This is a genomic window from Microcoleus sp. LAD1_D3, assembly GCF_036702135.1.
Taxonomy (GTDB): domain Bacteria; phylum Cyanobacteriota; class Cyanobacteriia; order Cyanobacteriales; family Microcoleaceae; genus Microcoleus.
The window spans coordinates 57,672-115,342 of sequence record NZ_JAUBSB010000017.1; the positions used below are offsets into that span (position 1 = coordinate 57,672).

The window sequence follows — 57,671 nt, forward strand, 5'->3', positions numbered from 1 at the left end:
GGCGCATTTATCTGGGCTATTCTCAATCTTGCCTAATACTTTAAGTGGTAAAATTCCATTTACTACAGTCAGTTTTTTGTGTAATTTAAAATGCAGTTTGCCAGGGGGATGCCGGTCAAAGCACTCAGCCACTCACCTGCTGACCTTTGGTAGCTGAATGTCTGCCGGCAAATAGAACCCAAAAAAGCGTGCTGATAAATTTATGTTGAATACCTCCTGCGTAGAAAGACCCGTCCAACCCATCTCCGAGGCTGACCTAGGAGAACTTTGTTTAGACTCTACTCTCCAACAATTGTCGCTTTACGATTTTCAGGTAGAAGCTACGGATTGGGGAATGCGAATTTCTCAGATGTTAGAAGCTAATCCGCTATTACCGGGAGTCATTGTGACCCATCAAGGTGAATTTGCAGGCATGATTTCCCGGCGGAGATTTTTAGAATTTATCAGCCGTCCTTTTGGGCGAGAATTATTTTTAAAACGACCTGTGAGGGCTTTGTACCGCTTTGCCGAAACTGAGAGTTTAATTTTTCCCAGCAATACTTTAATCGTGGATGCAGCCAGGAAGTCGTTGTTGCGATCGAAAGAACTGCTTTACGAACCGATTGTAGTTCAAGTGTCGTCTCAAACTTATAGTTTGCTAGACGTGCACGAACTGTTAGTAGCCCAATCCAACATTCATGAACTAGCGACAAAATTGCTGAGGCAGCAAACTCAATCTCAACTAATTCAAACTGAAAAACTAGCCAGTTTGGGGCAGATGGTAGCTGGAGTCGCCCACGAAATTAGAAATCCCCTCACCTGCATCAGCGGAAATCTCGGCTTTTTGTCCAACTACTCGAAAGATATCATGGAGTTGCTGTCTGCTTACGAACACATTGTGGGTGACAGCGAAAAAATTGGCGAACTCAAAAAACACATAGAATTTGATTTTTTGCAAGAAGATTGGGTGGAAATTCTCAAAAGTATGAAAGTTTCATCACAGAGGCTGACCGAACTCGTCACCAGTCTGCACACCTTTTCTCACATGGACGAAACCCATTTGAAAGAAGCTAACATCCACGAATGTATTGACAGTACGCTGCTAATTATGAAAAACCGTCTGAAGTACGGGATTAAAGTAGTTAAAAGCTATGGTGATTTGCCTTTATTCAAGTGTTACTCTGGTCAGTTGAGCCAGGTATTTATGAATATCATCAGCAATGCGATCGACGCTTTGGAAGAGGAACAAGCAGAAAAAGGTTTTGTGCCTGTGATTACTATTGAAACCGAGGTAATAGACAGTTCGGACGGAGACTGCGTGAATTCGGAATTAATTCAAAATTATGCTATGGGCGATCGACAAAATGCAAAACAGCTATCATCCGCCAGCCAAAACGGCGACTTCTCCCTAGAAGCGGCGGAAAAAAATCAAAATAACGCTTGGATAGCCATCCGAATTGCCGATAACGGGCCGGGAATTCCTCCAGAAATTCAGCGGCGGATTTTTGAGACATTTTTCACCACCAAACCGGCGGGGAAAGGTACAGGTTTGGGCTTGGCAATTACCCATCAAATTGTTACGGAAAAGCATAAAGGCAAGCTGAATTTGCATTCTACGCCCGGTACAGGTACTGAATTTGAAATTTTGTTGCCATTGATTTGAAGCAATAAGTCATATCAAATCTGTTAGCATCGGAATTATTCCTATCTCTCTTCTCTTGATCTGCGTGAATCAGCGTCAGTCCATTGTCATCTGCGGTTAATAAATTCTCTTTTTTTAACCGCAGATACAGGCAGATTAACACCGATTAACGCAGATGAATTATATCAATTCCGGTTGCACCATCGGTGATTGTTGATTGATGACTAATGACTAATGACTACTGACTAATGACTAATGACTACTGACTAATGACTAATGACTACTGACTCTTTTTAAGCTCTTAGCTGAACAGGCATTACCAAGAATGTAGCATTAACTCCGCCCAAAGGCTGGAAAATTACGGGGGCTAAAGCACCGTTTAATTGCAGTTGAATTTCTGGGGATTGAGCAGTTTTCAAAATGTCAATTAAGTATTTCACGTTGAAAGCAATATCTATGCTATCTCCAGAAATCTGTGCCGGCATTGACTCTTTGCCGCAGCCGACATCTTTAGCATCTACAGACAAAGTAATTTCCTGATTCTCCTCGTCGATGCTGCATTTGAGAATATTATTTTTTTGGTCGGCAAAAACTGCTATTCTTTCAACTGCTGCTAAGAACGATCGCCTTTCTAAGGTAATTTGTCGCTCAAAAGACGGCGGAATTAACTGCCGATATGCGGGATACTGCCCTTCCAAGGTGCGGGTTGTCAGCCGCTGGTCTGCCCATTCAAACACTACTTGACCGTGTTCAAAATGCAGGGTGACAGGTTCAGTCCACTGGCGCATCACCAGCATTCTTTCTACTTCCCGCAATGCTTTAGCGGGGACTGTCACCTCAAATTCTTCTTGGGTTTCTTCGCCTTCAGCTTTTTCATTGGCAGTTTGAACTACTGCCAATCTGTGGCCGTCTGTAGCTGCAAATTCCAAGCAATCTTGCAATACCTTTAAATGCACGCCTGCAAGTACCTGTTTTGCCTCGTCGGGGCTAGTAGCAAATAAAGTTCCTTTGAGTCCTTCTATCAAGGCTTCCGGCGGCAATTTGAGGATTGTTCCGGCTTCGATTGCGGGCAATTCTGGGAATTCTTCTGGGCCCATGCCTCTAACTTGGTAGCTGCCAGAACTGCAAGTGAGATATGCTACGGTGTCCCCCGCTTCGTCTTCTAAAGTAATCTCTCCATCTGGGAGTCTCGAAACAATATCGTTGAGTAATTTAGCGGGTATGGTAAAACTGCCGCCGCCTGTTACTTCTGCTGCGAAGCTGGTGCGAATGCCCAAACTGAGATCGAAAGCTGTCAAGCTAACCCGCTGATTTTCCTCATCCGCTACTAAGAGCACGTTGGCGAGTACCGGATGTGTCGGGCGGGAGGGAACGGCCCGACTTACCAACGAGAGGTTGGCGTTGAGGTCACTTTGGGTGCAAACCAATTTCATGGTAGGAAGGTTAATTAACCGGATTTGAAACAGAAACAAATCGTATCACAGAAAGCCAGCGGGTCGGTTTTTCTGTGTGTAGGGCTTAAGCATGGGGCTAGAAACCGGGTTTCTAGGCAAAATTTTGTCTGTAAAAACCAGAAATCTTCGTAGAAACCGGGTTTCTGAAGTCAGCGCGCATCGCGAATTATCTGTGTTGGGTGTGCAGGGATCATCAGTTTTTTTTAATTTATTGAATTATTTTTGTACCGATCGCCCTGTGGAAACTGTGGAAAAAAAAGCTAACTGCTTGCTGGGCGTCACTCTTAGGTAATAAATACTTGTGGAAAACTTGTGGAAAAGCTGTTGAGGTCGATCGCCCATTTTTGTGCAAAAACTGTTTCGGGCGAGCGAGTAAAGTTTTCCACAAACTGAGGGCAACTTTTCCACAGGTTTTTCCACAGGCTAGCTGCTACGCATAGAGATTGTCTGTTATGCGAGAGTTACCCCTTCGATCATAGGTGTCAACTTAAGCTTTTTGTCCGCCAGTCCTGCCGCCCACCCGGCACTCTTCGCCAGGGAATGAATTCCACGGGGCTTATAGCTAAAGTCCTCTCAAAGAGGACTGAAGAGCTCATTAGTCCTATGCAAGAGGATTTTAGCTTTGAGGCTCTTGTTTCAACCCCTGCCGGACTATGGGTTTTACGTTAAGTTGACACTAATGCCCTTCGATGATTCCCATCTTGAAATCGCTGCATAGAGTCATTGGTGTAACAACTGACAACTGACAACTAACAACTGACTTCTTCTCAAGTTTTGCGGCTGACAACATTAATTCGATCGCTCAACTGACGCAAAGTTTGAGCCAAATTCGGGTCAGTGTTCCGCAACTGAGCAATTTTGTCACAACTGTAAAGCACAGTCGTGTGATCTTTGCCACCGAACACTTCGCCCACTTTCGGCAAACTCAAACCAGTATGCTGCCGAATTAAATACATCCCTATTTGACGTGCCAGACTAATTTCTCGCCTGCGGGAAATGCCTTTCAAATCTTCAACAGAAACATCAAACTCCTCTGCCACAACTGCAATTACTGCATCGGGAGTCGCCTCTACGCTTTCAGTTTGCGGGTTCAAAACCGGGGTGATATTCTCCACGGTCATCGGCAAACCGGTAATTGAAAGATATGCTACCGCCCGAATCAAAGCACCTTCCAATTCCCGAACGTTGGAAGTGTAACTAGAAGCAATGTATTCAATGACATCTCGCGGCAGACGCATATTTTCATACTCGGCTTTTTTCTGCAAAATTGCCATCCTAGTTTCCAAGTCTGGCAATTGAATGTCGGCAATTAATCCCATGGAAAATCTGGAACACAAACGCTCTTGCAGGCGTGGGATTTGCTGCGGCGGGCGATCGGAAGCTAAAACTACTTGATTCCCGGCTTCGTGCAAAGTATTAAAAGTGTGAAAAAATTCTTCTTGAGTATATTCTTTGCCTTCTATAAATTGGATGTCGTCTATTAATAAAACATCGGCTGCTCGATAATGATCGCGGAAAGTTTGCATACTATCTTTCCTAATTGCGGCGATTAAATCGTTAGTAAATTTCTCAGTAGAAACGTAAAAAATCTTGGCGTTGGGGTCAATTTCCAAGCGATAATGACCGATCGCCTGCATCAAATGAGTTTTGCCCAAACCAACGCCACCGCACAAAAATAGGGGATTGAATTCTCGGCCAGGAGACTCAGCTACCGCAAGGGAAGCTGCGTGAGCCATGCGGTTGTTAGAACCGACAACAAAGCGGGAAAATAGGTATTTGGGGTTTAAATTGGCGGGTTTGGGGGGGTGAAGCGAGTGGCTTTCCATATCGGCGATGGGGGAGGGCCAAATCATGGCGGAGTCACTGCTGCCGCCTGTTTCGTTTCCTCCGGCAATGGTCAAGTAAATGTCTACGGGATAGCCGAGAATTTCGTAGACTGCATCGGCAATGGTTTTGACGTAATATTTTTGCAACCAATTGCGAGCAAAGGGGTTGGGGGCGCTGACGATCAAACAGTTATTTTCGAGTTGTTCGGCGCGGGCAGTTTTGATCCACGTCTCAAAGCTAGGTCTGCTCAGTTGTACCTGGAGACGTTCAAGTATCTGATTCCACAGACTTTCGAGGGGAATGTCCATCGCTCACCTCTGCCGATCGGCATTCAAGAGATTAAGTTTATAGTCTAGAGAGTTTAGTCGTCAGATGCTAAAGTTTAAGGGAGTCTGCCGTAGCTTGCGGGGCGGGACGCCATCGCCCAAAAATTTTGCGGCTCTGCAGCCCAAACCAGGTATCGGGGAGCTGTTCAGCAAATATTTAGATTTGGCAGGAAAGCCTTAAAACATGGCCATGAAGAGTTCTACTGGCAAATTTTGGAAGCAACCGGCAATTTACATATTGCTGCTGGTAACGGGAGCCGGAGCCGCCATGTTGGGCGATCGTCTGACGGTTTCTCAATTTCGTGCAAATTCTGGCGATTCGGGACAAAGGGCGCTGGAACCGAAATTGCAACTGCCTCCTAATACAAAGGATCAAGCTAGCAAAGTCTTGCCGCCTGTTTCCTTGTCCGGCGACGCGGCTAATGTGAATTTTATTGTGGCTGCGGTGGCAAAAGTTGGCCCGGCAGTGGTTCGGATCGATGCTTCGCGCCGGGTGAAACCGGGAAATAGAGGGCTGTCGCCGGAAGATTTTTTTGGGAGAGAACCGAATTCGGGCGGCCGAGGCGGGATCGAACGGGGCACTGGTTCGGGTTTTGTCATCGGTGCCGACGGCTTGATTCTCACTAACGCTCACGTTGTAGAGGGAGCCGATACGGTAAATGTAACTCTCAAGGACGGCCGCAGCTTTCAGGGGCAGGTGTTGGGGGCGGATAAGGTGACGGATGTGGCTGTGGTGAAGATTGAGGCGAATAATGTGCCTGTGGTGACGATCGGCAATTCGGATAAGCTGTTGCCTGGGGAATGGGCGATCGCGATCGGTAATCCTTTGGGTTTGGACAATTCCGTAACTGCGGGGATTATTAGCGCTACGGGGCGATCGAGTTCTGATGTCGGCGTACCCGACAAGCGGATCGGTTTTATTCAAACAGACGCTGCAATTAATCCGGGGAATTCCGGTGGCCCGCTGCTGAATGCTTCGGGTCAAGTTATTGGCATGAATACGGCGATTATTCAAGGTGCTCAAGGATTGGGGTTTGCGATTCCCATTCAGGCGGCCCAACAGGTGGCGAAGGAACTGATTACGACAGGGAAAGTCGAACACGCTTATTTGGGAATTGAAATGGCGACGCTGACTCCGGAGGTTAAGCAGCAAATTAACAGCAACGCTAACAGCAGCCTGCGAGTTGCAGTCGATCGGGGTGTGGCTATTGTTAGCGTTGTTCCTAATTCTCCGGCAGCAGCAGCCGGTTTGCGGGCTGGAGATGTGATTCAAAAAATTAATAATCAGCCGATTATTCAGTCGGAAGCTGTTCAGGAGTTTGTGCAAAATGCTAAGGTTGGCGGTCTGTTACAAATGGAGATTAATCGCAACGGGCAAATAGTTAATTTGACTGTTAAACCGGGGAGTTTGCCGGTTCAAAAAGTTAGATAATCTGTTGACAGTTGACGGTTGACAGTTGACAGTTGACGGTTGACAGTTGTTACCATATACCAATTAGCAATTACCAATGACTAATTAATATGGCAGAACTCTTACAAATCTCACAATTAGGAAATCCCGTGCTGCGTCGCCCGTCGCAAGTTGTCGAGAATATTAAGGACGATCGCATTCAACAGTTAATCGACAACCTAATTTCTACCGTACAACACGCGCACGGAGTAGGGATTGCCGCCCCTCAAGCGGCTCAGTCCGATCGCCTGTTCATCGTCGCATCCCGCCCCAATTTGCGGTATCCCCAAGCACCCCACATGGAACCCACAGCAATGATTAATCCGCGGATTGTGGCTGCATCAACAGAGACAGTCAAAGACTGGGAAGGCTGTTTGAGCATTCCGGGTATTCGGGGATTGGTGCCGAGAAGTAGGGCGATCGAGATAGAATACACCTGTAGAGACGGCAAACTCCACCGACAAGAATTGACAGACTTTGTGGCCCGAATTTTTCAACACGAACACGACCATTTAGATGGAATCGTGTTTTTAGACAGAGTGGAAAATACCCACGAACTAATCACAGAGGACGAGTACCAAAAGCAAATTGTCAACTTACTATAACACTTGATATAATTGCTAGTAGTAACACCAGTGATGTTGTGAATAGGAGGGCGAATGTCTATCAACTTAGAAAAAGGCGGGAGAATCAATCTCTCTAAAGAAGCACCCGGGCTGAAAAATGCCGGAATTGGTTTGGGATGGGATACCAATGCTACAGACACCGGCGCAGCATTTGACTTAGATGCTTCCGTGTTTATGTTGGGGGCTACTGGCAAAATTCCCGGCGAAAAATACTTTGTTTTCTACAACAACAAGGAGTCGCCGGACACTTCTGTAATACATCTGGGAGATAGCAGAACCGGAGAAGGCTTTGGCGATGATGAAACAGTTACCGTCGATTTAACCAAAATCGATCCGGCGGTGCAAGAAATTGTGTTTGTGGTAACTATCCACGAAGCAGAATCGAGAAGGCAAAACTTCGGTCAAGTGCGGAATGCTTTTATCAGGATTTACGACACTACTACTAACACAGAGGTAACGAAGTACGATTTGGACGAGGATTTTGCTAAGGAGACAGCGGTAGAGTTTGGCAGACTTTACAAAAAAGACGGTGAGTGGAGGTTCCAAGCTGTAGGACAAGGCTACAATTCCGGCTTGCAAAGCTTTGTAGAGAAGTATGCCGCATAAAAAAGCGATCGCTCCTAGCTAAATAAATCGAGGGGAAATTCGGAAGCAGGAATGTTTCCCTCGATTTTAAGCAATCAGACTCATGAGGTGATAAACCAGATGGGAATTCAATTAAAGAAGGGCGAAAGATTTAATCTTTCTAAAACATCTCCTAATTTAACAAAAGTTGCGATCGCCCTGGGGTGGGAAATAGCAACTGAACTAAGTTTATCGAACTCAAACCCGCAAAGCTGCGATATCGATGCCTCTGTTTTTGCATTAGGTGCAGACGGCAAGATTCCCGATGAAAGATACTTTGTATTTTACAATAACTCGCAGTCGCCGGACGGAGCGATCGCCCATTCTGGAGATAATCAAACTGGTCAAACTCAAGGAGATGACGAGACAATTTATGTAGACTTAGAAAAAGTAACGGCTGCTGTTGAGGAAATCGTTTTTGTGGTCACGATTCACGACGCACAAGCTAAACATCAAAATTTCAGCCAAATCAGAAATGCTTTTATCCGATTGTACGATCGCGAAACCGACAGCGAACTAGCCCGCTATGATTTAACAGAAGCTTTTTCTGAAGAAACAGCAGTCGAGTTTGGACGGTTGTATAAAAAAGATGCAGCTTGGAGATTTCAGGCCGTAGGGCAAGGATATAAAGCAGGGTTGCAGAGTTTTGTTGACAAGTATCATTCAGAGATTAAACCGGAAGAAAAGACACTAGAAGCGCCTAAAGTCAAGAAAGTAGAACTGCCTAAATTAGAGATGCCTGAAGCTAGCGGGAAAATTCAGAAAGGTATGGCAATAAAACTTGAAAAAACAGGCGACTCGCACAAAATAAACCTCAGTAAATCAGGTAGTTCTGAGTTGCTTGCAGTTCACGCCAATCTCGACTGGGAAGAAGTGCAAAATCGGGGCAGATTTTCGGAAAAATTCCTGGGAGTAAAGGGGACTCCCGATCTGGATCTTGGTTGTATGTACGAGATGGCTAACGGCGAAAAGGGAGTGATTCAGCCCTTGGGAAAATGCTTCGGCTCAAAAATGTCTTCACCCTACATATTTCTCGATAAAGATGACCGCACTGGCGCGACTGAGGGAGAAAATATGTATATTTTTAGACCTGATTTGATTAAACGGGTGATGTTTTTTGGTTTCATCTACGCAGGGGTTCGCGACTTTAAAACTGTGCGGGGACGAATGTTGTTCAAAATCAGCAACGGTGAAGAAGTATATCTCGAACTCGATAATCCAGATAGCAATAGAAATTTTTGTGCGGCGGCTATGATTGAGAAGATAGGTTCCCAGATTGTAATACTCAAAGAGGAAAGATACTTTCGCGGACATGAAGAAGCCGATCGCTACTACGGATTTGGATTTAATTGGTATGCCGACACTAAGTAGTGGTGGCAGTCGAGTAGAGTTCATCCAGTTAAATAAAACAACTGGTTGAACAACTGATATCTTCCAATTTACTTAAGTTCTCATACACTTTAGGGAGTCACAAAACTATGGCTATCAACTTGACAAAAGGACAATCGATCGTTCTCAGCAAAAGCGAATACGACTTATCCCGATTAACAATGGCTTTGGGCTGGGATGTAGCACAAGCTAAAAAAGGTCTTTTCGGCCGAAGCAGCGGTGCCAATTTTGACTTAGATTCCTACGCTCTGCTGCTGGGAGAAAATGGCAAAATAAAGAACTACAAAGAGGATGTAATTTATTACTCTCATTTGGAGTCAAATGACAAAACAGTTGTTCACTCAGGCGACAATCTCACGGGGGCTGGAGACGGAGACGACGAACAAATAGTGGTGAAACTGAGCTCTTTGCCAGCACAATATCACAAAATTATTCTGGGCGTAAATATTTACGATGGAAAAGAAAGAAAACAGCATTTCGGCCTGGTACAAAATGCTTTCGTGAGGGCGGTAGATGCCGCCGGGAAAGAAATAGCTCGCTATCGCTTGTCAAATGACCCTTCTTATGAAGGAAAATTAAATATGTTGATGGGAGAAGTTTATCGAGAAGGCGGCGAGTGGAAGTTTAAGGCTTTGGGAAATCCTTTGGCTGAGGATATGAACGGTGTTGTCGGTTCGTTTATGCGGTGATATTAAAGATGTTTTTTTAACCGCCGATAAACGCAGATAAACGCAGATGAAATTCCATCTGCGTTTATCTGTGTTAATCCGCTGATATCTGCGGTTAAAAAATCCCCATTTACTTATTAGACATCTGAAAAAAAGCTACTCCAATCAATCTTTAATCGGCCGCATTGTCGGGAACATCACCGCATCGCGGATGCTTTGAGTATTAGTTAAAAGCATCACCAATCTGTCTACGCCGATACCCATTCCGGCACAGTTAGGCATTCCCAAAGATAGCGCTTGAATAAAGTCTTCATCCATTGGATGCGCTTCGTCATCGCCGGCATTTTTCTGCGCCAACTGTTCCTCAAAGCGCTTTCTTTGCTCTTTCGGATCGTTCAATTCTGAGAAGCCGTTCGAGTATTCTGTACCGTTGATAAATAGCTCGAAACGTTCTACAAATCCCGGCTTGCTGCGATGTCCTTTTGCTAAGGGACTGACTTCGACAGGATAGTCGATGATGAATGTAGGTTGAATTAGTTTGGGAACAACTAATTTGTCAAAAACTGCATACAGCACGTAGCCTAAACTCTGTTGTTCTAGCTTAGACAGGTGCAATTCTAGTTTGGTTGCAGAGGCGATCGCACTTTCCAAGTCCAAACTGTCAAAATCCAGCCCAAATTCGTCTCTGACAGCTTCTACCATCGTTTTCACTTGCCAGTGTTTGCCGTTGAAACCGGGATATTTTTCGCTGTAGTCGAACTTGCGTTCTAAACTAATTGTTTCCCCCTGATTTTCAATTTCCTTGACATCTCCAAATACAGCCGCTGCTGCGAAACACATCACGTCTTCGACAACTCCTAAAATGTCGAAAACATCAGCATAAGCTTGGTAAACTTCTAAAGAGGTAAACTCGGGATTGTGGGTGCTATCAATGCCCTCATTTCTAAATGCTTTCCCTAGTTCAAAAACTCGCTCGAAGCCGCCGCAAATTGCTCTTTTTAAGAACAGTTCTGGAGCCACTCGCAAATACAAATCTACCTCTAAAGCATTGTGGTGAGTGATGAAGGGTTTAGCAGCAGCACCGCCGTAAATAGCTTGCAGTGTTGGCGTTTCTATTTCGTAAAAATTGGCTTGCCACAGATAGGAACGGATGCTTTGAACGATGCGGCTGCGAAGCATAAAACGGTTGAGCGCATCTTGGTTGCTTGCCAAATCCATTTCGCGGTGACGGCGGCAAACTTCGGGGTCGTTAATTCCGTAATAAGCATCGGGAAATTGAATGGTAGCTTTTGATAAAAGCTTTAATTCCCGCACTAAAATAGAAAGTTCTCCCCTGGGGGTGCGACAGCCGATACCTTCGACGCCGACAAAATCGCCGACATCGAGCAATTTTTTAATTTGTTCAAAGCTCAAACCGACTTCGCCGGTGACGATTGCTTTCTCGATTTTGAGTTGAATTTTGTCTGTGGCGTCTTTTAAATCGATGAAACCAATTTTGCCGCTGTCTCGCTTGGAAGTGATGCGGCCGGCTAATCGCAGGGGAATTTCTTCGGGGTCACTTTCTCCGTTTGCGAGTTCTTTTCCCGGCTGACTAAATATTTCGCGAACTTGTTGGGATGTGTGCGATCGCGCGTAGGATTCACTGGGATATGGTTCTATGCCTTGCGATCGCAGTTCGTCTACTTTTTGACTGCGGACTTCGGCTTCACTGAGAGTCATTAGTTATTGCCTGATTAAAATTACAAATATCTGACATCTTGCACTATTCTGGCGATCGTGTGAACGGGTGGGCTAGAAGAACCCAACCCCTACTCCCCACAAGAAAATTCACTCTTTGTGGAACAGGCATCTTGGCTGTTCGTGACAAAGCTGCAAGATGTCAGAAACACCAAACTCTATCATAATAGGGCTGCTTTGAGAGCCAATTTGCCAAATAATAAGTTACACCCTCTCGTAGCCCGATCGCACAGACCCGCACTCGCCCCAGAAATATCTCCGATAACAATTTACGATCGACTGCACAAAGCGACCGAAACATTAAAAAATTAAGTTGTCTGTCGATCGCAACAGGTGAGATGATATGTAGTGCAGCCTCACGGCAGTTCCATCGAAACTGAACAGTAGAGACGATAGTCGTCGATCGAACTCGGCTCATCGCACCTCTGTCAGAATCGACCACACACTCTCTCTCTTACATATAAAAACCAGAATTATGGCTGTTGCAACCCAATCACTCGAAGAACTCTGCATCAACTCTATCCGCTTTCTCGCCATCGATGCGGTAGAAAAAGCAAAATCAGGCCATCCAGGACTGCCGATGGGCGCTGCCCCTATGGCCTTCGTGCTGTGGGATCGGTTCATGCGGTTCAACCCCAAAAACCCCAAGTGGTTTAATCGCGATCGCTTCGTCCTCTCAGCCGGCCACGGCTGTATGCTACAGTACGCCCTCATGTACTTGACCGGCTACGATAGCGTCACCCTCGACGACATCAAGCAATTTCGCCAGTGGGAGTCCAAAACCCCCGGACACCCCGAAAACTTCATGACAGAAGGCGTAGAAGTTACCACTGGCCCCCTGGGACAAGGAATTGCTAATGCCGTTGGTTTGGCAATGGCAGAAGCTCACCTCGCTGCTAAGTTTAACAAGCCCGACCACAAAATTGTTGACCACTACACCTATGTCATCATGGGTGACGGCTGCCACATGGAAGGCGTTTCTGGCGAAGCTTGTTCTTTGGCCGGACACCTCGGACTCGGCAAATTAATTGCCTTGTACGATGACAATCACATTTCTATTGAAGGCGACACCAGCTTGGCCTTTACTGAAGATGTGGGCAAGCGTTTTGAAGCTTACAATTGGCACGTCATTACAGTAGACAATACCGCTCTAGACGAAGATACTAACCTAGAAGCAGTTCACAAAGCTATTGAAGAAGCCAAAAAAGTCACGGACAAACCGTCCATGATTAAAGTCCGTACCATCATTGGTTACGGTTCTCCCAACAAGCGCAATTCCTACAGTGCTCACGGCGCTGCTTTGGGTAGCGATGAAGTGCAAGCAACTCGTGATTTCTTGAAGTGGGAACACGCACCGTTTGAGATTCCTGATGATGCTTTGTCACACTTCCGCAAAGCAGTCGAACGTGGCGCTCAATCTGAGCAAGAATGGCAGAAAGCTTTTGATGCTTATAAAGCAGCATATCCTGCAGAAGCTGCAGAATACGAGCGCACAGTTGCCGGCAAACTTCCCGAAGGTTGGGATAAAGTTTTGCCGACATACAAGGCAGAAGATAAGGCCGATTCGACTCGGAATCATTCGGGAAAATGTTTGAATGCTTTGGCAAGTGTGTTACCTGAACTGATCGGCGGTTCCGCTGACTTGGCATCTTCTAACATGACTTTGCTCAAGGGTGAAAAAGACTTCCAACAAGGTCAGTACGAAGGACGTAACCTGCGGTTTGGTGTGCGGGAACACGGCATGGGTGCGATCGCCAACGGTATGGTACTGCACGGCGGTTTGATTCCTTACTGTGCTACTTTCTTGGTATTTGCTGACTATATGCGGGGAGCAATTCGCCTCTCTGCACTATCGGAAGCTGGAGTTATTTACGTAATGACTCACGACTCCGTAGCCTTGGGCGAAGACGGCCCGACTCACCAACCGGTGGAAACCATCGCTTCTCTGCGAGTAATTCCCGATTTGTTGGTAATGCGCCCTGCGGATGGTAATGAAACATCCGGCGCTTACAAAGTGGCAGTTGAAAGCCGCACCCGCCCAACTTTAATGGCTCTGTCGCGCCAAAATCTGCCCAACTTGGCTGGAAGTTCGATCGAAGGAACGGCCAAAGGCGCTTACATTTTGTCCGACGACGGCGGCACTCCCGACATCATTTTAATCGGCACCGGTGGCGAAACATACCTCTGCGTTGATGCCGCTGAAAAATTGCGCGCTGCAGGCAATAAAGTGCGCGTAGTTTCCATGCCTTGCTGGGAATTGTTCGACTTACAAGATGCCGCTTACCGCGAATCTGTACTGCCGAAAGCTGTTACTAAACGGTTGGCCGTTGAAGCAGGTTCTAGCTTCGGCTGGGGACGTTATTTGGGTTCTGAAGGTGATAGCCTCAGTATTGACAGATTCGGCGCTTCTGCACCGGGCCCCGTTGCTTTAGAAAAGTTTGGCTACACCGTTGATAATGTGGTAGCTAAGGCTCAGGCGCTGTTGGGTTAATAGCAGCAGCATAATTTTTGGTGGGGCGGGCTTCGGGCTCGCCCCATTTTTTATAGCAGAAGGAAGTTCGGCAACGGATTCGCTTTCTTCCGATGTAACAGATGTAACGGATGGATGGAAGAAGGCTTTAGTTATTTAGAAGATAAGGAAGAAGGAAGGAAAAGCTAAAATCCTAAAATCTTAAATCGGCATAAGCTGCTACGCATCTAAATTGTATTTTTGGGCGGGCGGGACGCCCAACCCCTACTCCCCACAAGAATTTGCTCGAATTTGATTGCCAAATTTAGATGCGCCTCAGCTTATAGGGTTTCACTTCGTCATACCTCACATCTTGCACCATTGTCAGCAACAGGGAAGATGCCAGTTCCACAAGAAAATTCATCTCTTGTGGAACTGGCCGGAAAGCCTGTTCATAAAAGGATTATTGAGAATGGTGCAACATATGAGTTATACCCAACCTAGAGCTCGCTACAACTTGCGAATCATTGAGAATTGCTATATTAAGACTTACGGAAGAAAAACCAGTTTCTAGAACAATATTCGGTTTGGCAATGAGGCCTTTATGAAGAAACCGGGTTTTTAGCCTCCCGTGCATCCAGAACTATATATTTCAGAGAGTTAAGATAAGTTATAAGTTATTGCGTTAAATTACTCCTTCCCCATTTCCCATTCCGTTTATGATTTGGAACTTTTTAAATCACCTGTTATTCACCGGGCATTATCTTCCTCAGGCCCACTGTTACCTTTGGCAGCCAGAGCTACTCGCGCTCCACATAGTATCAGACTCTATGATTGCCCTGGCTTACTATTCAATACCCCTATCGCTAATTTATTTTATTTTTCAGCGAAAAGACTTGCCCTTTCGCAATATCTTTTGGCTGTTTGCAGCCTTTATTATCTCCTGCGGCACTACTCATATAATGGAAGTTTGGACGCTTTGGCATCCTGTTTATTGGGTTTCTGGCTGTCTGAAAGTTATGACCGCCGCGATTTCTGCTTACAGCGCTTTTGCATTAATTCCTTTACTTCCTCAAGCATTAACTCTCCTCAGCCCAACTCAATTAGGGATGATAGATCTAATACTGCAAAAAGAAATCCTTGAACGCCGAGAAACAGAAGCTCGCTATCAAACTTTAACTGAAGCTTCGCCGGTGGGAATATTTTATGCAGATGCTGGAGGAGACTGCTTGTATGTCAACGAGCGCTGGTGTCAAATTTCGGGAATTACCTGTGATGAAGCTTTGGGCAAAGGGTGGTTGCAAGGCATTCATCCAGACGACCGCGATCGGGTTTTTGCTCAATGGTATAGCGCCGCGCAGGAGAAATTGCCCTTTAAATCAGAGTACCGATTTCAAGGCATTAATCACACTCAAATCAGTTGGGTATTCGGTCAATCTGTCGGTCAAATCGGAGAGAATGGGGAGGTGGAAAGTTATGTCTGTACTATTACTGATATTACAGAACGCAAGCAGGTAGAAGATGAAAATCGACGGCTCAATGAAACTCTGGAGCATCGAGTTGCTGAGCGCACGGCTCAAATGGAAAGTTCTAACCACAAATTGCAAAAAGAAATAGCCTACCGCGAAAAAATTGCTCTCACTTTGTTGGAATTGACGCAGTTGCAAAAGGCAATTCTTAATAGCGCTAACTACACAATTATTTCTACAGATACCGACGGTACAATTAAAACATTTAATCGGGCGGCAGAGCAACTTTTAGGTTACTCGCGAGAAGAAGTGGTGGAAAAAGTCACGCTAGCAATAATTCACGATCCTCTGGAAATAGTTAAAAGAGCTGAAGTTCTTTCTCAAGAATTGGGAGTGAAAATAGAGGCGGGAATTGAAATATTTTTTGCCTTGCCGTGCCGGGAAATCGCTGACGAAAATGAATGGACTTACATTCGCAAAGATGGTTCGCGGTTTCCGGTACTGCTGTCGGTGACTGCCTTATTTGACAGCAACGGAAATATTAACGGTTTTTTGGGTATAGGTCAGGATATTAGCGATCGCAAACAAGCTGAAAAAGAGCTGCGCGACCTCACTAATGCCATGCAAAATGCGGTGGAAGGCATTTCGCGGCTGGATATTGAGGGGCGCTACGTGAATGTTAACCGAGCTTACGCTCATAAATGCGGTTACGAACCGAAACAAATGCTTGGCATGGAGTGGCAGCTCACCGTACATCCGGGCGATGTTGAGATGATGCTCTCAGCTTATCAGGAAATGCTAATTTCTGGCAAAGTAGAAGTTGAAGCTAGAGGCGTTCGGAAAAATGGCTCGTTTTTTTACAAGCAATTAACGATGGTAAAAGCTTGGGACGAACAAGGGATATTTAACGGTCATCACTGTTTTATGAAAGATATCACCGAGCGCAAACTAACGGAAAGAGCCTTGCAGGAAAGCGAATTCAAGTACAGGCAAATAGTTGAATTAGCAGAAGAAGGTATTTGGGTAATTGACAGCAATGCCCTCACGACTTACGTCAATCACGCAATGGCGCGAATGCTCGGGTATAGTGAATTAGAAATGTTCGGGCGGCCGCTTTTTGATTTCATGGACGAATCGGAAAAACAAAAAGCTCTTGATAATGTCGAGCGGCGCAAGCAAGGTATTGGTGAACAACACGAATTTAAATTCAAAAGCAAGGATGGCAAAGATATTTGGACTGATCTGTCTACCAGTCCAGTCAGGGACTCCCAGGGGAATTTGCTGTCTTGTTGTGCCTTGGTTTACAACATTACAGAGCGCAAAGAAGCAGAGCAGCAAATGCTGCAACTTACAGAAGATTTGAAGCGTTCCAATGAGGAATTAGAACAATTTGCTTATGTGGCTTCCCACGATTTGCAAGAACCGCTCCGAGCCGTTACCAGTTACACTCAATTGCTTGCCCAGCGCTATCAAGGAAATTTGGACGATCGCGCAGATAAGTATATTAATTATATTGTCGATGGCGCCACCAGAATGCAGCAGTTAATTAACGATTTGTTGGCGTATTCGCGCCTGGGAACGAGGGGTCAGGAGTTTGAGCAAGCCGACTGCAACGCTGTGGTTAAGCAAACTATGTGCAATTTGCAAATTGCGATCGCCGAAACAAAAGCTGTAATCACCTGCGACGCGATGCCAAGCGTGATGGCGGATGAATCTCAACTGGTGCAATTATTCCAAAATTTGATCGGCAACGGCATCAAATTTTGTCGCCAAGATATCCCGTTGATTCATATCGCTGCCCGCAGGGAAGAGAGCGAATGGGTGTTCAGTGTCCGCGATAACGGCATTGGCATCGATCCGCAGTATGCCGATCGCATTTTTATCATTTTTGGGCGCCTGCACTCCCGCCGCGAATATTCTGGTACTGGCATAGGTTTGGCGATGTGCAAGCGCATTGTTGAACGCCATGGCGGTCGCATCTGGGTGGAATCTCAAGAGGGAAAAGGAGCGACTTTTTACTTCACTATTCCTATAATTAGTAGCTGAAGCCTCAAAGTTCAATTTTGTTTTTATACTTTAAAGGATACGCCGGTTATGAGCGATCGAAGCACTGTTAGGCCCATAGAGATTCTGCTGATTGAGGATTCTCCCAGCGATGCCGATTTGGCAAGAGAAGTCCTAGGTCAGGGTAAAATAGTGAATAACTTACATTTTGTGGAGGATGGAGTCGAAGCAATCAAGTTTTTGCGCCGCAAAGAACCTTATCTCAGAGTACCCCGTCCCGATTTGATTTTGCTCGATTTGCATCTGCCGAAAAAAAGCGGTATTGAAGTGCTAGAAGAAATTAAAACCGACCCTAAGTTAAAATTAATTCCTGTAGTGATTCTCAGCACCTCAGCAGCTCCAGAAGATATTTTTAAGTCCTACTCGCTCCACGCAAACTGTTACATAACCAAGCCGGTAGACTTAGTACAATTCACTAAAGTAGTCAGGTTAATTGAGGAGTTCTGGCTGGTCGTAGTCCAACTTCCTCTAAATTGAACGAACAGATACTTTACTTATGAATGCTCTAAATTTTTTCAACTTATTGACATTCGGCTGGTGGATGATTCGCCCAGGGATGCGGACTGGGATTTAGAAAAGCTGGCGACAAGCAAATTTTAAACAATTTGTACAAAAGTAGAATATAGGGGATCAGCAATAAATTGATTAAATAAAAAAGGCTTGTATTTTGGCTTTCCCGTCCAGATTTAACTCGGCTTGATTTTGCCTAAAAAAACGGTTGGGAAATATTGATCGAAATTAACTCCGCACTCAAGTTAAAAATGATTCCGGTGGTAATTATGACAACCTCAGCAGCCGATGAAGAGATGATCAAGTTTTATGCCCTGTCAGCCCGGTGCTACATCACTAAGCCTATCGATTTTAGTCAAGTCGCTAAGCCTGTGAGATGGATTGAGGATTGGTGGCTGGTGGCGGTGACAGTTCCCAAATAATAATTTTCAAGTTGAAAATGGCAAGGGAAAGCAAAAAAGTTTAACCTAAGATTGGTAGAGTGAAAATTTTACAGTCAAAAATGTCAAAGCTATGTGGATTAAGATTCTGTTAGTAGAAGACAATCCGGCTGATGCTGATTTACTTGCAGAACTGTTAGAAGTATCTGTGGGAGTCCAGTGGGAATTGGTGTCTGTTGAGTTCTTGCATGAGGCGATCGCACAACTGTGCAAACAATCCTTTGATGTAGTTTTGCTCGACCTTTCTTTGCCGGACAGCTGCGGTTTGGAAACCCTAACTCGCCTGCGAGAAGTTGCGCCGGATACGGCAATGGTGGTAATGACGGGCTTGGATGATGAGGCGATCGCCCTCGAATCAGTTCGCTTGGGAGCTCAAGATTACATTGTTAAAGGTCAAATTACTACTCAATTATTAGTGCGGACGATCCGCTACGCGATCGAACGTTCTCAAACATTTCAAATGCTGCGGGAAAGCGAGCGCCGCTTTCGGGCGATTTTTGACTCATCGTTTCAGCTAACCAAGCTGCTGACGCCCGAAGGAATTGTGCTGGAAGTGAACGAGACAGCCCTCGATTTTGCCGGATTGCGATCGGAGGATATTGTGGGCCGCCCGATTTGGGAAATGGCGATTTGGGCCCAGTCGCTACAGGTTTCCGAACAATTACAATCCGCGATCGGCAAAGCAAGTCGCGGCGAGTTTTTCCGCAGCGAAATCGATTTGTTAGGCAAAAGCTGCCAAATTGTGACAGTTGATTTCTCACTGAAACCTGTTAAAAATGAAACAGGACAAGTTTTGCTCCTGATTGCCGAAGCCCGTGACATTAGCGATCGTAAGCGAGCAGAAGCGGAAATTCTCAAAGCCCTCGCACGAGAAAAGGAACTTTCAGAACTGCGAGCTAAATTTGTCACAATGGTTTCCCACGAGTTCCGCACACCTTTGACAACCATCCAATTTTCCGCTGGATTGCTGCAAGATTACAGTTCTCAGTGGGCCCAAGATAAAAAATCTACTCATTTTGTGCGGATTCAATTAGCAATTAAACGCATGACAGAGTTATTAGAAGATATCCTCGTAATTGGAAAAATCGAAGCCAATACCTTGCAGTTTCAACCGGTTTCCTTAAACCTTGAAAAATTTTGCCGTCAACTGGTAGAAGAGCAGCAGCTCAACGACAGCAACCAACACCCGATCGCCTTTCAATATGAAGGCGGCAACTGCGAGGCTCAAATGGATGAAAAGCTGCTGCAGCAAATCTTGGGAAATGTCCTCTCAAATGCCATCAAATATTCCCCCGCGGGCAGTACAGTTTCCTTGCACCTCAACTGTCAAAACAAAGAAGCTGTTTTCCAAGTTCAAGACCAGGGCATCGGCATTCCCCAAGCCGATCGAGAGCGGATATTAGAAACTTTTTACCGAGCTCCAAATGTCGGCACTATTTCGGGAACAGGTCTCGGTTTAGCAATTGTGAAGAGGGCTGTGGAACTTCACGGTGGCCAACTTGCGCTCGACAGTCAAGAAGGAAAAGGCACAACTTTCACTATTACCTTGCCTCTAATTTGCCCTCCCAATCAATAACAACTGAATTCTCAACTATACATATCCGCTACTTAACGATTAATTAAGCGCTTAACAAACAAACTTATCAAGTGTCTGAACCCAGAATTTTCCTACAAACTACTAACTAAAAGGAGCTATCACCGTGGCTAAGATTTTGGTAATAGAAGACGAAGAAGCGATTCGAGAGAATATTTTAGAGTTGCTGGAAGCCGAGAATTTTGAAGGAATAGGGGCGATTAATGGCCAAGTCGGCATCAAATTGGCGATCAAACAAATCCCTGATTTAATTTTGTGCGACATGATGATGCCGGAAGTAGACGGTCACGGCGTCCTCAAAGCTTTGCGCTCCGAACCCTTGACTGCCACCATTCCGTTTATTTTCCTCACGGCCAAAGCCGATAAAGTTGACATTCGCACGGGCATGGAACTGGGAGCTGACGATTACATTACTAAGCCTTGTACGCCGCAAGAACTGCTAAAAGCGATTGCTATTCGACTTGAAAAACAAAAAACAATTAGTCGGCACTCTCAAAAGACGCTAGACGAATTACGCACTAATATTAGTATGTCGCTCCCCCACGAATTGCGGACTCCTTTGAATGCAATTCTCGGTTTTTCTGAGCTGATTCTGTCAGAATATCAGGTCTTAGAGGAATCAGATATCTTAGAGATGATCGGTCAAATTCAAACTTCCGGTCATCGCTTGTATCGGCTGATTCAGAACTTTTTGCTGTATGCAGAATTGGAGATAGCAGCCACCAATCCCGAACTGCTAAAGGAAATGCGTAATAGCGAATTTAGCTGTGTAAAATCTTTGCTGAGTCAAAAAGCGCTGCAGCAAGCAAAACACGGGAATAGAACAGACGATTTACAATTAAACTTGCAAGATGCGTCGGTAGCTATGGATTCTGTCAGACTCGCAAAAATTGTTGAAGAACTATTGGACAATGCCTTCAAATTTTCATTAGAAGGAACGCCGGTTTTATTAAGCACTTTCGTCGAAAATCAGACTTTTGTTCTGTCTGTGAAAGACCAAGGCCGCGGCATGACTGCCGATCAGATTGCACAGCTAGAAGCTTACAGGCAGTTCGATCGCAAACTTTACCAACAAGCAGGTTTGGGATTGGGCTTAGCCATTGTTCAACGCCTTGCAGAATTGCACGGAGGAGAATTTAAAATAGAAAGTTGGCCGCAGCAAGAAACCATAGTTTGCGTTTCCCTGCCTGTCTAAACAATGATTATACCAGTTGCCAAAAAGAATGCAACTGTAGGCACACTCCAAACCCTTAGGGAATAAGTCGTTGCCAATTCTCAAATGTCAACTCCCCAATGGTATTATGCAGGAGCGATCGCTCCTTTCAGACACCGCTGCATATAAATTTGAGCTACCTTATCATTAGGGTTGATTTCCAAGCAGGCCGAAAACAATCTTATAGCTTCGCCACACTTGTCACTATTGTAGAGTACCAAAGCTTGCTCAAAGATTGTCTTTGTCTCTAACTTTTTCTGTCGTAACTCTGGCGGATCTGCCGCAAATACTTCATAAACTGTTACCATTCGCGATTTGCCTTTAACTGTTACGCGATCGATTAACCTCAAATCATAAATATCGTTTAACTGTATAAAAGTATGGTGAGTAATTAACATCGAAACTCCATAATCTTTTGTCAAATTTTCCACACGGGAGGCTAAGTTTACCGCATCGCTAATCACCGTGCTGTCCATCCGACTTTGACCGCCAACCGTGCCTAACATCAAAGAACCCGTATTGATTCCAATGCCAATTTGCAGCGGCGGGCAATCGGGTCGAGTGCGACTAATATTATACTCATTAAGCTGTTCTAGCATTGCAATTCCAGCTTTCACAGCATCATCCGCACTGCCATCAAACAGCGCCATAATCGCATCGCCCATGTATTTATCAATAAAACCAAAATTATTAGTAATTGCCGGTTCCATTCGCGACAAATAACCATTAATAAATTGAAAATTTTCTTCGGGATTCATCCTTTCTGAAAAAGAAGTGAAATCGCGGATATCTGAAAATAGCACCGACATTTCTTTCTGTATCTGATCGCCTAATTTGACTTCCAGAATACTTTCATATCCCAGAAAGTGGAGAAATTCGTGCGGCACAAACCGCCCGTAAGCATCTGTTAATTTTTCTTCCGCTGCTAAAGCTTTTTGTAACTCGTCTGTGAATTGGCGGCGCTCGGTTTCTACCTCTAGACGTTCCGTGATGTCTTGAAAAGCAGCGATCGCGTAAACTATGTTTTTCCGTTCGTCGTAGATTGGAGTCGCCCAAACCTCGATCGGCACAATCCGATCCGACCCATGAATTTCTAGATCGTCCATACGCACAAATTCTCCCCGCAACGCCCGAACAATCGGTTGGCTATCCCTCGGATACAATTGATTAGTTCCAGCGTCGTAAAAATGATAAGCTTCAGGAAATTGGTCAGTACCCCCATCAAAAATTAAACCTTGGGCTAGTATCCTTTCGCCCCAAGAATTCATGTAAAAAGGTTTACCATTACCATCGACAACAAATATTCCCACTGGCATCGCTTCCAGGAATTGAGTCAATCGGCTTTCGTTTTCTGACAGTGCCTCATTTAACTTTTCTTCGGCTGCCAAAGCTTTTTCTAAATCATTAGTAAACCTGATTCGTTCCACTTCCACCTGTCTTTGCAAACTAATATCCTTAGTAAAACCCTGATAGTAAAGCACTTCACCATTAGCATCATAAACTGTGCGCGCATACTCCGAAATCCAGATAATGCTGCCATCTCGACAGTAAACCTGAGACTCAAACTCACACAGAGTACCGTGCTGTTTCAGCAGCGCCAGAAACTCTTGACGGCGGTTCGGTTCCACGTACAATTGCTGCTGAATATCATTAATACTTTCTATCAATTCTGACGCAGAATCGTAGCCGTAAATTTCCGCCAGAGCCGGATTCGCACTGATAAATAGTCCGTCCGGCGTCGTCTGAAAAATACCTTCTAGAGCATTTTCAAATATCCCGCGATACTTCTCTTCAGCTTGAATTAGCGCCGCTTCAGCTTCCTTGCGTTCAGTTATGTCACTAAAAGCAATAATCGCATAGGAAATGTCGCCTGTAGAATCATAAATTGGAGTTGCCCAACTCTCTACAGGAATAATCTTATTAGCTGTACGAATTTCTACACCCTCAGTCCGCACATTTTCGCCCCGAAGCGCCCGCATAATTGGCAATTCTTCCACGGGGCATCTCTGATTAGTCCCGGCTTTATAGAATTGATAAATTGCTGCTTTTTGCTCTGAATTAATATGCGGCACAGTGCCTTTGCCAAATACATCCCGCGCCTTCTGGTTAGCGTAGAAAGATTGCCCGTTGGCATCAAGTACACATACGCCCAATGGCATAGCTTCTAGATATTGGGTCAAGCGACTTTCGTTTTCATGGAGTTTGGCAATCAGCATTGCCTGCTTGCGGTTTAATTTTACCAACTCCTGATTCATTTCCTGAAGTTCTCTTTGTTTTTCCGCTAATTGTTTATCTTGAAAATATTTATATATTGCCTCAGTAACAGTTAATTTTAAGTCATCACATTGCCAAGGTTTAGGTATATATCGGTACAATTTAGCATAGTTAATAGCATTGGCTACCGCCTCCAAATCTGCCTGCCCCGTCAGCATGATCTTGAGACAGTTCGGCGAGATAGCATGAACGCTCCTTAATAGTTCGTCTCCTTTCATATTAGGCATGATATGATCCGAAATAACCAAAGGAACTTCATACTGTTCTGCTAAAAGTTCTGCCAGCAACTCTAAAGCTTCTTGGCCACTTTGGGCAGTTTCAATTAAATATTTATCTTCAAAGGCTTTTAGCAGGTCTATTTCCAGACTATCGAGTATAGTCTGCTCATCATCGACACAAATAATGACTGGTTTTTTCATAAATTTGCTAGACCAGACTTAATCGCTTCAATTAATTCTTGATTTTGCCAAGGTTTTTCTATGAAAGCATGAAGATTTGCTTGAGTTTTTGTGCGTTCGATTGCTTCTTTGTCTGCTTGGCCAGTCAGCATCACTGTCACAATTTGCGGATATTTTTGATGGATTTGAATCAGCAACTCATCTCCTTTCATTCCGGGCATCAACCAATCAGAGACAATTACTAAAATGTTAACCTCAGCTTCACATAGCTCTTCAATAATTTCCAGGGCTTCGGCAGCACTTTCAGCAAATTCGCAAAGATATTTACCGTTAAATGCCTGTTGCAGTTCAATTTCCAGACTTTCCAACACTCCTACTTCATCGTCCACACACAAAATTGCTGATTTAGACATCGCTAGTTTCCTTCTTTAGTGTGGCAGGGTGAACCCCCATGGGCAGCGCACCGTTTTCCAAATTCTACATTCTGCGCGGGTAGACTGCAAATTTTAGCCCCAGACTTCAGTCTCCGGCGCTTTACCTACTCAGTTAAATTAATCGGCAAAGACACGGTAAATGCTGTTTTACCGGGCATCGACTCCACATCAATTTTACCCTGATGTTTTTCAATTATTTTTTTGACAATATCCAATCCTAACCCGCTGCCTTCTCCCGCAGGTTTGGTAGTAAAAAAAGGCTCAAAAATTTTCCGAATAATCTCCGGTTGAATCCCCTTACCGCTGTCAATAATTTTTACCAAGACGCTGGTATCTTGTTGTACCGCCTCAATTGTTAAAGTTCCTTGATTGTCCATCGCTTGTAAGGAATTGTGAATTAAATTGGTCCAAACTTGATTGAGTTCGTCGGGATAACATAGTACCGGAGGCAATTGAGCTTGATAGTTTCTGACAACTTCCACACCCTGCTTAATTTGGTTTTGATAAAGAGTTAATACAGTTTCAATTCCATCGGTAATATTCACCTGTATTTTTTCCCCATTTACATCGTAACGCGCATAATTTTTCAGGGCAAAGACGACTTTGGCAGCGCGTTCAGTAGCGGTAGCGATGGTTCGGGCGCTTCGGTGAATGCTAGCAAAGTCGTAGGCTGTTTTTATAATATTTTCGCTGTCCGGGTCTTTGAGCAACGGCAAGAATTCTTGCAAACTTCCCTGCAATCCGATGTTGACTAAAATGCTAGCAAGGCTCTCAGCATTTTCAATGCTTTCCGACTCTAATTGCTGCTTGACGCCTTTTTTCAATACCCGTTTTTCTCGAGTAGATAAAGAATAATTTTGTTGACTAGAACTGTACATCAAACGTAAGAAATCCTGCTGGCGTTCTGCTGACAGTTCTTTAAAAAAAACTGGCAAACTTTCGAGATTGTTATCCAAAAAGCTGGTAATATTTCCAATAGACGATCGAATTGCGCCCAACGGCGTATTAATTTCGTGAGCAATGCCCGCAATCAGTTGCCCTAATGCCGCCATTTTTTCCGATTGCACTAATTGATTCTGAGTAGCTTGCAGTTGGTCTAAAGTAACTGTAAGTTGATTGTTTTTCTGTTGGAGTTTTTTTCGCAACTGGCATATTGCTAAATGGGTTTCTACCCTCACTAGAACCTCTTCCACCTGAAAGGGCTTAGTAATATAATCTACCCCGCCCACAGCAAAGGCCTTGACTTTATCTAGTACGTCATTAATCGCGCTAATAAAAATCACCGGGATGTCGCAAGTTCGTTCATCAGATTTGATTTTTTCGCAAACTTCATATCCATTCATTTCGGGCATCATAATATCCAGCAAAATCAAATCAGGAGGCATACCTTTTGCCGCCGAAAGCGCTAACTCGCCGCTAGGTACCGGGCGCACTTTATAGCCCTTGCTATTCAAAATTCCGGCTAGCAGCCGCAAATTAGCTGGGGTGTCGTCAACTACTAAAATATTACCGCGATCGGTGCTAGGAAGGTCGTTATTCATGTGATATTGCTTGAGATATTAACTTTAAAATTTTGTCGTACTCGAAATTTTCTATACAATTTGCGATCGCACCAGCCGTTACTGCATCCTTTAATCGAATTTGCTTTATCAAGGTATCAATTAAATCTATATCTGCATTCAGTATTGCTAGCTTTAAATCAGCTACCAGTGAATCAGGCAATTTTACGAAATTAGCCGCACTCATAGCGCGATCGGCCTCTGTGATTGCCGATAAATTAGTTTGACCCGGATCTTCATAAAGATAGCGCACTCCGATATGTTTGTGCATAGCATCAAAAATATCGGCTTCCCGAAAAGGCTTCCTCATAAAAGCATCGCAGCCCGCCGACAAAATAACTGCCCTTTCTTCCTCTAAAACGCTCGCAGTCAGCGCAATAATCGCAGTAGCTTGACCTTTAAGAGTCCTTTTAATGTATTGCGTCGCTTCGTAGCCGTCCATCACGGGCATTCTCATGTCCATCCAAATTAAATGCGGTTCCCAACTGTCCCAAATCTCAATAGCTTCTTGACCGTTAGTAGCTTCTTTTAGTTCAAAACCCAGAGGATTGAGAAGTTTAATTAGCAGTTGGCGATTTAGCGGTTTGTCGTCTACTATCAAAATTCGATAGGTGTGTTGCTTGGGTTCCAGGGCAATAACATTGCGGGTCGGTTTTTGGCTTTCAATATCAGCCGCATCGACCGCAATAACTTGAATGTCAAACTTAAAAGTAGTTCCCTTGCCCACAGCAGAACAGACGCTCATTTTGCCGCCCATTAATTCCACAAATTTGCGGCTTATCGGCAATCCCAAGCCTGTACCTTCTTGCGAATCTTTTCCTGTCTTAGTTTGCACGAAAGGTTCAAAAAGATCGTCTAATTCAGTGGTAGCAATACCTGGACCAGTATCTTCGACTTCCCAATTAAGGAAGAAGGAAGAGGTAGAAGCTGAATCGTCATTTGGGGTTCCCATAATCTGGTTGTTCGACGGACTGACGTGAGATATTTTAACACCATTATGGGCGGGAATTTCTGTATTTTGGGATACTTCCGAGCGTTCAAAAGTTTCCCCTTCTGCTTGTTGATTTTTGCCTACTAATAACTGCTTGCTAACTCTTACCGATACACCGCCCTCATCGGTAAATTTAAGAGAGTTATTGAGCAAATTAATTAAAATTTGCCGCAACTTTAACTCGTCCGTTTCAACGTATTGCGGCACATCGGGACTGCGGTCAAAAACTAACTGCAAGTGCTTGTCATCTGCTTTGAGTTGAAACATATCTTCCAAGTCGTTGAGCAGGCGATAGAGGTCGAATTTTTTGGGATTGAGGGTGGTGCGCCCGGATTCAATTTTAGATAAATCGAGTACGTTATTAATCAGGGTAAGCAGGTGTTCTCCGCTGCTGCTAATTATGCTAATATTTTCTTGATGTTCTGGGGATAGAGTTTGGCTGCGAGTCATCAGTTGGGAAAAGCCGAGAATTGCATTGAGAGGCGATCGCAATTCGTGGCTCATGTTAGCAAGAAAGGTGCTTTTAGCTTGATTCGCTACCTCCGCTTTGTCTTTAGCTACAGCCAATTCTGCCGTCCGCTCTTGCACTCGCTGTTCTAAAGTTTCAAAAGATTGTTGCAGTTGTTGAGCCATGCTGTTAAATGACTTAGCTAATTCCCCCAATTCGTCAGAACGTTCGCTTTCTACTGTTTTGTCCCATTCACCTTTAGCAATATTTTTGGCTGCTGTATTTAAGCTCAAAATAGGATTTGTCACCCACTGAGAACTCAGAATGCCGATCGCCACAGCTACTCCCAAAGCTGCGAAACAAAGCAAAACCGCTGTGCGGGTATTGGCATCGATTTCTTTGGTGAAATCTGCTTCGGGAACAACTACGACAATCAGCCAGTCTAAACCTTTGCCGTCTAGGAACGGCAAGACTTTTAAAAATTGTCGCTTGTCATCTATTTCAAAGCTCAATAACTCGGATTTTTTAATTTGGTCTAATTTTTTAAACTTTGCAGTCAAATATTTAGCTGTCGAGCGAGTCAAAGGGTTGCTGCTTTCTTCTACTTTAAACAATTGTCTTTCATTACCTTTAGTGCGAAACGGTTTTTCTGTTGTGGAAGTTGCTAACAAAGTACCCTGGCGATCTATAATAAATGTTTGACCTGATTTGCCAACTTTGAGACTGTGGAGAAATCTCCCAAGATGGTCGAGACGCAAGGCAGTAAATAAGACTCCTTCTAGCTGATTTTTTTCGCTGTATACCGGTTGGATAGCGCTGATAATTAAGGTCGGCTCTAGCAAGGAAACATAAACCGAACTCCAAGTAGGTTTTCCGATTTTTACGGCTTTTTTGTACGCAGGATGTTGCCGATTATCATAGTTTTTGACAAGGGTGATAAATGTAGTGCGATCGCCTCGCTCGTTCGTATTGTAAGAATTAAAATTTAACCCAGTAGAGGTTTCTATCACATTCATCGTGCGGGAGCCGTTAGACAGTTGTTCACCGGATCTATAATCTCCCTTATTGTTGCCAACGGAGGTAAAATTGATATATGGATATAATTGTACTTGCCGCAAAAGATATTTCTCCCAAGCTGATAAGTTTTCCATCTTTAACAAGCCGAGATTGACAGCATCCAGCTTGGTTTGATTGATTTGATGGGGAGTTGTCAGGTAAACTTGCAGGTTTTGCTCGACACGCAAACTCACCTCGCTCATTAACTGACTGGCAAGGTTATTAACTGCTTTTTGTCCGTTTCTAAAAGACAGATATCCTACCAGTCCCACGGCACCAACGATTTGCAATACAAATGGAACTATGAGAACGGTTCGCAGCGGTAATTTGTCTAAAATTTTATAAACCATAAGATTGAGAGGTTTGGTGAACTTAGTCTAGAACCGTATTTACACAACCGGTCTTAACAGCAGCACCATTTATTTACTGCCGATTAGCTAAAGGGAATTGATGCGGGCTATTTTAGCTGTGGTAGATGCTCGACCCCGATCGAATGTAAACCTAATCTTGGCTAGATTAAAGTTGATTATTTCCCCCATTGTCGTATTATTGTGAACATTTAGGTAGAATTTGCAGTTTCTGGCTGCCAGAAGTGCATGATACCCGATCGCGCGGGCGAGTTTAACCCTCATGGCTCAAGCGGTTTGGAGGCCGGCGAGGAAATTTGCGATCGGCACTCGCCATTTTCCCCAAGACGTGTTATACTCAGAAAAGTCGAGGGCACGTAGCTCAGTGGATAGAGCATCAGGTTCCGGTCCTGAGGGTCGGGGGTTCAAATCCCTCCGTGCTCATTTTATATATCTTTTGTGGAGTAAGGGTTTGAGGTTAATTGTATTACCGATAGTCCTATTTTCCGCTCAAATTTCGCTCCCATCTGTTCCAAGTATTGAGGCCGGGAGACGTGGGCTATCAGCGGCTTCTGACTCCATCCCTTGCCATGACCGATTCTCTTACTCCCCCCGTCAGCCGCCGACCGTGGTATCCACTTGGGTGAATCGCTTGCGTTCATTGTAGCAGCGGAAATAAAGACAGGTTAGTGACCGCTTATTACCAACTCAAGACCATCACGATACATCTTTTGGATACATACAAATTGGATACACTCCTCAGACACCCACTAAAGCCAAACCTGGAAACCCTTGTTTACATAAGGATTATAAGCCAGAGTTTGCTAGCATTCCCAGCTAACTATGCGGGTTCGCTTCCCGCTGCGGGCTTCTATCTATAAAAACCTCAAACCAACGAGAAATCAACGCTTTGAGGTTTTTTATTGCCCAGAATAGGAGTGAGTCGGGGGTCAAAGTGAGTATCAAGTGACTATCAAATGACTACGAAATGACTATCAAATGACCTTTTTGGAGACAATTTGGAGACAATTTGACTAGAAATATCCAGCCGATGGTCAATAGCAATAAGGTGCGCGGCAGAAGAATACCCTACACAATTAGGTTTTCTGTAAGTCCTGTATCTGCAAGAATAATTAATTAACATAGAGTGCCCTGATTTGACAAGCTTGCGGATCGAACTCAGCTTGAGTTATGACTGATTCGGAGTTGCGTCAGTCACAAGGAGGGCCCGTGAAATATTTTTCAGTAGTAATGTATTTGCTGCGGGAACGGCAACAGTTTCTCGAAGAAATTCGCCAAGGTGTTAAGCTCAAATCTAAAATTTTCGGTTTGTTGATTTCTAGTACAGTATTTTTTGGCATTTACGGAGCGATATTAGGTGCCTCTAGTACGTGGATGCAATGTCTGGTTTCAGCAATTAAGTTGCCAGCACTTTACTTGCTGACGCTGATTATCTGCTTCCCCACACTGTACTTTTTTAATGTCATGTTTGGTTCAAAACGAACTTTTGAGCAGTATTTGACATTGTTGATGACAGCGATGGCGATGATTAGCGTTTTGCTGTTTGGATTTGCACCTGTCAGTCTGTTTTTTCTTCTAAGCAGTCCCAATTACAATTTTTTTCTGGTGTTGAATGTTGCTATTATGGCAATTACAGGATTTTTGGGGGTAAGTTTCATTTATCAAGGAATGCACTTTCTGTCCGAACAAGATACGGAAGGCAAAGACATCAGGCTAAATATTTTGCGCTTTTGGTTGGGACTCTATGCGTTTGTTGGCACTCAGTTGGGATGGACGCTGAGACCGTTTTTTGGGTCGTCGGGAATGGCTTTTCAACTCTTCCGAAACCGAGAAAGCAATTTTTATATGAGTCTGTGGCAATCAATTATGTCTCTGGGAGGATCGTAATTAATCCCAATTTAAGGAGATTTTGAAGAGTGATACAAGCGGATTTGGAACAGTTAAAAATTTCTGAGAAGGAGTTGGAGGATTTGAGCGGAATAGCTTTGAGCGACGGTTTTGCAGCAGATTTTTACCGACCTGCTGCATTACGGGACGGGAAAAAGCTGTTTTCTCTTTTGTTGAATGAGTTGCTGATATTTTGCCTGACGTTAGTTGTTTCGCTGCCTGTTGCTTTACTTGCTAATCAACATAATGTTGGTTCATTTAGCGATGCTGAGATATTTGTCCGGGTTTTACAAATAACTTTGGGTTTGTCGCTGGCGATTACTGTTGCTTGGAATGTCTATAAATGGGTTAAGGCAAAGCCTTTGGCAATTCTGGCGGGTCTGCTGGATGAAGTTGAGAAATATCATGAGGTGATTCAGGCTTTAGATATTATCGATCGCCTAACGGCTGCTGGCAATTTACAAGCCCATTTAATTAACCGAGGAGATGCAATTGAAGCATTAAAAATTACTAGAGAAAGTTTAGTCTGTGCTTTGAAAACAGAGAAAATTCTCAGGGAAAATAAGGATTTTATCGGTCGCCGTTACGAGTTATTTGCTAATATTGAAAGTAATTTGGCTGCTTTGATGGCGGTGGATGTGAGCGATCGGGCGACTGAATACGGGCGGTTGCTAAATGAGGCGCTAGAAATTGGGATGAGCGTGCACAAAGAGGTAAGAAAGTTGCAAAATGGGCGTTAGAGTTGCTGGAGAGTTCCTGGTTTGTAGTAAAAATAGTAACTTCTATATTGCACCATGCTCAAGAACAGGCATCCTGCCCGCCCCTGAAAGGCTTATTGAAAATGGTGCAATATAGAAGTTACTACAATTTTTTTTCCACCGGAAATTTCAATCATCAAAAATATCCAACTGTTCGCCCTCCGACTCTTTTTTACCATCTTTTTTAACACCTTTCCGCAGCCCGATCGCAATTTTGCTATGTTTCTCAATCTGCTTCATTACCTGTCTCGCCCTGTCAATCACCGACGGCGGCAAACCAGCTAATCTGCCCGCTTCAATTCCGTAAGATTTATCAGCACCTCCCGGCTGAACTTGGTGCAAAAATACGATTTGATCCGGCAATTCTTTCACCGTCACTTGATAATTTGCGACATTATCTAAAATAGAAGCTAACTCATTTAATTCGTGATAGTGAGTCGCAAAAATTGTCCGCGCCCGAATCTCATTTGCTAAATATTCTGCTACAGACCAAGCAATCGAAAGTCCGTCAAACGTCGCCGTTCCCCTGCCAATTTCATCTAACAACACCAATGATTGCGGTGTCGCGTGATTAAGAATATTTGCAGTTTCGTTCATTTCCACCATAAACGTAGACTGACCGGTTGCCAAATCATCTACTGCGCCGACGCGGGTAAAAATGCGATCGCAAATTCCCAAACTCGCAGCTTTCGCCGGCACAAAACTGCCCATCTGCGCCATTAACTGGATCAAACCCACCTGCCGCAAATAACAACTCTTGCCACTAGCATTCGGGCCGGTTAAAATAATTAAATCTGGGCGGTTTAGCGATTCTTCCCGACCCAAAAAAGCCGAATTAGGTACAAAAAATCCCGGCGGCAAAGACTTTTCCACCACAGGATGACAACCTTCAATAATTTTAATTTCCCGACTTTCTGTCATAGTCGGGCGGCAGTAATTTTGGTAAACTGCTATTTCTGCCAAACCGCACAAAACATCCGCCGCCGCCACAGCGCGGGAAACGTTGCGAATAATTTCGGCGTGGTCTCCTACCTCCGATCGCACTTTAGCAAAAATATCGTATTCCAATTGATTTAAATCTTCCCGCGCTGTCAGAATTCGCACTTCCCTTTCTTTTAATTCTTCAGTGCTATAACGTTCTTCATTGGTAAGAGTTTGCTTGCGGGTGTAGTCGTTCGGCACTTGGTCTACTTTCGATTTGGTAATGCTGATGTAATAGCCGAAAGCTTTATTGTAGCCAACTTTTAAATTAGAAATTCCCGTGCGTTTTCTCTCAGTTGCTTCTAAATTGGCAATCCATTCTTGGTCTGCTGATGCAGTGTGGCGCATTTCATCTAGCATGGCATTGATTCCCGAACGAATCAAACCTCCTTCTTTTAAATGAATCGGCGGTTCATCAACTAAATGAGCGTGAATTGTATTTGCTAATTCTTCTAGAATTGGCGGTACATTTTGCAGCGCTTTCAAATAGGGCGATATCCCTTGGGCTGCGATCGAGGCTAATGCCGGCAGTTTTCCCAGAGAATCAGCTAAAGCGACCAAATCCCGCGCGCTAGCTGTTCCCGAACCGGCGCGGCCTGTCAGTCTTTCGATGTCGTAAATTTGGCGCAGCAACTGCTGCAAATCTTGGCGCAGGGCGTTATTTTCTACTAATTCTTGAATCGTGTCGTGTCGGGCGCCAATGCCTTTAATGTTGAGCAAAGGTTGCAGCACCCAGCGGCGCAAAGCGCGGCCTCCCATTGCAGTGCTGGTTTTGTCTATAGCCCACAGCAGCGAACCGTGAAAAACCCCATCTCTCACTGTTTGAGTAATTTCGAGATTGCGGCGGGTTTGGTAGTCGAGTATGAGAAAATCGGTGAGAGTGTAAGTGTGCAATCTTTGCAAAGAAACTGCTTTTTCCTTTTGAGTTTCTTCGATATATTGCAGCAAACCGCCGGCGGCGCGCACTGCGAGGGAAAGGTGGCCGCATCCCATGCCTTCGAGCGATCGCACTTTGAACTTTTGCAGGATTCTCTGTTTTGCTTCAGACAGAGTAAACGGAATTTGCGATCGCAAGGAATAGCAAAACGAATTCGGGAAACAATCGGGTAAATACTCGGATTTCTCTCCGGGTCTCAACATAGTCACCAAATCCGGCGCATTAGTCGGTACCAAGACTTCCGAAGGCTGCAAACGCAGTAATTCTAGGGTTAATTGTTCTAAAGTGTCTGCTTGGGTAGTGACGAATTCTCCCGTAGAAATATCTGTATAAGCCAATCCCCAATGTTCCCCAGCGATGACTACTGCTGCTAAAAAATTATTTTGTCTGGGTTTGAGCATTCCGTCATCAGTCAAAGTTCCGGGAGTCAGAATGCGGGTAATTTCGCGCTTAACTTGGCGGCCTTCTTTAGCAGCAATCGAGGCATCTTCTACTTGGTCGCAAACGACCACAGCATAGCCTTTTTCTACTAACATTGAAGTGTAGCGATCGAGGGCGTGGTGCGGCACTCCTGTCATCGGCACTCTGCCGATTTCCTTGCCGCTTTCTTTGCTAGTACAAACAAGTTCTAATTCCCGCGAAATCGTAACGGCATCTTGGAAAAAACACTCAAAGAAATCTCCTACCCGAAACAATAAAAGTGCGTGGGGATACTGTTCTTTCACTTCCACATACCGCTGCATCATCGGCGTTAGCTTGGTGAATTCTAGTAGGCGGTGGTCGGCATTGCGGATGTTGGGTTGATGGGGGTCTGTTGGGGTAGATGCAGTGTAAGGCATAAAAGGCTATCGATAAATTTTAATCTTTAACAACTTTACCGCAAGCTCGGCTTTTAGTTATAACTAATGATACAATATTTGACTATTAATCATCCTTAAGCAGGGTGCGTGATTCTCCACATTCACGTTGAGTGTGAGCTATACAAAAGTCATGCACCCTACTTAATAATCGATAAACCCGCTTTTCCTTGAGAAGTTTTCGGTTGCTACTTATCTAATGTGAGCCGACTTATCCGCTTTAGTGAGATTAAGTGCGAAAAATTTATTTATTGTGAGAGGGAAGCGATCGCCGATCGACAAAAACAACCTCATCCATCTCGTTATTAGCTGTTCTAGCCGATGTTGAACGAATACCGAAGTTGCAATCTTCCGCAAGGATTTTAGCCATTAAGAACGTCCTAACCGTCGGGCGCGGTTGCTATAACTGTTGGCTGTTAACAGAAGAATGTGAAATTTCCCGCACTTTAAGGGCATAAACTTGACATTTTTGGTATTGAAAACAGCCGGAAGATAGATTTATAAATTATACCTCGGATAGAGAGAATATATATTTTATATGCTTAAAATTAAAAACATCCAAGCGAGTAATTTATCAGCTTAGTAAAGGTAAGATTTAAAATCAAAAATTTGCTAGCTAGTAGTTAACTAGAGGAAAAAAATAATGAAAGCTCTTTGCTGGCACGGAGCAAATGATGTGCGAGTTGATAATGTACCAGACCCAACAATTATCAATCCGCGCGATGCGATAGTTAAAATCACGTCTACAGCAATCTGCGGCTCTGATTTGCACCTCTACAATGGCTTCATCCCGACAATGCAATCGGGTGACATCATGGGGCACGAATTCATGGGGGAAGTAGTCGAACTCGGCAGCGAAGTCAAGAACTTAAAAAAGGGCGATCGCATTGTCATTCCTTTTACTATTTCTTGTGGCAGTTGCTTCTTTTGCAACCGCGATTTGTGGTCGCTGTGTGACAACTCCAACCCCAATGCTGGGCTGGCTGAAAAATTATTCGGTCATTCGCCGGCTGGACTGTTTGGCTTCTCCCATTTAACGGGCGGCTATGCAGGAGGTCAAGCAGAATACGCGCGGGTTCCGTTTGCAGATGTCGGCCCTTTAAAAATTCCCGACGGACTTTCTGACGAACAAGTATTGTTCCTCACCGATATCTTTCCTACCGGTTACATGGCGGCCGAAAACTGCAACATTCAGCCGGGGGATACTGTAGCAGTTTGGGGATGCGGGCCAGTCGGACAATTTGCGATCAGAAGCGCGTTTATGCTGGGGGCCGATCGAGTAATTGCGATCGACCGCGTACCGGAACGCTTGCAAATGGCGGCCGCGGCCAAAGCTGAAATCATCAACTACGAAGAAATGGACGCCGGGGAAGCCGTCACCGAAATGACGGGGGGACGCGGGCCCGACGCCTGCATCGACGCGGTGGGGATGGAAGCCCACGGCACCGGTCTCGACGCTTTGTACGACAAAGCCAAGCAAGCCGTGCGGTTGGAGAGCGATCGACCTACCGCCCTGCGACAAGTGATCGTAGCTTGCCGCAAGGGTGGCACAGTCTCAATTCCCGGCGTTTACGGCGGCTTCGTTGACAAAGTGCCCTTAGGTGCAGCTTTCAACAAAGGCTTGACCCTGAAAATGGGACAGACGCACGTTCACCGCTATTTGCGGCCTTTGCTCGATCGCGTTCAAAAAGGCGAAATTGACCCGTCATTCGTAATTACGCACCGAATGAAGTTGGATGAAGCGCCCCACGCCTACGAGATTTTCCTCAACAAAAAAGACAACTGTATCAAAGTTGTCCTCAAACCCTAATTCGCATTTAACTGACAAGGAGAAACTATGCTTTTACAAGAAAAAGAATCAGGCGACTTGATAGAAATCCTCGATGTAGAGGCTTTACTCAGCCCTACAAAAAATGAAGTGCCGGGAAAAAATCAAGCTGGTCAAGAAGAGCAAGAGACAGCAACTTTTCCAAAAAGTAATTTAGTCTTTCCTTCCGGTGAAACTCTGCCGCGCTGCTGGACTGAGGAAAATTATCAAACTCATTGATATCAAGGGAAACCCCAAACCTAATACCCAGAGCCCCGACTTCTTAAAGAAGTCGGGGCTCTAACAGTTTTAGGTAAAAAGGGAGATTAATTGTTAACGCTCCACTCTACTTGATGCGCTTCTGTGCGATCGGGAATATCCAGCCGCGCAGCTAATTTGCGAATGACTGCTTCCGGTACAGTTGCTGTGCGCGATCGATTCCGCTGCAATACTTCCTCCAAAGGAACTTCCAGGTAAACAATGCGAATTTGCGCTTGATAATCGGCAAAAAAATTAATTAATTGCTGGCGCATTTGTTTAGTAGTGTTGGTAGCATTCCAGATAAAAGAACGCCCCACTCTCATATATTCCCGCGCTCTATTTTTGGCTTCCATTATTACATTGCCGGGAGTTTCGTCGGGAGGGACATTCATCTCTTTCCGCAGTGCATCCAGCGAGATTATCGGCAAATCTGGAAGATTTTCCCGAATCCAATAATCTTTACCGCTTGCCGGCAAGCCAGACATCAAGATTACTTCGCATCGAGTATCGTCAAATGCTTCGTAATCGGGATTTCCGTTGTCTTTGCGGAAGTAGATAAATCGGCTGTGTGCTGATGGGAATTGTCGGGGAGAATCCAAACAATTATTTTCTTGACAAAACTCCCGAAATAGTTCTATTTTATCGAGAAGTTCTTGTCTGTCGCTACACTGTCGGCCGCGCACGTCTGCTTCGGCTAAAAGTGCGAGGAAATCGCAGCGGACAACTTGACTGACTTTAATTACAGACTGCTGCGGGTTGGGTTTGTCGATCAGCCAGATGGGTAAACTGCCGAATTTGACGATCGCCACAACTGTTTCGCGAATCTCAAACTGCACAGGCGACTCGAATTGGGATAAAATTTGTCTGACCATTCTCGCACCTTGGCGGGCGTGACCTTTTGAGCTAATTCTGCCGTCGGCTTCTATTTTTGTAAAGGCTGCTTTGGCGACATCGTGCAGCAAAGCGGCGGCAAAAAGTATCGATCGTTCTTGCACGGGTAATTGACGCCAATTCGGGGAAGATATTAATGCTTCGCAGACCATTCTGGTATGAATTAAAACGTCTCCTTCGGCGTGATAAATCGGGTCTTGCTGGCAGCCTTTTAAGTTTTGAATCCAATCAAAATGATTTTGAATGCTGTCCCAATCCAGAAACCAATCGGGGGGTTCGGGACAAAAGGGAAAAGTCCAAGTTGGCGATAACAGTGCAGTCATAAATTCACCGGGTGGTTAACTAAAATTAAATAAATCTGCACCGGGACGCAGAATATTGGGTACAATTGGGCGATTTAGCCAATGTCCTTCGGCATTTTTAATAGCAGTCAAGAAGCTAGATCGCACGTATTTGTAACGCGCCTTTACTATGCCATCTTCTTCAATTTTAAGGTACAGACCCTCCATGCGATCGCTCTTGTCAGTCTCTTTCAAACATCGTTCTTCATCTAATCCCACTTCCCCGCAGTACAAACGCAACCGATCCAAATGTCCAGGTTGAATAAAATTAGATTTTTCCATAAACTGCATCATTTGCTTGGGCGATTTCAGCATTCCAGAAAACAGCACGGGAACGGACACTAACGGCAGTCCGCTTAACAACTTGCGGCGGGATTCTGTACTCAGAAATTGACTTGTTTCTAAGTCCAGCACATCGTATTCCATAAAATAGTGCGGCAAAAAATTATAAAAAACAGTGTGTTTGGCATACAGCCATTCGCCGTAAAGAATGTAGCGATTTCCCAGCACTTCTCCCAGGGCTGGGCTGAGACTGAAAGCCCACTGTTTGAATAAGTTAAAATGTTTTTCCCTGGGGCCGCCGGTGAGATAGTGGCCGCGACTTTGCAGCAGCATTTGTCCATCGGGTGCGAAGCTGATGCCTGTATTAGCGCCGTCTACCTTTTCTTCAATCACTGTCGGGCGATCGATCAGGGCGCTAAATGGCACGCTGTCGAGGTCTTCATCACCCGGTTGGAAACGCGAACCTTCGATGTGATAAGTTCGAGGATATTTAACAATTTTGAGCATCAGCCAATTCCTTTTACCTTTTAGATTTAAGAGGCGACCCATCCATTTTTAATTTTAATTTTAGATCTTAGACTTTAGAGGCGACCCAATCTATTTAACGATTATAATGGAATGAGTACAAAGGAGCGTGTAAGTTGAAAAATCAAAGTTTCCAGAGCATATCATCAGCACTCGCTGGGATTCTATTAGTAGGCGCGCTACTCCTCGGATTAAACTCTTTTGTCGTCATCAATCCAGGCGAAGCAGGCGTTGTCAGCGTTTTAGGAAAAGCCACAGATGGAGCATTGTTAGAGGGGTTTCACCTCAGACCCCCGCTAATATCCAAGGTAGACGTGTACGATGTAACCGTGCAAAAATTTGAAGTTCCCGCCCAGAGTGCTACTAAAGACCTTCAGGATTTAAATGCCAGTTTTGCGATCAACTTTCGCCTCGATCCTGAGAAAATAGTGGAGATCAGAAGGACTCAAGGAACTTTGGAGAATATAGTCTCAAAAATTATTGCTCCTCAGACGCAAGAAGCATTTAAAACAGCGGCCGCACTGAGAACCGCAGAACAATCTATTACTCAAAGAAGTGAACTGAAGCGAGACTTTGATACTGCGCTGAAGGAAAGGCTATCAAAGTATGATGTAATCGTACTCGATACGAGCGTTGTTAACATTCGATTCTCGACAGATTTTGCGAAAGCGGTTGAGGAGAAACAGGTTGCTGAACAGCGGGCGCAAAGGGCTGTTTATGTGGCTCAGGAAGCAGAACAACAGGCTCAAGCTGATATTAACCGCGCTCAAGGTAGGGCGGAAGCTCAAAGGCTATTGGCTGAAACTTTGAAGGCTCAGGGCGGCGATTTAGTGCTGCAAAAAGAGGCGATTGAAGCTTGGAGAAGCGGCGGCGCTCAGATGCCAAAAGTGTTGGTGATGGGCAGTGGTTCGAGTCGGGTTCCTTTCATTTTTAATATGAACGATATTCAGGAAGAACCCGATCGCCAAAAAAGTTAGCAGCCGTTGAAAGTTCGCGGAGTATGCTAAACTTCGGGAAGACCAAATCTAGCGATTAGGTTGAATCTGTCGCTATAAAAGCGAAGTCCGCAATTAACACGCAGGCAACACACTCATTTTAGGAAGCAAGGAAAAATCATGACCCGCGCTATTATGGAAACCGACAAAGGCACAATCAATTTGGAATTGTTCGATGGGGATGCGCCTAACACAGTGAAGAATTTTGTTGACTTGGCCGAAAAAGGTTTTTACGATGGATTGGCTTTTCACCGAGTCATTCCTAACTTTATGATTCAAGGTGGCTGTCCAAAAGGCAATGGAACGGGCGGCCCCGGCTACAAAATTAAGTGCGAAATCAACTCCAACAAACATTTGGCAGGCACTTTATCGATGGCTCACGCAGGCCGGGATACGGGTGGCAGCCAATTCTTTATTTGCCATTCTCCCCAGTCTCATTTAGATGGAGTTCACACAACTTTTGGCAAAACTGAGGATATGTCTGTCGTCAATGCTATCCGCCAAGGTGACAAAATTATTTCGCTCAAAATTGAGCATTAATTTCCAGTAATTAGTTGCGTTTGTAATAAGGACTTTAGTCCTTATTACAAATCCAATACTAAATATCAGAAGTGTGGCGTGTTGCTAAAAAAATTAAAATTTGAACTATGATTATGGTCTAATGCTCGCCAAAAAATTAAGTTAATTATTAAATAATATGATAAATAGTTATAGAGAAATTGTCAAACTTTTAGTCAAAGACTTGCCTAAAAATGATGATTTATTTTTCACTACAAGATTATAGATGGAAACCTGGTTTCATTTTTTAAATATAAATTTTTGTAAGGAAATTCAACACTTCTGACTAAATATATATCTAATAAGTTATAAGTTGGCATTCAAGATGGTTTGGCAATCTATTTGCGATCGACCTTACTTGTGCAAGTATTGTTTGTAAATTTTTGTAATAAAAATACGACACCTCACAAAAGTAATGATATAAGATATCTCATGCGTCCTCAGCAATGAAAAGAGTAAAATTAATATGATCAATAGAGGTTTCAGAAAAGTAGGAAGAGAAACTTCCCTGCTCCAATCTAGTGTGTCTTACAATTGGAGAATGTTCAAACATATCAAAAAAATACCTGCACTTAGTCCCACAAATCAGTGTATTGTCGATGCTATCAGGAAGGAAGGGGCTTTTATTACTTCTCTAGAAGCTTTGTCCTTGCCCCTGACTGAAAAACTTTTGGAGGGAGCCAAAGTTATCTTAGCTAATAATCCAAAAGCTCCGGCTTTTCAAGATCAATACGTTTACCATGTGGATTCAGCAAAAATTATAGAAAATTCAGAAATTTTTTTGTGGGGTCTTCAAGAGCGGTTGCTCGACATTGCTGAAAATTATCTTCGCGTTCCAGTTGCTTACCGCGGTTCATTATTTCAGAAAGATTTCGCGAACGAACAGCAGGTACTTACAAGATTGTGGCATAAAGACCCGGAAGATCACCGACTTCTCAAAATAGCTGTTTACTTGAATGATGTGAATGCTGAAGGCGGCCCGTTTGAATATATTCCAAAGCATTTCAATTCTAAGTTAAGCTCTCTCAAAGGCAAACTTTTATTTTCTGATGCAGAAGTAGCAAAACACTTAGACCTATCAAATTGCGTTTCATGTACAGGGCTAGCAGGTACTGTTGTTTTCTTCGACTCTCACCATGTTTTCCATCGCGGCAAGATACCTCTCAAGTCACACCGCGACGCAATATTTTTTAATTATCACTCCAGAAAACCGATCAAAGTGTTTTCTGATCACTGGAAGGCTCCTTTTTCACCAGATGAGTTGCTCGTGCTTTCAAAAACTCTTTCTCCACGCCAGAAAGAAGGCGTTTTCTGGTGGAAAAATGGTTCGGAGTCATTCCAGCCCAAGTTGATGGCTAGGTGAAACATTTAATCAAGAAAAGGGGAAGGGGAAGGGGAAGAGGAAGGGAAATTTAATACAGTTCATACTTCAGCAAGGTACAAGGAATCGACCCATTGAAAACAGGAATCCGGCGCGATGTCCTGAGTCCCACTTTTTTCCCCAACTCCTTATTTCCCGTCAAAATAAACGCATTCCAACCTTTAAAACGATTCTTGAAAATATCCCCCAACATCTTGTACAAATCTCCCAATTCGCTAGCATCTCCCAGGCGCTCTCCGTAGGGAGGATTGCAAATCAGAACGCCTCTGTCTGCGGGTGCTTCCAACTCTGAGAGCTCGGTTTGAGCAAACTGAATCTTACCGGAAATACCAGCTTGCTGCGCGTTCGTGCGAGCTTGAGTTAACATATCGGAATCACGATCGCACCCTGCAATCACCTCTTTAAGTTCCGGTAACTCACTATTTTCAGCTTCTGCCCACAATTCATCCCACAAAGGTTCGTCAAAATCCCGCCAAGTCATAAATCCAAACTTTTCTCGAAACAATCCCGGTGCAATATTCAAGCCCTTTAACGTCGCTTCCAAAGGCAAAGTTCCAGAACCGCACATCGGGTCTAAAAACGGCAAATCAGGCGTCCATTCTGCCATCTCCAACAAAGCCGCAGCTAGGGTTTCTTTCAGGGGAGCAAGCCCCATCGCCGGTCGATATCCCCGGCGGTGCAAACTGCCGCCAGAACTGTCTAAACTTAAAATAGCTCTATCTTGATGAATGTGAATGTTAATTAGCAAATCGGGATGCTCTACATCGACATTAGAACGCTTGTTAAATTGAAGGCGCTGTTGGTCGGCGATCGCATTTTTGACCTGCAAAGCTGTAAAGTGAGTGTGGTTCAAATTTTCGTTGCCGCCGGTGCAGTTTACTGCTAAAGTATTGTCGGGATCTAAGTATTCGTCCCAAGGGATTTTCTGCACTTCGCGGTAGAGCATATCCGAGTTGTAACACCGGAATTCGGCGATCGGCATTAGCACTCTAAAAATTGTTCTCGACCAAAGATTGACGCGGTACAATAAAGCGCGATCGCCCGCAAAGTAAACCCCAGTAAAATCTGGCTTGACATCCTGAGCTCCTAAACGTTCTAATTCTTGGGCGGCAATAGTTTCTAAACCGCGCGCAACTGTAGCAAAATATTGATTCATTGATAATTTGTAATTGGTAATTGGGAATTGGGAATTGGGAATTGGTTTATTCTTGAGCGCCCTAAATTAGATAGTAGCTGGTTTTAATCGTAAGCTTCACAAAGAATACTCTACCTTAAGGTAGATGCCTCGGTTAAAAAAATACTAATTCTCCGAACAGCTTTGTCAACAGGCGATCGCCTGAACCCGCACCCAATCTACCTTACCGACACAAAAACTAACGCCCAGAGGGTGCGCCTCCGCGCACCTCACCGCTGCAAGTCACAAACTGTCAGTAATACTCGTGAAATTAAAAGCTTTCACGCGCACTCCGGGCACGACACTACCGCCGTAACGCTTCACCGCACTAACTGCATCCACATCGCGCAACATATCAGGTAAAACTTGATTGAAACGCAGGTTTTTTATCGGGTAAGCAATTTTGCCATCCTCAATCCAAAAAGTACCGTCGCGAGTCATTCCCGTTACTTCCAATGTTTTCGGATTCACGTAGCGCACGTACCAAGCTCGACTAACGAAAATTCCTCGCTCGGTTTGAGCAACTAAATCTGCTAAACTTTGGTCGGAACCTGTCATTACGATCGGGTAATAAGCACCTTTTGCCTCTTTGCCTTTTTGTGCGGCCCAGTAGCGGGAATAAGACAAACTTTGAGGGACGCCATCTTTGATGATTTCCAAATAGTTATTGCTCAATCCGTCGCCGAAAAAAGTATTCGATCGCAACAAAGGATGAGCCGGATCGCGCTGCACTTGCACTAACGGGCTAAAAAGTTGTTCCCCCGCGCGGTTTCCCGCTGGTTTTCCCTCTGCATCGGCGATCGACATAAACGATCGCCCCTCATCCGCCGCCCTCGCATCCAAACTCCAAATTACCCACGGTAGCAAGCCCGCAAAAGCAGCACCGTCAAGGATTACCGGATAAACGCCGGGAGTGATGGGGCGCGGGTTGCGAGATGCGATCGCCCGATCAAGCACTTGTTCTGCTAATTGGGCGATCGGCAATTCGTTGATACTCCAAGCAGTGCTCTGAGCCCAACTAGAACCGTCTTCAACGCGAGCAGTAAAGCTGAAATCCGCCTCTGTAGACTGGTTGCAGGCGCGGAGTCCGGTTGACGAGGCGATCGCGTACAGCGACGCGTCAGTGCTCAAAGTGCCCGAACCATGAGCGCCCCCCTGGGAGGATCTCGCGCACGCTTGCTGCACCATTTCGGCCCGTGCTAGAGGCGATACAGTTGCCGTTGCTGTGTCGAAGGCTGGCGATCGCAAATCGTAGGTTTGAGGCGGCAGCAGCGGCATCCATTCGGGGTCTGCCGGCGCAATTCTGGCCAATTCTTCCGATCGCTTGACTGCGGAGGCGATCGCATCTTCATCAAATTCTGTAACAGCAGCAGAGGCGCTTTTGTTGCCAAAATAGCTAGTAATACTCAGGTTAAATACAGTTTTGCTAATATTTTGGCTGATTTGATTTTCCGAGAATCTCGAAAGAGATTCTTCGCCTGTAGAGAGACTGACAAATACTTCCTCTGCTTTGGATAGTTTGACTGCTTTTTCTAGTAAAGATAAGGCTTTGTCTTCACTTAAAAGTGTGGGCGATGTTGTTACGAGCATAAGCTAAAGTCCCGGAAGATTTGTTGTATTTGAAAATAGGTTTAGCCGCAATACTACGGTTAACTCGCCTGTACTAAAGAGCGTACTGCTAACACTTCATCTGCTCGCAGAGGTTCCACATCTGAAGGAGAAACAGCCACAACTAAAATCGATTCTCCTAAAGCATTAAATATTTCTAGAACGCAGCCATCATCTTCGCCTTCCCTTGGATGAGGTACGCGATCGACTAGCATGGCTACATCACCTTTTTTGAGCTGATATAGCGGCATATCCCGACACAATGCTACACGCTGGTAAAGTTCAAGTTTCACGTCGAGACTCCTTTTTGGGTTTGAGAGTAATAAAATGAAAACTTCCGTCAATTTGCCACTGCAACCAAATTGTAACAACTGCTAAATTACGTCCATTAGCCCCTGACAACTCACCTTCGGCGCGAAAGAACTTTCCGAATTCATTAGCACCATTTTCTACTGCCTCAGCCGACGCTATCAAAAACTGGATGGCTGCTAACAAAGCTTCTGGGTTATCTTGACTAAAACCCCCTTGAGCGAGAAATTTGGACTTGTCATCTTGTGCTTTGGGAACAAGTAAATAGCGCGTCAACTTTGCTTCGGCTATGATAGCATCCGCTGGAATTTTCACATTAAAAACCTACAATCTAATTAAGAATTTCCCCCAATTTGAATATCCCTCACTCGCACCGGCACACAAGCGTGAGTCATTTGAGCAACCTGCATCGGCTCGCCCTTTCCGCATATATTAGTACCGCACTGAACCAGCTCCGAAGCCGGCCCGATCGCATCTATTTGATTCCAGAAATCAGTAGTCATCGCCTGATAAGTTACATCCTTCAACATACCGACAACTTTACCTTTTTCCACCTTCCAAAAAGCATCGCCGCCGAATTGAAAATTGCGCCGCTGCTGGTCGATCGAATAACTACCCATACCGTCGATTAAAATCCCCTCTTCCGTATCAGCAATCATCTCTGCCAAAGTAGCAGTATGGCTGCCGCCATCCGGACCCGGCTCCAATCCCAAATTGGGAATTCTCACCATCGGCACGCTCGACCAACTGTCAGCGTAAGCAGAACCGTTGCTGCTACCGCGTCCGAGGCGATAAGCCGTCTCTCTGTCAGTGAGATAATCAACTAAAATCCCATCCTTGACAACGTACCAATCTTGTGATTTTACGCCCTCATCATCGTAACCCATTGTACCGCGGCCGCCCGGTTGAGTGCGATCGCACTTAAAATTCACCCAAGGTGCAGCGTATTGCAGTTTATTTAACTTATCAGTAGTAGCAAAGCTAGTGCCAGCAAAATTAGATTCGTAGCCGTAAACCCGGTCTAATTCTGTTGGATGCCCGACTGATTCGTGGATAGTCAAATACAAATTTGTCGGCTTAAGAATCAGGGATTTGCAAATACCAGCCGGGAGTTTAGGAGCCCGGACTTTCTCAATAGCTTCGGCGGCAACTCTTTCGACTTGACTCAACAAATCATCGGGATTAATATGTTCGTAACCGATATTCAGCGGCGGGCGTTCGTAACTGCGACTTTGGGCATCTCCGCCCGCAATTGCCGTACAGTCAAAACCCGGATAGCTGCGGTAGATTGTTTGTTCGATTAGCGAGCCTTCTGTAGAAGCAAAAACCTTGTCTTCGCGGCTTGACTGCAAAAAAGAAGAAGCTTTTTTGATGCCTTGTGCGCCGTGTGCTAGCAGCTTCTCGTTGATAGTTAGCAGCAGTTCCGCTTTATCAGCAACGGGTACAGAAAAAGGGTCAATGGCGATCGGAGTAATGTAGGTATCGACATATTTTTCGACAGGCACTAACCGCACCGGTTCCTTCTGAGTTAGGCGGCTGCCTTTCGCGATTTCTACAGCCAAAGCGACTATTCTTGCAACCTCTGCTGGTGTTTTGCTGTGACTGGCCGCAAACCCCCAAGCGCCGTCTAGAAGCACTCGCACGCCAAAACCGGAACTTACATTATCTGACAGTTGACTTAAAGAGCGATCGCGCGCGTAAAGATTCTGCCTTCGGTAACTGCAAAAACGCACATCACCGTACTCGCAACCTGTTTTCCGAATCAAATCTACAGCCAAATTTGCTAACTCGTTAGCAGAGATTTTTGCAGTTAATTGCACCATAGTTATTCGTCATTCGTCGTTAGTTGTTAATTATTATAACATATTGGAATAAACCGCTAAGACGCGAAGGACGCGAAGGAAGGAAAGAGAGAGGTCTTTATCATATCGTTTAGGGTTGTTTCGGAATGATTAAACCGCAGAGGGCGCAGAGACCGCAGAGGAAGAAAAGAGAGAGATAAATAATTCCGATGCCAACGAATTTGAGGTCATTTCTAAGTAGAGTTTTTACCTAAAAACCTCTTTTTATTTCTCTTCCTTCGCGTCCTTCGCGTCTTCGCGGTTCGTTTAATCTTACTCCATTTCCTGCAAAACCCCAGTTAAAATTTCCACAATGCGATCGATATGTTCCTTCTCAATAATCAACGGTGGCGACAAAGCAATAATATCACCCGTAGTCCGAATTAGCAACCCTTTTTCATAGCACTGCAAGAAACAATCAAAAGCCCGTTTCCCCAGCTTCCCAGCAATAGATTCCAACTCAATACCCGCCACCAATCCCAGATTCCGAACATCAATTACGTGCCGCACTCCCTTCAAAGAATGCACCGCATCTTCCCAGTAACCAGCCATCTTATCTGCTCGTTCAAATAACCTTTCTTCCTCATAAATATCCAGCGTCGCCAAAGCAGCCGCACAAGCCACAGGATGGCCTGAATAAGTATAACCGTGAAAAAGCTCGATCGCATTTTCAGGAGCATTCATAAAAGCATCATAAATGCCCTCTTTTACAAACACCGCCCCCATCGGCACCGTACCGTTAGTTATCCCTTTGGCCGCCGTCACAATATCGGGAACCACCCCAAAATATTCCGTAGCAAAACTAGAGCCTAGCCGTCCGAATCCGGTAATTACCTCATCAAAAATTAGTAGAATTCCGTATTTGTCGCAAATCGCCCGCAGTCGCTCCAAATAACCTTTCGGGGGAATCAAAACCCCTGTAGAACCAGCCACCGGTTCCACAATTACCGCTGCAATATTAGACGCATCGTGCAAAGCGACAATCCGCTCCAATTCATCCGCCAAATGCACTCCCCATTCCGGTTGTTTGCGACTGAAAGCATTATGTTCGAGACTGTGAGTGTGAGGTAAATGATCGACTCCCGTGAGCAAACTGCCAAAAAACTTGCGGTTTGTACCGATACCGCCGACAGAAATTCCCCCAAAACCAACGCCGTGATAGCCGCGTTCCCTACCGATTAATCTTTGGCGAGTTCCTTCACCTTTCACCCGGTGATAAGCAATCGCAATTTTCAAAGCAGTTTCTACTGATTCCGAACCCGAATTAGTAAAGAAAACGCGATCGAAATTGCCCGGAATCATCTTTACCAAACGTTCCGCCAATTCAAAAGCACCCGGATGTCCCATCTGAAAAGCCGGAGAGTAATCCAAACGCAAAACCTGCTGTTTAACTGCTTCGGCAATTGTCTCGCGCGCGTGTCCTGCATTCACGCACCAAAGCCCCGCAGTACCATCTAAAATTGAGCGGTTATCATCGCTTGTAAAGTGCATATCTTTTGCCGAAACCAATATTCGCGGATTCGCTTTAAATTGTCGGTTGGCAGTGAATGGCATCCAGTAAGCGTCCATATTTGTCATCTTTTTTTATCTTTTTATATTGAGGATTCTGCCTTCAAACTATAACTTGCTACGGATTGCCGATCGCCCGACGCTTATTATAATTTTACAAATATCTTTTTTAAACGAACCGCGAAGACGCAAAGAGCGCGAAGGAAGAGAAGAAAGAGGTTTTTCTCATTTCCAAGTAGAGTTTTTACCGGAAAATATCTGCCTATCTTCCTCTTTCTCTTCCTTCGCGGTTCATTAAATAGATATTCTTTAATTAACGATCGCCCCTACAGACTCATGCTGCAACAAACCGGTCAGCATTTTCACAGGTCGCTCCCCGTAGGGCCACGCGAAAGCATGGCGGAAAGCAGCTTCTTGACACGCTTGCAACTGCCGAAAATCAATGATATCCAAAGTTAACAAATTCTCGTACTCGAAAGGCAATCGCACGTTGTGCAATCCCGCGTTGTCAGTGCAAATGGCAATATCGACACCAGCTTCAAAACACCGATCGAACACAACCTTCAATTCGCGCATATCCTGCAACGTCCCCGTTTTGAGATAGGTAGTCGGGCAAACCTCCAAGCATTGACCCCTGCGCGCGACTTCTGGCAGCAGTTCGGGATATTTTAACGGAATTTGAATCCCGTGGCCGATACGCATCAGATAAGGCAGAAGTTCGGGATAACAGCCAGAGGTAGTTTCGTAGAGGTGGCCGGTAGTTTTGATGCCGATCGACCTCGCGTACTGGTACAATCCGACAAACTCATCCAAACGATCGCCAATACAATCATCGCCGCCAGCTATATCGATCGCACAAACATATTCTCCCATCTGCGCCGCCAAATCTACGATCGCCCGATTCACCTCATACGGCAAACGCGAGTGCATACACAAAATTTGGCTAGTAACAATCGGACAATCGCTAATTTGACTTGCCTTGCCCACAACCTCTACAATTTCTGCCATCAAATCAATCCGTTCTGACTGATCCAAATGTTCTGGAGTCCGCAAATAAGGCGTATAGCGCAACTCCAAATAAGCCAGATTTTCAAACACGTAAGCGCCCCGCATCAACCGATAGATGAAATAAGGCAACGTCTCAACAGTTTGAACGCTTTCTACCAGCGTGTGCAGTTCCAAATACTCATTGAGAGTATTGCGCGGACGAGTGTAAAACTCCTCAAACTCCGAGTATTGTTGAAATCGATTAACCATCTCAGCATTGTGGCGATCGAAATACCGCCATAGCACCCTAGGAACAACAGAACCACCCAGATGGCGGTGCAACTCAGCGTGTAAAGTCATGGCAACAAAGCCTCAGTTTTCTCAATGTTAACAAAAATTAATTAGTCAGTAGTCAGCAGTCATTAGTCATTGGTTATTTGTGAGTTCCAAGGCCTAATGCCCAATAGATATCTCCGATAATTCTTGTGGAAGAGGCATCTTGCCTGTTAAAAACAGGCTTTTTGGGAGATGCCCTGTTTGGCCAATGCCCCATGTCCCATGCCCCACGCCCCATGCCCCATGCCCCATGCCCCATGCCCCATGCCCCATGCCCGTATCTAAAATCTAAAATCCAAAATCTAAAATCTAAAATCGATTGATTGACATTTAGGACGCATTCATAGATAATCGGAGATTGTGTCAACCTGAACTGAACGCGAGAAACCCTTGGCTAACGTAGTTGTGATCGGCGCCCAGTGGGGCGATGAAGGAAAAGGCAAAATTACCGATTTGCTCAGCAAATCCGCAGATATCGTTGTCCGCTACCAAGGGGGCGTCAACGCCGGTCACACCGTGGTAGTAAACGGTCAGACTTTCAAGCTGCACTTAATTCCGTCCGGGATTCTCTACCCTGATAAAGAGTGTATTATCGGCTGTGGCACGGTCATCGACCCTAAAGTTTTAATTGCAGAGTTAGATCAGCTAGAGGCACTGAATATTTCAACAGCCTCCCTGATGATTTCGGAGACGGCTCACGTCACGATGCCCTATCATCGATTAATTGATGTAGCATCGGAAACGCAGCGGGGAAATTATAAAATCGGGACGACGGGACGCGGCATTGGCCCTACTTACGCAGACAAGTCGGAACGTACCGGCATTCGGATGCTCGATTTAATGGACTTGGAAGGGTTGCAAGAACAATTGGAATGGACGATTAATTGTAAAAATGTCCTTCTGGAAAAACTCTACAATTTGCCGCCTTTAAATCCGCAAGACGTAATTGATGAATATCGAGTTTATGCGGAACGTTTGCGGCCGCACGTAGTTGATAGTTCCCTGAAGATTTATGAGGGACTTCACAAGCGGAAAAATATTCTGTTTGAAGGCGCGCAAGGCACTTTATTAGACTTAGATCACGGTACTTATCCTTACGTTACTTCCAGCAATCCCATCGCTGGTGGGGCTTGTGTGGGAACCGGAGTCGGCCCAACAGCGATCGATCGCGTAATTGGTGTAGCAAAAGCTTATACAACCCGCGTCGGGGAAGGCCCCTTCCCTACCGAAATGGTAGATGGAGTTGGCGCAATTTTGGGCGATAGAGGTGCAGAATTCGGCACGACAACGGGCAGAAAACGCCGCTGCGGTTGGTTCGACGCAGTAATCGGCCGCTACGCAGTCCGCATCAACGGCCTTGACTGTCTGGCAATTACCAAACTAGATGTTTTGGATGAATTAGAAGAAATAAAAGTTTGCGTTGCTTACGAAATTGACGGCGAAAAATGTGTTGATTTCCCGAAAAGTTCCCGGATATTTGCTCGGTGCAAACCTATTTACGAAACCCTTCCCGGTTGGAAACAGTCTACGGAAGAGTGCCGGAATTTGGAAGATTTACCGCCGCAAGCTTTGGATTATCTAAAGTTTTTGGCAGATTTGATGGAAGTGCCGATCGCAATTGTTTCTCTCGGTGCGAGCCGCGACCAAACTATTATTGTAGAAGACCCGATTCACGGGCCGAAACGCGCTTTGCTCTCTGCTGACGGTACGCCTGTAGCAGCACACTCCTAATCATTGGTATCAACTTAACGTCAAACCCAGCCAGAGACTGCTGTTTGACTATTAAATTTAGATCCCCCCTAGCCCCCCTTAAGAAGGGGGGGACAAGACTCTTCTCAAAGTCAACCCCTACTCCCCTTATTAAGGGGGATGCAAGGGGGATCTAGACTACGATAAAAGCGAGATTTATCAAATATTTTAGCCTTAAGTTGCCACTAATGACTTGTAATATTTTCCCGAAAGTAAGTTTTTAAATCAGGAAGGTCAAGAGGAAAGCTAATGTTAGATTTTATTTTTTATGCATTCAAAACCGAACTGTCGCCACACTATGTCCAAATGTCGGAAGAGGTTTACGAGTGGTTGGCAAAATCAGAATTTTGCAAAATTGGCAAATCTGTTCCCAGAAATATTTTGATAGATGAAGAAGAGGAGAAGCTACCTGTAGTTGAGTTAGATCGAGATATTCGCCAGAAGCTCAGAAATTTTTTCCGAGATGCAATTATCTGCGAAAGCGATACCCTCCTCACCAAGCTGGGAGATTCCCCTCTCAAAGAAGAATATCAAGCAGCAACCTACCGTTTGAGGAAATTGCTGGACTTGCTAAAATGTGTTGAAAACGAAGATTATCAGTATCTTCAGCGAGTCCTTTGAATGAGTTTCTGGATGTTTACGAGCCGGAGTAATCCCCATGTTTGACATCAGTTTTTATTCAGCCAATGGTGAACCGTCCGATAATGTAAGAATAACAGCAGCTACTTACGAGTGGTTAGCAAAATCAGCATTTTCAAAAATAGGTGGCGAATCAGTCGAAACCCAAATTTACCTAGATGAAGAAAATGTAATTCTGCCTTTAGTCGAATTAAATCAAGATATTCGCCAGCAGTTCAAGAAAATTTTCAGCGAAGCAATCATCAGTGAAAGCGATGCAGTTCTTACTAAGCTTGGTGATTCCCCTTCAAAAGAAGAGTATCAATCAGGAACGTACCGTCTGAGAAAAATGCTGGAATTGCTGAAGTGTGTGGAAAACGAAAATTATCAATACCTTCAGCGAATTTAATTGAGCGCGATCGCAATATCACAATTCTGGTAAAATGTGAAAACAATCAACAGAAAGTCAGAAAATGGAACTCGCAGTAGAATGTCAAAAGCGGGCAGAAGGCAGCAAACCTAACGCCCTCCGCCGCTCTGGATTGATTCCCGCCGTCCTCTACGGTCACAAAGGATCTGAATCCATTTCCCTTACCATCAAAGCCAAAACAGTTGAACACCTGCTCAAAAAGCACGTAGTCAACAATACCCTAATTGACCTCAGCATTCCCGACCTCTCTTGGAGCGGAAAAACCTTGCTCCGGGAAGTTCAAGTTCATCCTTGGAAGGGCCATCCTTACCACCTGAGCTTTTTCTCCGTGGCGACTCAAGACAGCCTGGAAGTTGAATTGTCACTGCGTTTTGTCGGCGAACCTGTCGGCGTCAAGTTAGAAGGCGGCATTTTGGATACTGTGCTGACGCAACTCGCAGCTAAGTGCAAACCTGACAGCATTCCTGAAGCAATTGAAGTAGATATTTCTCATTTAAAGGTTGGGGATGCGCTGCACATTCACGAGTTAGTTTTGCCTGCAGGAGTGGTAGCTCTCGGCGAACCAGATCAGGTGGTTGTTAGCGTGCTGGGAATTCAAGCAGGTTCTGAAGCCGAAGACGCAGAAGAAGACGCAGAGGCAGCAGCTTGATTAGTAATTGCTAATAGTTGTTAACTAATTAATTGTTGAAAAAAAAGGGCGATCGCTTTCTTCCAAAAGGGCGATCGTTTTTCGCTAAAAAGGCTATTCTCGTTTGGGTTCGATCGCACATCTTTCACCCTGCTCAAAAACCGGCTTTCCGGCCTGTTCCACAAAGAGTGAATTACTTTATTGTGGGGCGTGGCTCCTAGCCCGCCGGTAAAAAGCCTATAGAAAAGGGTGCAATCTCCCTTGCCGCGTCCACAAGAAAGCATCCCACCAGCAAGTATCGGCAGTGTTTACTTTTCTTTACAAAAGGGGCGATCGACAAGTAGCTACAAAAGTCGGGACGGGCGCGCAAATCTGCCAGAAACCGGGCTGATTCGTACATATTTAGCTGTAAAATCAAAAAAATCCGCCGAGAATCCCGGTTCCTCCCCAGCAACGGGATTCAAAAAAAATAAGAAGTGGGGGAACAAGCCCGCTACTCTTAGTGTCAAACGCGAGTATAATTGTGAAACGTTTTGACTACCCTATTTAATTCCTGCCTCTGGAGCCGCCGCCCATATGCCATCAACAGTGAGTACAGAATCAACAGCGGTTCAATTTAACCAACAGGGAGAAATATACTTATCCCAAGGAAAATTAGAAGAAGCGATCGCATCCTGCGAGCAAGCTTTGAAGATTCACCCCAATTTTGCACCAGCTTACAAGACTTTGGGCAACGCGCTGCAAGCTCAAGGCAGGATGGAAGAGGCGCGGCACTGGTACGCTAAAGCGATTGAAATAGAACCGAATTTTGCGGAAGTATACGCGAATTTGGGCAGCCTTGGCGCGCAGCAGCAAAAATGGCAGGAGGCGATCGGATTTTATCAAAAGGCGATCGCGATTAAGCCGAATTTCGCGGGAGTATACCGGAATTTAGCAAAAGTATTCGGAGAAATTAGCAAACCGGAAGAAGCCCAGCATTGCTGGTATCAAGCATTTAGTTTGGAACCGGAAAAAGTAGCGCCTGGGGAACACTTGAATATGGGCGACGCTTTTTTTCGGCAGGAAAAATTCCCCGAAGCGATCGCTTGTTACGATCGCGCCATAAAATTAAATCCTAATGTGGCCACAGCTTACCAAAATTTGGGCGAAGCGCTAAAAAAACAAGGCAAGTTAGAGGAAGCGACAGCATATTATCGCAAAGCTATTGAACTGAACGCAGCTAATGCGAGAAATGGCAGCGAGGGACAGCAAACTTTGGCGGGTGCAACTGCCACAAACGGTGCAGTTAAGCAGCAGCCCGCAGCAACAGCGGTTAAGCCGCCAGTGCAGCAGCCAGTTAAGCCCCCAGTGCAGCAGGCAGTTAATTCTACAATTAATATAGAAGATCCAGAAGCATACAAAATACTGGCAGAAGGCTATTTTGCTCAGGGCAAATTGGAACAGGCGATCGCAGCTTGCAAGAAAGCGCTGCAAATTAAGCCGGAAGCGCCGCTTTACAAAATGCTGGGCAACGCGCTACAAGCTGGCGGAAAAATTGATGAAGCTAAAAGTTGCTATGTCAAAGCAATAGAAATTAACCCTAATTTTGCCGAAGCTTACGCTAATTACGGCAGCATTTGCGCGCAGCAGGAACAGTGGCAGCAAGCGGTTTCTGCTTACGAAAAGGCGATCGCCCTGAAACCGGATTTTGCCGGTGCTTTCCGCAATTTTGCAAAACTTTTGACGCAGTTAGGAAAGTCGGAGGAGGCGGCTGAGGCTTGGTATCGAGCATTTGCGATCGACCCCAAATCGGGCACGGCTGAGGAACACGAAAATTTAGCCAAAACTTTGATCGAGCAAGGTAAGGTAGATAAGGGAATTGAGTGTTACCGGCGCGCGGTTGAGTTGAACCCAAATGCTGGCGCAGCTTATCACGAATTGGGCGAAATTCTCAGAAATCAAGAACAGTGGGAAGCGGCGGTAGATGCTTACAGCAACGCTATTAGAAATAATCCCGAACTTTCTTGGTCGCACAACAATTTAGCTGAGTCGCTGGTTAAGTTGGAACGGTGGGAGGAATCTGTAAATGCTTACCGGAAGGCGATCGAATTAAATCCTGATTTTAGCTGGTCTCACAACAATTTAGCAGATGTGTTGCGGAAGCTGGAACGGTGGGAGGAGGCGGTAAATGCTTACCGCAAAGCAACAGAATTAAATCCAGATTTCAGTTGGTCGCACAACTATTTAGCAGACGCGCTAATTAAACTAGGAAGGTGGGATGAGGCAATCTCGGCTTACCAAAGGTCGATCGAACTAAATCCTGACCATTTTTGGGCGCACAACAATTTAGCAGAAGCGCTGGTGAATTTGGAACATTGGGATGAGGCAGTTGTTGCCTACCGGCGTGCTAACGAAGTTAATCCCAATTTCTTCTGGTCGCAGAGCAAGTTGGGCGACGTGCTGCTAGAAATGGAAAGGTGGGAGGAAGCGATCAATGTTTACCGGCGCGCGGCCGAGTTAAATCCTGATTTTCCGTGGACTTATTACAACATGGCAACGGCTTTTGAGAAGCTGGAACGGTGGGATGAGTCGATCGCCGCTTACCGCCGCGCTGCGGAGATTCAGGCCGATTTGCCGTGGCTTTCACAAAAGTTGGCTGATGCTTTGAGGATGCGATCGCAGTGGGATTTGCAGGAGGCCATGCGTTTGTACCGGCGGGCGATTCAGGAGAATCGTGATGACGTGCAGTTGTATCACAAGGCGCTGGAGATTGCGCCGAATGATGCTGACCTTTATGTTGAGTTGGCTAATGCTTTGGTGCGGCACAGTTGGCCGGATGGGGCGATCGTCTTTTATCAGATGGCGTTGCAGGTAAATCCTGAATGCGGTGAGGCGCACTTGCAGTTGGGGTTGCTTTTCGCGCAAAAGAATGATAAAGATCGGGCGATCGCTTCTTACCGCCAGGCTATTGAGGTTCAACCAAATGAGTATAAACCTTACCAATTGTTAGGCGATGCTTTGAGTGCAAAAGGTCAGCGGGAGGAAGCGATGAACTGTTACCGCCGCGCGATCGAGTTAAAACCTGATGATCCGTATATCCACAACAATTTAGGGGATATGCTGCGACATCAAGGAGATGTGGAGGGAGCGATCGATTCTTATCGCCGCGCGATCAAACTTAAGTCAGATTTCTCGTGGTTCCACTATAATTTAGGGGAAGTTCTAACTAAGAAAGGGCAAATTGATGAAGCGAGTTCTTGTTACCGTCACGCCTTAGAGTTAGAACCAAAAATTTTCTAATTTACCCTCTAATTTGCCATGTATTTCGTAGGTTAACCTAACATCAGAAATACTATTTTCCTGAAAACAATCCCATCGCTATTGAAGGAGCATTCATGACCCCTGAAGAAACCCAGCGTTTAGAATCAAGTATCCAAAAGACTTTATCCACTCACACTAAAAGCGACAAAAGTTTTCTGTGGATGGCTTATTGGGTCATCTTCGATCGTGAAGCAGACCCGGATGGGCTAGAAGCTTGGTTAAACGATATCAAGGGTGGTTTGAGTCGAGCTGATGTCATCAAAAAAATGGTTGAGTCAGAGGAATTTCAAAGACGCCTTCCAGGTGGAGGAGAGGGAAACCAAACTCTTCATAGACTTCACAGTGGCAGAATGAAAATGGTGAAAACACTACTTCCACCGGCTAAAGTTGTTTTAGATTTGGGAGGTTATTCGGCCTCTGATCAAAAAGGTGCTTTATTGCAACTAGGCTATTCTAATCTACCGGAAAAGCTCTATATATTAGACTTTCATCCTGACCAAATGATGTTTCCCGGGCCGGAGTGGCCAAAACACATTAACCACCAAGGTTGTGAAATTGAATATGTCTATGGCAGTATGAATGATTTAGATTCATTTGAGGAAAACTTTTTTGATTTGATTTGGTCTGGAGAATCTATAGAACACATAACCCCTGAAGAGGCTGAAGCAGTTTTCGATCGAGCATACAAATTATTAAAGCCAGGTGGGAAGCTAGCACTAGATACCCCAAATAGGCGAGCCACCAAGCTACAATGCCCTGATACCTATATCCATCCCGAACACAAAATAGAGTATTATTGGGAAGATTTATGCAAACTCTTAGAGAAACATAACTTCAAAATCATTGAAACCAAGGGAATTATCGATTTATCAACAGCAATTGAAAAATCTAGCATGGAACATTTTAACCATGAATTTATGAACAGTCAACTCATAAATGATAATCCCGATAAATCCTATTGTTTCTACATTTGCTGTATGCGAGCAGAAGATTGTTAGGGTTGTTGGTACAGAAAATTCCAGGTTTATGAAGTACACTGCAGATCCGATCTATCCCGGTAGGGACACGGGGAGCAGCCGTGTCTCAAGCTGCACTTCATCAACCTGGGATACGCTGTAAGTGTAGCCCTATTTTGTCTGAACCGTATTGCGTTAAAACCTTGAGCGCTCTAATTCTCTTTGAGCTTCCAAAGCCGCTTGTTTCCAAGCTTGAGCTTGGGATTCATACCAGCTTTTTTCTTCTATTGTCCTGGTAATATATTCCAGGCGATGTCTAATTTTTTGACCGATAACCTCTGGACTCAATAAAGACCTAATCTCCTTAGCTCCTCTCACTCCTACTTGCTGTGCTTGCGGATAATTTTGAAAGACATACTGCATCAGCTCCACTGTATGCTCGATATCCGGCTCAGCCCAGATACTACCTTGTGGGTAAAGTCCATAAGGTTCAGTCGTTGCCACTAGATCGTACTTGACCAAAAAACTATTGCCGACATTCATAAAATCGGTATTGGATGAATAAGCCGTAGCTATGACTGGCTTGCCGTAATACATTGCCTCCGCCATAGTCAAGCCAAAACCCTCAGCCCGATGTAGCGATACATAGCAGTTACAATTATCTACTAACCCATGAACCTCTTCCTTGCTCAAATGCCCTTCGATAAGTTGAATAGATGGCCAGTCTTCTGTCATTGCCTTTAGTTGATCGTACTGATTTTGATAATAAGGATGAG

The 57,671-nt window shown here is 44.9% G+C and carries 46 protein-coding genes and 1 tRNA gene (1 of these 47 only partly in view); 27 read left to right on the forward strand and 20 right to left on the reverse strand.

Annotated features, from left to right (window positions below; translation table 11 throughout):
- Nucleotides 1-202 precede the first annotated feature (202 nt).
- Complete coding sequence (locus QUA74_RS12595) at nucleotides 203-1,642, forward strand: ATP-binding protein (RefSeq protein ID WP_333328954.1); 1,440 nt, start codon at nucleotides 203-205, stop codon at nucleotides 1,640-1,642.
- Nucleotides 1,643-1,914: 272 nt separating this feature from the next.
- Here QUA74_RS12595 and dnaN read toward each other — a convergent pair whose 3' ends face one another.
- The 3 genes from dnaN to dnaA all read right to left on the reverse strand — a co-directional run bounded on the left by dnaN (nucleotide 1,915) and on the right by dnaA (nucleotide 5,210).
- Nucleotides 1,915-3,054: a DNA polymerase III subunit beta gene (gene dnaN, locus QUA74_RS12600; protein WP_006632140.1), complete on the reverse strand. Its 1,140-nt coding sequence runs from the start codon at nucleotides 3,052-3,054 to the stop codon at nucleotides 1,915-1,917.
- Nucleotides 3,055-3,291: 237 nt separating this feature from the next.
- A complete protein-coding gene (locus tag QUA74_RS12605) occupies nucleotides 3,292-3,483 on the reverse strand; it encodes a hypothetical protein (protein WP_333328957.1) in 192 nt (63 codons plus the stop codon).
- A 359-nt stretch (nucleotides 3,484-3,842) separates the two neighbouring features.
- Nucleotides 3,843-5,210, reverse strand: coding sequence for a chromosomal replication initiator protein DnaA (gene dnaA, locus QUA74_RS12610; protein WP_333328960.1), 1,368 nt, complete (start codon nucleotides 5,208-5,210; stop codon nucleotides 3,843-3,845).
- Between the two features lie 208 nt (nucleotides 5,211-5,418).
- On the opposite strand from dnaA, the gene QUA74_RS12615 reads away from it, so the two are divergent.
- The 5 genes from QUA74_RS12615 (at nucleotide 5,419) to QUA74_RS12635 (ending at nucleotide 10,006) form a co-directional block, all read left to right on the forward strand.
- Nucleotides 5,419-6,660 (forward strand): HhoA/HhoB/HtrA family serine endopeptidase, encoded by a 1,242-nt coding sequence (locus QUA74_RS12615; protein ID WP_333328963.1) that lies wholly within the window; start codon nucleotides 5,419-5,421, stop codon nucleotides 6,658-6,660.
- 89 nt (nucleotides 6,661-6,749) lie between these two features.
- The gene (gene def, locus QUA74_RS12620; RefSeq protein ID WP_333328966.1) at nucleotides 6,750-7,283 is read left to right on the forward strand and encodes a peptide deformylase; all 534 of its coding nucleotides are present in this window, start codon (nucleotides 6,750-6,752) and stop codon (nucleotides 7,281-7,283) included.
- A gap of 54 nt (nucleotides 7,284-7,337) precedes the next feature.
- Entirely contained in the window at nucleotides 7,338-7,910 is a 573-nt protein-coding gene (locus QUA74_RS12625) for a TerD family protein (protein WP_333328970.1), read from the forward strand.
- A gap of 99 nt (nucleotides 7,911-8,009) precedes the next feature.
- Nucleotides 8,010-9,299 carry a TerD family protein gene (locus QUA74_RS12630; protein WP_333328973.1) on the forward strand — a complete coding sequence of 430 codons (1,290 nt, stop codon included), beginning with the start codon at nucleotides 8,010-8,012 and terminating at the stop codon, nucleotides 9,297-9,299.
- A 107-nt stretch (nucleotides 9,300-9,406) separates the two neighbouring features.
- Nucleotides 9,407-10,006, forward strand: a complete 600-nt coding sequence (locus QUA74_RS12635) for a TerD family protein (RefSeq protein WP_333328978.1) — start codon at nucleotides 9,407-9,409, stop codon at nucleotides 10,004-10,006.
- A 144-nt stretch (nucleotides 10,007-10,150) separates the two neighbouring features.
- On the opposite strand, the gene lysS is transcribed toward QUA74_RS12635, so the two are convergent.
- A complete protein-coding gene (gene lysS / locus QUA74_RS12640) occupies nucleotides 10,151-11,704 on the reverse strand; it encodes a lysine--tRNA ligase (protein ID WP_333328981.1) in 1,554 nt (517 codons plus the stop codon).
- A 117-nt stretch (nucleotides 11,705-11,821) separates the two neighbouring features.
- Here lysS and QUA74_RS12645 point away from each other — a divergent pair, with 117 nt between their 5' ends.
- The 7 genes from QUA74_RS12645 (at nucleotide 11,822) to QUA74_RS12675 (ending at nucleotide 21,443) form a co-directional block, all read left to right on the forward strand.
- Entirely contained in the window at nucleotides 11,822-12,034 is a 213-nt protein-coding gene (locus tag QUA74_RS12645; protein ID WP_333328985.1) for a hypothetical protein, read from the forward strand.
- A 163-nt stretch (nucleotides 12,035-12,197) separates the two neighbouring features.
- The gene (gene tkt / locus QUA74_RS12650; RefSeq protein ID WP_333328988.1) at nucleotides 12,198-14,213 is read left to right on the forward strand and encodes a transketolase; all 2,016 of its coding nucleotides are present in this window, start codon (nucleotides 12,198-12,200) and stop codon (nucleotides 14,211-14,213) included.
- 677 nt (nucleotides 14,214-14,890) lie between these two features.
- The gene (locus tag QUA74_RS12655) at nucleotides 14,891-17,686 is read left to right on the forward strand and encodes a PAS domain-containing sensor histidine kinase (RefSeq protein WP_445302145.1); all 2,796 of its coding nucleotides are present in this window, start codon (nucleotides 14,891-14,893) and stop codon (nucleotides 17,684-17,686) included.
- 48 nt (nucleotides 17,687-17,734) lie between these two features.
- Nucleotides 17,735-18,181: a response regulator gene (locus QUA74_RS12660; RefSeq protein WP_333328994.1), complete on the forward strand. Its 447-nt coding sequence runs from the start codon at nucleotides 17,735-17,737 to the stop codon at nucleotides 18,179-18,181.
- A 302-nt stretch (nucleotides 18,182-18,483) separates the two neighbouring features.
- Entirely contained in the window at nucleotides 18,484-18,636 is a 153-nt protein-coding gene (locus QUA74_RS12665) for a hypothetical protein (protein WP_333328997.1), read from the forward strand.
- A 91-nt stretch (nucleotides 18,637-18,727) separates the two neighbouring features.
- Nucleotides 18,728-20,230: an ATP-binding protein gene (locus QUA74_RS12670; RefSeq protein ID WP_333329001.1), complete on the forward strand. Its 1,503-nt coding sequence runs from the start codon at nucleotides 18,728-18,730 to the stop codon at nucleotides 20,228-20,230.
- Nucleotides 20,231-20,354: 124 nt separating this feature from the next.
- On the forward strand, nucleotides 20,355-21,443 hold the full coding sequence (locus QUA74_RS12675; protein ID WP_333329003.1) for a response regulator: 1,089 nt from the start codon (nucleotides 20,355-20,357) through the stop codon (nucleotides 21,441-21,443).
- A 104-nt stretch (nucleotides 21,444-21,547) separates the two neighbouring features.
- Here QUA74_RS12675 and QUA74_RS12680 read toward each other — a convergent pair whose 3' ends face one another.
- The 4 genes from QUA74_RS12680 to QUA74_RS12695 form a co-directional block, all read right to left on the reverse strand.
- Nucleotides 21,548-24,154, reverse strand: a complete 2,607-nt coding sequence (locus QUA74_RS12680) for a PAS domain S-box protein (protein WP_333329006.1) — start codon at nucleotides 24,152-24,154, stop codon at nucleotides 21,548-21,550.
- Nucleotides 24,151-24,546: a response regulator gene (locus tag QUA74_RS12685; RefSeq protein WP_333329008.1), complete on the reverse strand. Its 396-nt coding sequence runs from the start codon at nucleotides 24,544-24,546 to the stop codon at nucleotides 24,151-24,153. The genes QUA74_RS12680 and QUA74_RS12685 overlap by 4 nt, the downstream gene beginning before the upstream one ends.
- A gap of 125 nt (nucleotides 24,547-24,671) precedes the next feature.
- On the reverse strand, nucleotides 24,672-26,108 hold the full coding sequence (locus tag QUA74_RS12690; protein ID WP_333329011.1) for a response regulator: 1,437 nt from the start codon (nucleotides 26,106-26,108) through the stop codon (nucleotides 24,672-24,674).
- Complete coding sequence (locus tag QUA74_RS12695) at nucleotides 26,101-28,971, reverse strand: response regulator (RefSeq protein WP_333329013.1); 2,871 nt, start codon at nucleotides 28,969-28,971, stop codon at nucleotides 26,101-26,103. The genes QUA74_RS12690 and QUA74_RS12695 overlap by 8 nt, the downstream gene beginning before the upstream one ends.
- 368 nt (nucleotides 28,972-29,339) lie before the next feature.
- Between QUA74_RS12695 and QUA74_RS12700 the strand changes: the two genes are divergently transcribed.
- From QUA74_RS12700 to QUA74_RS12710, 3 genes are all read left to right on the forward strand, one after another.
- Nucleotides 29,340-29,412, forward strand: a tRNA-Arg gene (locus tag QUA74_RS12700).
- 747 nt (nucleotides 29,413-30,159) lie between these two features.
- Nucleotides 30,160-30,876 (forward strand): actin-binding WH2 domain-containing protein, encoded by a 717-nt coding sequence (locus QUA74_RS12705; RefSeq protein ID WP_333329015.1) that lies wholly within the window; start codon nucleotides 30,160-30,162, stop codon nucleotides 30,874-30,876.
- A 29-nt stretch (nucleotides 30,877-30,905) separates the two neighbouring features.
- On the forward strand, nucleotides 30,906-31,616 hold the full coding sequence (locus QUA74_RS12710; protein ID WP_333329018.1) for a hypothetical protein: 711 nt from the start codon (nucleotides 30,906-30,908) through the stop codon (nucleotides 31,614-31,616).
- Between the two features lie 147 nt (nucleotides 31,617-31,763).
- Here QUA74_RS12710 and mutS read toward each other — a convergent pair whose 3' ends face one another.
- A complete protein-coding gene (mutS, locus tag QUA74_RS12715; RefSeq protein WP_333329021.1) occupies nucleotides 31,764-34,391 on the reverse strand; it encodes a DNA mismatch repair protein MutS in 2,628 nt (875 codons plus the stop codon).
- Nucleotides 34,392-34,653: 262 nt separating this feature from the next.
- Complete coding sequence (locus QUA74_RS12720; protein WP_333329024.1) at nucleotides 34,654-34,779, reverse strand: hypothetical protein; 126 nt, start codon at nucleotides 34,777-34,779, stop codon at nucleotides 34,654-34,656.
- Between the two features lie 273 nt (nucleotides 34,780-35,052).
- Between QUA74_RS12720 and QUA74_RS12725 the strand changes: the two genes are divergently transcribed.
- Entirely contained in the window at nucleotides 35,053-36,219 is a 1,167-nt protein-coding gene (locus QUA74_RS12725) for a zinc-dependent alcohol dehydrogenase (protein WP_333329027.1), read from the forward strand.
- Between the two features lie 27 nt (nucleotides 36,220-36,246).
- Nucleotides 36,247-36,456, forward strand: a complete 210-nt coding sequence (locus tag QUA74_RS12730; protein WP_333329029.1) for an acetyltransferase — start codon at nucleotides 36,247-36,249, stop codon at nucleotides 36,454-36,456.
- Nucleotides 36,457-36,542: 86 nt separating this feature from the next.
- On the opposite strand, the gene QUA74_RS12735 is transcribed toward QUA74_RS12730, so the two are convergent.
- Entirely contained in the window at nucleotides 36,543-37,691 is a 1,149-nt protein-coding gene (locus QUA74_RS12735) for an AAA family ATPase (RefSeq protein ID WP_333329032.1), read from the reverse strand.
- A gap of 15 nt (nucleotides 37,692-37,706) precedes the next feature.
- On the reverse strand, nucleotides 37,707-38,498 hold the full coding sequence (locus QUA74_RS12740; protein WP_333329035.1) for an RNA ligase family protein: 792 nt from the start codon (nucleotides 38,496-38,498) through the stop codon (nucleotides 37,707-37,709).
- A gap of 134 nt (nucleotides 38,499-38,632) precedes the next feature.
- On the opposite strand from QUA74_RS12740, the gene QUA74_RS12745 reads away from it, so the two are divergent.
- The 3 genes from QUA74_RS12745 to QUA74_RS12755 all read left to right on the forward strand — a co-directional run bounded on the left by QUA74_RS12745 (nucleotide 38,633) and on the right by QUA74_RS12755 (nucleotide 41,432).
- Nucleotides 38,633-39,493, forward strand: coding sequence for a prohibitin family protein (locus QUA74_RS12745; protein ID WP_333329038.1), 861 nt, complete (start codon nucleotides 38,633-38,635; stop codon nucleotides 39,491-39,493).
- A gap of 138 nt (nucleotides 39,494-39,631) precedes the next feature.
- The gene (locus tag QUA74_RS12750) at nucleotides 39,632-40,051 is read left to right on the forward strand and encodes a peptidylprolyl isomerase (RefSeq protein ID WP_333329041.1); all 420 of its coding nucleotides are present in this window, start codon (nucleotides 39,632-39,634) and stop codon (nucleotides 40,049-40,051) included.
- A gap of 661 nt (nucleotides 40,052-40,712) precedes the next feature.
- Nucleotides 40,713-41,432, forward strand: coding sequence for a 2OG-Fe(II) oxygenase (locus QUA74_RS12755; protein ID WP_333329044.1), 720 nt, complete (start codon nucleotides 40,713-40,715; stop codon nucleotides 41,430-41,432).
- A gap of 49 nt (nucleotides 41,433-41,481) precedes the next feature.
- Here QUA74_RS12755 and QUA74_RS12760 read toward each other — a convergent pair whose 3' ends face one another.
- The 7 genes from QUA74_RS12760 to QUA74_RS12790 form a co-directional block, all read right to left on the reverse strand.
- Nucleotides 41,482-42,606, reverse strand: a complete 1,125-nt coding sequence (locus tag QUA74_RS12760) for a THUMP domain-containing protein (protein WP_333329046.1) — start codon at nucleotides 42,604-42,606, stop codon at nucleotides 41,482-41,484.
- Between the two features lie 261 nt (nucleotides 42,607-42,867).
- Nucleotides 42,868-44,214 (reverse strand): TldD/PmbA family protein, encoded by a 1,347-nt coding sequence (locus tag QUA74_RS12765; RefSeq protein ID WP_333329049.1) that lies wholly within the window; start codon nucleotides 44,212-44,214, stop codon nucleotides 42,868-42,870.
- Nucleotides 44,215-44,273: 59 nt separating this feature from the next.
- Nucleotides 44,274-44,525, reverse strand: a complete 252-nt coding sequence (locus QUA74_RS12770) for a DUF4926 domain-containing protein (protein ID WP_333144873.1) — start codon at nucleotides 44,523-44,525, stop codon at nucleotides 44,274-44,276.
- On the reverse strand, nucleotides 44,515-44,856 hold the full coding sequence (locus QUA74_RS12775; protein WP_333329052.1) for a DUF6883 domain-containing protein: 342 nt from the start codon (nucleotides 44,854-44,856) through the stop codon (nucleotides 44,515-44,517). Before QUA74_RS12775 ends, QUA74_RS12770 begins: the two co-directional genes overlap by 11 nt.
- 20 nt (nucleotides 44,857-44,876) lie before the next feature.
- Nucleotides 44,877-46,364 carry a TldD/PmbA family protein gene (locus tag QUA74_RS12780; RefSeq protein ID WP_333329056.1) on the reverse strand — a complete coding sequence of 496 codons (1,488 nt, stop codon included), beginning with the start codon at nucleotides 46,362-46,364 and terminating at the stop codon, nucleotides 44,877-44,879.
- Nucleotides 46,365-46,655: 291 nt separating this feature from the next.
- Nucleotides 46,656-47,960 carry an aspartate aminotransferase family protein gene (locus QUA74_RS12785; RefSeq protein ID WP_333329059.1) on the reverse strand — a complete coding sequence of 435 codons (1,305 nt, stop codon included), beginning with the start codon at nucleotides 47,958-47,960 and terminating at the stop codon, nucleotides 46,656-46,658.
- 240 nt (nucleotides 47,961-48,200) lie between these two features.
- A complete protein-coding gene (locus QUA74_RS12790; RefSeq protein ID WP_333329061.1) occupies nucleotides 48,201-49,238 on the reverse strand; it encodes an adenosine deaminase in 1,038 nt (345 codons plus the stop codon).
- Between the two features lie 366 nt (nucleotides 49,239-49,604).
- Between QUA74_RS12790 and QUA74_RS12795 the strand changes: the two genes are divergently transcribed.
- The 6 genes from QUA74_RS12795 (at nucleotide 49,605) to QUA74_RS12820 (ending at nucleotide 56,937) form a co-directional block, all read left to right on the forward strand.
- Nucleotides 49,605-50,945: an adenylosuccinate synthase gene (locus QUA74_RS12795; protein WP_333329064.1), complete on the forward strand. Its 1,341-nt coding sequence runs from the start codon at nucleotides 49,605-49,607 to the stop codon at nucleotides 50,943-50,945.
- A 267-nt stretch (nucleotides 50,946-51,212) separates the two neighbouring features.
- Nucleotides 51,213-51,584, forward strand: coding sequence for a hypothetical protein (locus QUA74_RS12800; protein ID WP_333329067.1), 372 nt, complete (start codon nucleotides 51,213-51,215; stop codon nucleotides 51,582-51,584).
- Nucleotides 51,585-51,621: 37 nt separating this feature from the next.
- A complete protein-coding gene (locus QUA74_RS12805; protein ID WP_333329070.1) occupies nucleotides 51,622-51,990 on the forward strand; it encodes a hypothetical protein in 369 nt (122 codons plus the stop codon).
- Between the two features lie 64 nt (nucleotides 51,991-52,054).
- A complete protein-coding gene (locus QUA74_RS12810; RefSeq protein WP_333329073.1) occupies nucleotides 52,055-52,660 on the forward strand; it encodes a 50S ribosomal protein L25/general stress protein Ctc in 606 nt (201 codons plus the stop codon).
- Between the two features lie 555 nt (nucleotides 52,661-53,215).
- A complete protein-coding gene (locus QUA74_RS12815) occupies nucleotides 53,216-55,918 on the forward strand; it encodes a tetratricopeptide repeat protein (RefSeq protein ID WP_333329076.1) in 2,703 nt (900 codons plus the stop codon).
- A gap of 95 nt (nucleotides 55,919-56,013) precedes the next feature.
- Nucleotides 56,014-56,937 carry a DUF4214 domain-containing protein gene (locus QUA74_RS12820; protein ID WP_333144861.1) on the forward strand — a complete coding sequence of 308 codons (924 nt, stop codon included), beginning with the start codon at nucleotides 56,014-56,016 and terminating at the stop codon, nucleotides 56,935-56,937.
- A gap of 153 nt (nucleotides 56,938-57,090) precedes the next feature.
- Here the strand turns inward: QUA74_RS12820 and QUA74_RS12825 are convergent, their stop codons facing one another.
- Nucleotides 57,091-57,671, reverse strand: the 3' portion of a protein-coding gene (locus tag QUA74_RS12825; protein WP_333329078.1) for a glycosyltransferase. The gene runs 619 nt beyond the window's last position; 581 of the gene's 1,200 nt are visible here — the last part of the coding sequence; its start codon lies beyond the right edge, outside the window; its stop codon occupies nucleotides 57,091-57,093.

Bases quoted from the DNA above. Each gene is read 5' to 3' on its own strand.
- QUA74_RS12595 (WP_333328954.1), top strand. From the start codon at position 203: ATGTTGAATACCTCCTGCGTAGAAAGACCCGTCCAACCCATCTCCGAG.
- dnaN (WP_006632140.1), bottom strand. From the start codon at position 3,054: ATGAAATTGGTTTGCACCCAAAGTGACCTCAACGCCAACCTCTCGTTG.
- dnaA (WP_333328960.1), bottom strand. From the start codon at position 5,210: ATGGACATTCCCCTCGAAAGTCTGTGGAATCAGATACTTGAACGTCTC.
- QUA74_RS12615 (WP_333328963.1), top strand. From the start codon at position 5,419: ATGAAGAGTTCTACTGGCAAATTTTGGAAGCAACCGGCAATTTACATA.
- def (WP_333328966.1), top strand. From the start codon at position 6,750: ATGGCAGAACTCTTACAAATCTCACAATTAGGAAATCCCGTGCTGCGT.
- QUA74_RS12625 (WP_333328970.1), top strand. From the start codon at position 7,338: ATGTCTATCAACTTAGAAAAAGGCGGGAGAATCAATCTCTCTAAAGAA.
- QUA74_RS12630 (WP_333328973.1), top strand. From the start codon at position 8,010: ATGGGAATTCAATTAAAGAAGGGCGAAAGATTTAATCTTTCTAAAACA.
- QUA74_RS12635 (WP_333328978.1), top strand. From the start codon at position 9,407: ATGGCTATCAACTTGACAAAAGGACAATCGATCGTTCTCAGCAAAAGC.
- lysS (WP_333328981.1), bottom strand. From the start codon at position 11,704: ATGACTCTCAGTGAAGCCGAAGTCCGCAGTCAAAAAGTAGACGAACTG.
- tkt (WP_333328988.1), top strand. From the start codon at position 12,198: ATGGCTGTTGCAACCCAATCACTCGAAGAACTCTGCATCAACTCTATC.
- QUA74_RS12655 (WP_445302145.1), top strand. From the start codon at position 14,891: ATGATTTGGAACTTTTTAAATCACCTGTTATTCACCGGGCATTATCTT.
- QUA74_RS12660 (WP_333328994.1), top strand. From the start codon at position 17,735: ATGAGCGATCGAAGCACTGTTAGGCCCATAGAGATTCTGCTGATTGAG.
- QUA74_RS12665 (WP_333328997.1), top strand. From the start codon at position 18,484: ATGACAACCTCAGCAGCCGATGAAGAGATGATCAAGTTTTATGCCCTG.
- QUA74_RS12670 (WP_333329001.1), top strand. From the start codon at position 18,728: ATGTGGATTAAGATTCTGTTAGTAGAAGACAATCCGGCTGATGCTGAT.
- QUA74_RS12680 (WP_333329006.1), bottom strand. From the start codon at position 24,154: ATGAAAAAACCAGTCATTATTTGTGTCGATGATGAGCAGACTATACTC.
- QUA74_RS12685 (WP_333329008.1), bottom strand. From the start codon at position 24,546: ATGTCTAAATCAGCAATTTTGTGTGTGGACGATGAAGTAGGAGTGTTG.
- QUA74_RS12690 (WP_333329011.1), bottom strand. From the start codon at position 26,108: ATGAATAACGACCTTCCTAGCACCGATCGCGGTAATATTTTAGTAGTT.
- QUA74_RS12695 (WP_333329013.1), bottom strand. From the start codon at position 28,971: ATGGTTTATAAAATTTTAGACAAATTACCGCTGCGAACCGTTCTCATA.
- QUA74_RS12705 (WP_333329015.1), top strand. From the start codon at position 30,160: ATGACTGATTCGGAGTTGCGTCAGTCACAAGGAGGGCCCGTGAAATAT.
- mutS (WP_333329021.1), bottom strand. From the start codon at position 34,391: ATGCCTTACACTGCATCTACCCCAACAGACCCCCATCAACCCAACATC.
- QUA74_RS12720 (WP_333329024.1), bottom strand. From the start codon at position 34,779: ATGGCTAAAATCCTTGCGGAAGATTGCAACTTCGGTATTCGTTCAACA.
- QUA74_RS12725 (WP_333329027.1), top strand. From the start codon at position 35,053: ATGAAAGCTCTTTGCTGGCACGGAGCAAATGATGTGCGAGTTGATAAT.
- QUA74_RS12730 (WP_333329029.1), top strand. From the start codon at position 36,247: ATGCTTTTACAAGAAAAAGAATCAGGCGACTTGATAGAAATCCTCGAT.
- QUA74_RS12735 (WP_333329032.1), bottom strand. From the start codon at position 37,691: ATGACTGCACTGTTATCGCCAACTTGGACTTTTCCCTTTTGTCCCGAA.
- QUA74_RS12740 (WP_333329035.1), bottom strand. From the start codon at position 38,498: ATGCTCAAAATTGTTAAATATCCTCGAACTTATCACATCGAAGGTTCG.
- QUA74_RS12750 (WP_333329041.1), top strand. From the start codon at position 39,632: ATGACCCGCGCTATTATGGAAACCGACAAAGGCACAATCAATTTGGAA.
- QUA74_RS12760 (WP_333329046.1), bottom strand. From the start codon at position 42,606: ATGAATCAATATTTTGCTACAGTTGCGCGCGGTTTAGAAACTATTGCC.
- QUA74_RS12765 (WP_333329049.1), bottom strand. From the start codon at position 44,214: ATGCTCGTAACAACATCGCCCACACTTTTAAGTGAAGACAAAGCCTTA.
- QUA74_RS12780 (WP_333329056.1), bottom strand. From the start codon at position 46,364: ATGGTGCAATTAACTGCAAAAATCTCTGCTAACGAGTTAGCAAATTTG.
- QUA74_RS12785 (WP_333329059.1), bottom strand. From the start codon at position 47,960: ATGACAAATATGGACGCTTACTGGATGCCATTCACTGCCAACCGACAA.
- QUA74_RS12790 (WP_333329061.1), bottom strand. From the start codon at position 49,238: ATGACTTTACACGCTGAGTTGCACCGCCATCTGGGTGGTTCTGTTGTT.
- QUA74_RS12800 (WP_333329067.1), top strand. From the start codon at position 51,213: ATGTTAGATTTTATTTTTTATGCATTCAAAACCGAACTGTCGCCACAC.
- QUA74_RS12805 (WP_333329070.1), top strand. From the start codon at position 51,622: ATGTTTGACATCAGTTTTTATTCAGCCAATGGTGAACCGTCCGATAAT.
- QUA74_RS12810 (WP_333329073.1), top strand. From the start codon at position 52,055: ATGGAACTCGCAGTAGAATGTCAAAAGCGGGCAGAAGGCAGCAAACCT.
- QUA74_RS12815 (WP_333329076.1), top strand. From the start codon at position 53,216: ATGCCATCAACAGTGAGTACAGAATCAACAGCGGTTCAATTTAACCAA.
- QUA74_RS12820 (WP_333144861.1), top strand. From the start codon at position 56,014: ATGACCCCTGAAGAAACCCAGCGTTTAGAATCAAGTATCCAAAAGACT.